The organism is Rhodanobacter sp. OK091 (assembly GCF_900142825.1).
Classification (GTDB): domain Bacteria; phylum Pseudomonadota; class Gammaproteobacteria; order Xanthomonadales; family Rhodanobacteraceae; genus Rhodanobacter.
Window position 1 is genome coordinate 282,019 of record NZ_FRCH01000001.1, and the last position, 57,186, is coordinate 339,204.

54 protein-coding genes (1 of these 54 only partly in view) are annotated in these 57,186 nt (G+C 63.8%); 22 read left to right on the plus strand and 32 right to left on the minus strand.

The features are described from left to right. Both BUA26_RS01415 and BUA26_RS01420 read left to right on the plus strand, forming a co-directional pair. Nucleotides 1–109, plus strand: partial view of a DUF1415 domain-containing protein gene (locus BUA26_RS01415; protein WP_072757234.1) — the 3' end only. Its footprint begins 485 nt before the window's first position; the window shows 109 of its 594 coding nt (coding positions 486–594); its start codon lies beyond the left edge, outside the window; its stop codon occupies nt 107–109. 60 nt (nt 110–169) lie between these two features. Then, complete coding sequence (locus tag BUA26_RS01420; protein ID WP_072757236.1) at nt 170–514, plus strand: YkgJ family cysteine cluster protein; 345 nt, start codon at nt 170–172, stop codon at nt 512–514. On the opposite strand, the gene BUA26_RS01425 is transcribed toward BUA26_RS01420, so the two are convergent. From BUA26_RS01425 to BUA26_RS01440, 4 genes are all read right to left on the minus strand, one after another. Beyond that, nucleotides 511–1,269 carry a phosphatase PAP2 family protein gene (locus BUA26_RS01425; RefSeq protein ID WP_083572834.1) on the minus strand — a complete coding sequence of 253 codons (759 nt, stop codon included), beginning with the start codon at nt 1,267–1,269 and terminating at the stop codon, nt 511–513. The genes BUA26_RS01420 and BUA26_RS01425 overlap by 4 nt on opposite strands. A gap of 20 nt (nt 1,270–1,289) precedes the next feature. After that, the gene (locus BUA26_RS01430; protein WP_072757240.1) at nt 1,290–3,536 is read right to left on the minus strand and encodes a TonB-dependent receptor; all 2,247 of its coding nucleotides are present in this window, start codon (nt 3,534–3,536) and stop codon (nt 1,290–1,292) included. A gap of 100 nt (nt 3,537–3,636) precedes the next feature. Next, nucleotides 3,637–4,341, minus strand: coding sequence for a pseudouridine synthase (locus BUA26_RS01435; protein ID WP_072757242.1), 705 nt, complete (start codon nt 4,339–4,341; stop codon nt 3,637–3,639). A gap of 13 nt (nt 4,342–4,354) precedes the next feature. After that, the gene (locus tag BUA26_RS01440) at nt 4,355–5,425 is read right to left on the minus strand and encodes a class I SAM-dependent methyltransferase (protein WP_072757244.1); all 1,071 of its coding nucleotides are present in this window, start codon (nt 5,423–5,425) and stop codon (nt 4,355–4,357) included. Nucleotides 5,426–5,590: 165 nt separating this feature from the next. Here BUA26_RS01440 and BUA26_RS01445 point away from each other — a divergent pair, with 165 nt between their 5' ends. Beyond that, nucleotides 5,591–5,965 carry a DUF4087 domain-containing protein gene (locus BUA26_RS01445; RefSeq protein ID WP_072757246.1) on the plus strand — a complete coding sequence of 125 codons (375 nt, stop codon included), beginning with the start codon at nt 5,591–5,593 and terminating at the stop codon, nt 5,963–5,965. 87 nt (nt 5,966–6,052) lie between these two features. Here BUA26_RS01445 and BUA26_RS01450 read toward each other — a convergent pair whose 3' ends face one another. From BUA26_RS01450 to BUA26_RS01470, 5 genes are all read right to left on the minus strand, one after another. Beyond that, nucleotides 6,053–6,394 (minus strand): carboxymuconolactone decarboxylase family protein, encoded by a 342-nt coding sequence (locus BUA26_RS01450; protein ID WP_072759920.1) that lies wholly within the window; start codon nt 6,392–6,394, stop codon nt 6,053–6,055. Between the two features lie 90 nt (nt 6,395–6,484). Next, nucleotides 6,485–7,282 carry an AcvB/VirJ family lysyl-phosphatidylglycerol hydrolase gene (locus tag BUA26_RS01455; protein ID WP_072757247.1) on the minus strand — a complete coding sequence of 266 codons (798 nt, stop codon included), beginning with the start codon at nt 7,280–7,282 and terminating at the stop codon, nt 6,485–6,487. Next, nucleotides 7,279–9,885, minus strand: coding sequence for a bifunctional lysylphosphatidylglycerol flippase/synthetase MprF (gene mprF / locus BUA26_RS01460; RefSeq protein ID WP_255368117.1), 2,607 nt, complete (start codon nt 9,883–9,885; stop codon nt 7,279–7,281). Before mprF ends, BUA26_RS01455 begins: the two co-directional genes overlap by 4 nt. A 141-nt stretch (nt 9,886–10,026) precedes the next feature. Further along, nucleotides 10,027–12,036, minus strand: coding sequence for an OPT family oligopeptide transporter (locus BUA26_RS01465; protein WP_072757249.1), 2,010 nt, complete (start codon nt 12,034–12,036; stop codon nt 10,027–10,029). Between the two features lie 112 nt (nt 12,037–12,148). After that, the gene (locus BUA26_RS01470; protein WP_072757250.1) at nt 12,149–13,036 is read right to left on the minus strand and encodes a pseudouridine synthase; all 888 of its coding nucleotides are present in this window, start codon (nt 13,034–13,036) and stop codon (nt 12,149–12,151) included. Nucleotides 13,037–13,886: 850 nt separating this feature from the next. Between BUA26_RS01470 and BUA26_RS01475 the strand changes: the two genes are divergently transcribed. The 3 genes from BUA26_RS01475 to BUA26_RS01485 all read left to right on the plus strand — a co-directional run bounded on the left by BUA26_RS01475 (nt 13,887) and on the right by BUA26_RS01485 (nt 15,562). Further along, nucleotides 13,887–14,444, plus strand: a complete 558-nt coding sequence (locus BUA26_RS01475) for a YaeQ family protein (protein WP_072757252.1) — start codon at nt 13,887–13,889, stop codon at nt 14,442–14,444. Nucleotides 14,445–14,450: 6 nt separating this feature from the next. Beyond that, nucleotides 14,451–15,056, plus strand: coding sequence for a cation efflux transmembrane domain-containing protein (locus BUA26_RS01480; RefSeq protein WP_255368118.1), 606 nt, complete (start codon nt 14,451–14,453; stop codon nt 15,054–15,056). A gap of 74 nt (nt 15,057–15,130) precedes the next feature. Beyond that, nucleotides 15,131–15,562: an FKBP-type peptidyl-prolyl cis-trans isomerase gene (locus tag BUA26_RS01485; protein WP_072757255.1), complete on the plus strand. Its 432-nt coding sequence runs from the start codon at nt 15,131–15,133 to the stop codon at nt 15,560–15,562. A 22-nt stretch (nt 15,563–15,584) separates the two neighbouring features. Here BUA26_RS01485 and BUA26_RS01490 read toward each other — a convergent pair whose 3' ends face one another. The 3 genes from BUA26_RS01490 to BUA26_RS01500 all read right to left on the minus strand — a co-directional run bounded on the left by BUA26_RS01490 (nt 15,585) and on the right by BUA26_RS01500 (nt 19,250). Beyond that, a complete protein-coding gene (locus BUA26_RS01490; RefSeq protein ID WP_072757257.1) occupies nt 15,585–16,442 on the minus strand; it encodes a PA4780 family RIO1-like protein kinase in 858 nt (285 codons plus the stop codon). A 175-nt stretch (nt 16,443–16,617) separates the two neighbouring features. Beyond that, a complete protein-coding gene (locus tag BUA26_RS01495) occupies nt 16,618–17,958 on the minus strand; it encodes a hypothetical protein (RefSeq protein ID WP_072757259.1) in 1,341 nt (446 codons plus the stop codon). A 314-nt stretch (nt 17,959–18,272) separates the two neighbouring features. Then, nucleotides 18,273–19,250, minus strand: coding sequence for an LLM class flavin-dependent oxidoreductase (locus BUA26_RS01500; RefSeq protein WP_072757261.1), 978 nt, complete (start codon nt 19,248–19,250; stop codon nt 18,273–18,275). 962 nt (nt 19,251–20,212) lie between these two features. Here BUA26_RS01500 and BUA26_RS01505 point away from each other — a divergent pair. Further along, complete coding sequence (locus BUA26_RS01505) at nt 20,213–20,935, plus strand: rRNA pseudouridine synthase (protein WP_072757263.1); 723 nt, start codon at nt 20,213–20,215, stop codon at nt 20,933–20,935. 534 nt (nt 20,936–21,469) lie between these two features. Beyond that, the gene (locus tag BUA26_RS01510) at nt 21,470–22,504 is read left to right on the plus strand and encodes an HDOD domain-containing protein (RefSeq protein ID WP_255368119.1); all 1,035 of its coding nucleotides are present in this window, start codon (nt 21,470–21,472) and stop codon (nt 22,502–22,504) included. 34 nt (nt 22,505–22,538) lie between these two features. On the opposite strand, the gene BUA26_RS01515 is transcribed toward BUA26_RS01510, so the two are convergent. The 5 genes from BUA26_RS01515 to BUA26_RS01535 form a co-directional block, all read right to left on the minus strand. Then, nucleotides 22,539–23,048 carry a DUF1993 domain-containing protein gene (locus tag BUA26_RS01515; RefSeq protein ID WP_072757267.1) on the minus strand — a complete coding sequence of 170 codons (510 nt, stop codon included), beginning with the start codon at nt 23,046–23,048 and terminating at the stop codon, nt 22,539–22,541. Between the two features lie 91 nt (nt 23,049–23,139). Then, the gene (locus BUA26_RS01520; protein WP_255368120.1) at nt 23,140–23,610 is read right to left on the minus strand and encodes a GNAT family N-acetyltransferase; all 471 of its coding nucleotides are present in this window, start codon (nt 23,608–23,610) and stop codon (nt 23,140–23,142) included. Between the two features lie 5 nt (nt 23,611–23,615). After that, the gene (locus BUA26_RS01525) at nt 23,616–24,386 is read right to left on the minus strand and encodes a dimethylarginine dimethylaminohydrolase family protein (protein WP_072757272.1); all 771 of its coding nucleotides are present in this window, start codon (nt 24,384–24,386) and stop codon (nt 23,616–23,618) included. A gap of 23 nt (nt 24,387–24,409) precedes the next feature. Continuing rightward, nucleotides 24,410–24,595 carry an oxidoreductase-like domain-containing protein gene (locus BUA26_RS01530; RefSeq protein ID WP_255368121.1) on the minus strand — a complete coding sequence of 62 codons (186 nt, stop codon included), beginning with the start codon at nt 24,593–24,595 and terminating at the stop codon, nt 24,410–24,412. Nucleotides 24,596–24,720: 125 nt separating this feature from the next. Next, complete coding sequence (locus tag BUA26_RS01535; protein WP_072757275.1) at nt 24,721–25,503, minus strand: class I SAM-dependent methyltransferase; 783 nt, start codon at nt 25,501–25,503, stop codon at nt 24,721–24,723. A gap of 174 nt (nt 25,504–25,677) precedes the next feature. On the opposite strand from BUA26_RS01535, the gene BUA26_RS01540 reads away from it, so the two are divergent. The 4 genes from BUA26_RS01540 (at nt 25,678) to BUA26_RS01555 (ending at nt 33,849) form a co-directional block, all read left to right on the plus strand. Beyond that, nucleotides 25,678–27,198 carry a hypothetical protein gene (locus BUA26_RS01540; protein WP_255368122.1) on the plus strand — a complete coding sequence of 507 codons (1,521 nt, stop codon included), beginning with the start codon at nt 25,678–25,680 and terminating at the stop codon, nt 27,196–27,198. 86 nt (nt 27,199–27,284) lie between these two features. Beyond that, entirely contained in the window at nt 27,285–29,585 is a 2,301-nt protein-coding gene (locus BUA26_RS01545) for a transferrin receptor-like dimerization domain-containing protein (RefSeq protein ID WP_072757277.1), read from the plus strand. Between the two features lie 68 nt (nt 29,586–29,653). Continuing rightward, the gene (locus BUA26_RS01550) at nt 29,654–30,949 is read left to right on the plus strand and encodes a hypothetical protein (RefSeq protein WP_072757279.1); all 1,296 of its coding nucleotides are present in this window, start codon (nt 29,654–29,656) and stop codon (nt 30,947–30,949) included. Between the two features lie 116 nt (nt 30,950–31,065). Continuing rightward, on the plus strand, nt 31,066–33,849 hold the full coding sequence (locus BUA26_RS01555; protein WP_072757281.1) for a M14 family zinc carboxypeptidase: 2,784 nt from the start codon (nt 31,066–31,068) through the stop codon (nt 33,847–33,849). A 183-nt stretch (nt 33,850–34,032) separates the two neighbouring features. Here BUA26_RS01555 and BUA26_RS01560 read toward each other — a convergent pair whose 3' ends face one another. From BUA26_RS01560 to BUA26_RS01585, 6 genes are all read right to left on the minus strand, one after another. Further along, complete coding sequence (locus tag BUA26_RS01560; protein ID WP_255368123.1) at nt 34,033–35,835, minus strand: GGDEF domain-containing protein; 1,803 nt, start codon at nt 35,833–35,835, stop codon at nt 34,033–34,035. Between the two features lie 3 nt (nt 35,836–35,838). Continuing rightward, a complete protein-coding gene (locus BUA26_RS01565; protein WP_072757283.1) occupies nt 35,839–36,135 on the minus strand; it encodes a hypothetical protein in 297 nt (98 codons plus the stop codon). A gap of 276 nt (nt 36,136–36,411) precedes the next feature. Continuing rightward, nucleotides 36,412–37,230, minus strand: coding sequence for an SAM-dependent methyltransferase (locus tag BUA26_RS01570; protein WP_072757284.1), 819 nt, complete (start codon nt 37,228–37,230; stop codon nt 36,412–36,414). Between the two features lie 66 nt (nt 37,231–37,296). Continuing rightward, entirely contained in the window at nt 37,297–38,073 is a 777-nt protein-coding gene (locus BUA26_RS01575; protein ID WP_072757285.1) for a slipin family protein, read from the minus strand. A gap of 63 nt (nt 38,074–38,136) precedes the next feature. Beyond that, complete coding sequence (locus tag BUA26_RS01580) at nt 38,137–39,450, minus strand: NfeD family protein (protein WP_255368227.1); 1,314 nt, start codon at nt 39,448–39,450, stop codon at nt 38,137–38,139. A gap of 229 nt (nt 39,451–39,679) precedes the next feature. After that, on the minus strand, nt 39,680–40,801 hold the full coding sequence (locus BUA26_RS01585) for an MBL fold metallo-hydrolase (RefSeq protein WP_072757287.1): 1,122 nt from the start codon (nt 40,799–40,801) through the stop codon (nt 39,680–39,682). A gap of 94 nt (nt 40,802–40,895) precedes the next feature. On the opposite strand from BUA26_RS01585, the gene BUA26_RS01590 reads away from it, so the two are divergent. Further along, entirely contained in the window at nt 40,896–41,504 is a 609-nt protein-coding gene (locus BUA26_RS01590; protein ID WP_143154140.1) for a TetR/AcrR family transcriptional regulator, read from the plus strand. Nucleotides 41,505–41,554: 50 nt separating this feature from the next. Continuing rightward, nucleotides 41,555–42,010 carry a cupin domain-containing protein gene (locus BUA26_RS01595; RefSeq protein ID WP_072757288.1) on the plus strand — a complete coding sequence of 152 codons (456 nt, stop codon included), beginning with the start codon at nt 41,555–41,557 and terminating at the stop codon, nt 42,008–42,010. A 7-nt stretch (nt 42,011–42,017) separates the two neighbouring features. Here BUA26_RS01595 and thpR read toward each other — a convergent pair whose 3' ends face one another. Together thpR and BUA26_RS01605 are read right to left on the minus strand one after the other, a co-directional pair. Beyond that, nucleotides 42,018–42,629, minus strand: a complete 612-nt coding sequence (thpR, locus tag BUA26_RS01600) for an RNA 2',3'-cyclic phosphodiesterase (protein ID WP_072757289.1) — start codon at nt 42,627–42,629, stop codon at nt 42,018–42,020. Between the two features lie 92 nt (nt 42,630–42,721). Further along, nucleotides 42,722–43,582, minus strand: coding sequence for a DUF3014 domain-containing protein (locus tag BUA26_RS01605; protein WP_072757290.1), 861 nt, complete (start codon nt 43,580–43,582; stop codon nt 42,722–42,724). A 234-nt stretch (nt 43,583–43,816) separates the two neighbouring features. Between BUA26_RS01605 and BUA26_RS01610 the strand changes: the two genes are divergently transcribed. Both BUA26_RS01610 and BUA26_RS01615 read left to right on the plus strand, forming a co-directional pair. Next, a complete protein-coding gene (locus tag BUA26_RS01610) occupies nt 43,817–44,506 on the plus strand; it encodes a class I SAM-dependent methyltransferase (protein WP_072757291.1) in 690 nt (229 codons plus the stop codon). Nucleotides 44,507–44,681: 175 nt separating this feature from the next. Further along, nucleotides 44,682–45,179 carry a hypothetical protein gene (locus tag BUA26_RS01615; protein WP_072757292.1) on the plus strand — a complete coding sequence of 166 codons (498 nt, stop codon included), beginning with the start codon at nt 44,682–44,684 and terminating at the stop codon, nt 45,177–45,179. Nucleotides 45,180–45,192: 13 nt separating this feature from the next. Here the strand turns inward: BUA26_RS01615 and BUA26_RS01620 are convergent, their stop codons facing one another. Further along, nucleotides 45,193–45,954, minus strand: coding sequence for an ABC transporter permease (locus tag BUA26_RS01620; RefSeq protein WP_072757294.1), 762 nt, complete (start codon nt 45,952–45,954; stop codon nt 45,193–45,195). Further along, a complete protein-coding gene (locus BUA26_RS01625) occupies nt 45,951–46,877 on the minus strand; it encodes an ABC transporter ATP-binding protein (RefSeq protein WP_072757296.1) in 927 nt (308 codons plus the stop codon). Before BUA26_RS01625 ends, BUA26_RS01620 begins: the two co-directional genes overlap by 4 nt. Nucleotides 46,878–47,146: 269 nt before the next feature. On the opposite strand from BUA26_RS01625, the gene BUA26_RS01630 reads away from it, so the two are divergent. From BUA26_RS01630 to BUA26_RS01655, 6 genes are all read left to right on the plus strand, one after another. After that, on the plus strand, nt 47,147–49,156 hold the full coding sequence (locus BUA26_RS01630; protein WP_218587765.1) for a CocE/NonD family hydrolase: 2,010 nt from the start codon (nt 47,147–47,149) through the stop codon (nt 49,154–49,156). Between the two features lie 323 nt (nt 49,157–49,479). After that, complete coding sequence (locus BUA26_RS01635) at nt 49,480–50,016, plus strand: lipocalin family protein (protein WP_072757298.1); 537 nt, start codon at nt 49,480–49,482, stop codon at nt 50,014–50,016. A gap of 232 nt (nt 50,017–50,248) precedes the next feature. Beyond that, nucleotides 50,249–51,826 (plus strand): phospholipase D family protein, encoded by a 1,578-nt coding sequence (locus BUA26_RS01640; protein WP_343124217.1) that lies wholly within the window; start codon nt 50,249–50,251, stop codon nt 51,824–51,826. 91 nt (nt 51,827–51,917) lie between these two features. Next, nucleotides 51,918–52,283 (plus strand): DUF5329 family protein, encoded by a 366-nt coding sequence (locus BUA26_RS01645; protein ID WP_255368124.1) that lies wholly within the window; start codon nt 51,918–51,920, stop codon nt 52,281–52,283. Nucleotides 52,284–52,405: 122 nt separating this feature from the next. Further along, complete coding sequence (locus BUA26_RS01650; protein ID WP_072757302.1) at nt 52,406–52,873, plus strand: MarR family winged helix-turn-helix transcriptional regulator; 468 nt, start codon at nt 52,406–52,408, stop codon at nt 52,871–52,873. Between the two features lie 93 nt (nt 52,874–52,966). Beyond that, complete coding sequence (locus BUA26_RS01655; protein WP_072757304.1) at nt 52,967–53,392, plus strand: organic hydroperoxide resistance protein; 426 nt, start codon at nt 52,967–52,969, stop codon at nt 53,390–53,392. 95 nt (nt 53,393–53,487) lie between these two features. On the opposite strand, the gene BUA26_RS01660 is transcribed toward BUA26_RS01655, so the two are convergent. The 5 genes from BUA26_RS01660 to BUA26_RS01680 all read right to left on the minus strand — a co-directional run bounded on the left by BUA26_RS01660 (nt 53,488) and on the right by BUA26_RS01680 (nt 56,971). After that, a complete protein-coding gene (locus BUA26_RS01660; RefSeq protein WP_072757306.1) occupies nt 53,488–54,012 on the minus strand; it encodes a hypothetical protein in 525 nt (174 codons plus the stop codon). A 177-nt stretch (nt 54,013–54,189) separates the two neighbouring features. Then, nucleotides 54,190–54,534: a zinc ribbon domain-containing protein YjdM gene (locus BUA26_RS01665; RefSeq protein WP_072757308.1), complete on the minus strand. Its 345-nt coding sequence runs from the start codon at nt 54,532–54,534 to the stop codon at nt 54,190–54,192. 73 nt (nt 54,535–54,607) lie between these two features. Continuing rightward, entirely contained in the window at nt 54,608–55,273 is a 666-nt protein-coding gene (locus BUA26_RS01670; RefSeq protein WP_255368125.1) for a 2'-5' RNA ligase family protein, read from the minus strand. Nucleotides 55,274–55,421: 148 nt separating this feature from the next. Next, a complete protein-coding gene (locus BUA26_RS01675; protein WP_072757326.1) occupies nt 55,422–55,688 on the minus strand; it encodes a DksA/TraR family C4-type zinc finger protein in 267 nt (88 codons plus the stop codon). Nucleotides 55,689–55,807: 119 nt separating this feature from the next. Continuing rightward, the gene (locus tag BUA26_RS01680; RefSeq protein WP_255368126.1) at nt 55,808–56,971 is read right to left on the minus strand and encodes a GGDEF domain-containing protein; all 1,164 of its coding nucleotides are present in this window, start codon (nt 56,969–56,971) and stop codon (nt 55,808–55,810) included. Nucleotides 56,972–57,186: the final 215 nt, after the last annotated feature.

The window sequence follows — 57,186 nt, forward strand, 5'->3', positions numbered from 1 at the left end:
GATGGACGCGATGAGCGATACCGACAGCATTTACCGGCGCAATATCGAGACGCTGCAGCGGCTGGGCACCGATGGCTGGCAGGCGCTGTGGCGCGACACGAAGGATTGATCGTCGCCACTCGCAACATGCGATTCACATTCGCGCCGGGTGAAGCTGTCATGCTGACGAGTGAACAATCTCCCCCACTCCGATCTCGATCCCTACGCGGAAAGCGTCGATCCCGGCGTGCAATGCACGACCTGCGAAGCCGTGTGCTGTCGTCTCACCGTGGTGCTGATGCCCGAGGATCACGTACCGGCCTGGCTGGTCGCTCGCGACGAACATGGCATGGAAACCCTGGCCAAGGGCGAGGACGGCTGGTGCGCCGCGGTCAATCCGAATACCTCCGGCTGCACCATCTACGATGATCGCCCCACCATCTGCCGCAAGTATGCGATGGGCAGCCCGAGCTGCCGCGACGAACGGCACAAGTGGTTCGGCGCGGCCATCCCCACGGCAGTGCACCTGCTTTAGCCGCCGGCTGTTACCGGGCTTTTCGCTGTCGCCGCATCGGTAGCGAAACCCGCTGCGTCCAACTCGCGGGCGGCGGCATCCAGATCCTTCCGCATCGCCGGGCTGGCCAGGAAATCGCGCCCCAGCGTCTGGCCGAGCACGCGTCCGGCATAGATGTCTTGCGGCGTGTGCACGCCGCGTATCACCCGTCTCCAACCCACCTCGCGGGCATAGCGGTCGATGGCATCGGCGCGCTGTGGCAGCAGGTGACCGAGCAGCATCGCGAACACGGTGGCGCGCGTACTGTGACCGCTCGGGTAACCGTAGTCGCGGTTCTTCCAGTCCTGCGCGTCGCCTTCGGGATCCCACTGGCACGAATTGACCGGACATGGGCGCTCGCGCCGAAAGCTCGCCTTGGCCTCGTTCTTGGCCTTGTTCGCTTCCTTCTTCACCTCGTCGAACAGCGCCGCGACATGCGGCAACCGTTGGGCGGTGAAACCGGGGCCGAGCACCGCGGCGAACGAGAACGCATCGAACGTCTCTTCCGCCTTCGCTTGCGCCGCCTCGTCGGCGGTGCGCGCGGTGTAGACGTGGAAGGTCACGCTGCGGTCGGCGATGTCCTCGGCCGTGCCCAGTGGCGACGGTGCCGGCAGCATCGCCACCGCGGCGTGCAGTTGGGCATCGTCGAGATAATGCTCGGCGGCCGATACCTTGCCGCCGCACAGCAGCAGCAAGCCAAGCAGCACGCCGCCAAGTCGCGTCGATATATGAGTCATGCGCAGGGTTCCGATCGTGGTCAGAGGGCGAGCGATACCGAGGCGAACCAGCTGCGGCCGGGCAACACCAGGAAATAAGTGTCCTTGCCCTTCTGCGAATCGGCCACCTGCTGCTTGGCGTCGAACAGGTTGTCCACCTGCAGGCGCAGTTTGTAGCTCTTGATGAACGAGCCCGAGAGGTTCTGGCCATAGCCGAGGCTCATCGCGGCGCGCCAGAAGCCTCCGGTTTGACCGACTCCGGTGACCGAGGCGGCATTGTCGGGATTGAGGCTGCCGTCATACACCTTCTGTCCGCCGATGTACTTCTCGCCCAGCGATGCGAAATAGCCGTCGTGATCGAACATCACGCCCAGCGCCGCGGTGCTGGATGGCACGTTCGGCAGGTCGAGCCTGGAACGCTTGAACTTCGCGTCGATCACCGAGCCATTCGCATACGCGCTGAAGCCGTCGCCGAGATAGTACGTGGCTTCGGCCTCGATGCCTTTCAGGCGGGCGCCCTTGGCCAGCGCAAAAGTGTCTTCGTGGGTGACCGGATCGGTGCCGACCAGCGGGAAGTTCTTGTAGTCGATCATGAACACGTCGGCATCGGCGTTGAAGCGATCGGTCTTGTAGACCGTGCCGAACTGATAGTTCATCGTCTGCTGCGGCGAGGTGCGATTGTTCTCCGGATGCGGCACGTAGAACTGGTTGAGATTCGGCGCGAGGAAACCTTGCGCGAGCTGTCCATACACGCTCCACTCGCTGCTCAACATGTAGTTGGCCGACAGGTAGCCGAGCGTCTTGTCCCAGGTCTTGCTGTAGTTCAGCGGGGTCTTGGTGGTCTGGTTGCGCGGCGTGTTGATGTAGCGGGTGAAACTGAGGTACTTCACGCCCGGCGTAATGGTCAGCCCGTCGGTCGCATGCCAGGCGTATTCGGCATACAGCTGGGTGGTGCGCATGCGGTCCACCATCGTGTACTTGTAGGCGGTGAGGTCGCTGCTGCCCGGTTTCACGTCGTGGATACCGCCAAGGCCGTAGTCAAGCGCCACGCTGTAGCGGTCGTTGTGGGTGAACTCGTACCAGCCGCCGGTGTTGAACTGGCCGTTGTCGTCAACATGCGAGAGCGCCAGCACGTCGCCCCAGGCGCGGTACGAGTTGACCTTGTCGTAGCCGCCCATGTTCTTTTTCGACGCTTTCGTGCCGATGTACGGGCTCTCGTGGCTGTCGTTGTCGTAAGCGTAGGTATAAGTCTTGTTGTCCAGCTGCCAGGTCTCGCTCAGCGCGCTGCGCACGCCGAAGTACTCCAGATCGGTCTCCTTGGTCTGGTAGTTGTAGCAATAGCAGTCGGTGCTGGTGCGATCGGTGTTGAGGCCGAAGTTGCGGCCCAGCGTGTCGATCTGCTGCTGGGTCAGCGTGGTCTTGTCCGGGTTGTTGAAGCGGATGTAGTTGTAGTTGCTGAGGAAGGTCAGCTCGGTGCTGCTGCCCACCGGCTGCACGTACTTGATGTAGCCGGTCTTGCGCGACATCGGCGAGTTGGTGCGCGCGGTGTCGGTGTCATTGTATTGCGCGCTGGCGATCAGCTTGCCGCCATTGAGGCTGTCGATGCGGCCGCTGTCGAGTTCCAGATGGGTCAGCGTGGTGCCGTAGCTGCCGACACTGACTGTGGGAATGAACGAGAACGTGTCCAGCGCATCCTTCGAACGCAGCGCCACGGTGCCGCCGAACGTGGCTTCGCCGATCTGGCTGGCGCCGCCCGGGCCGCGGTCGACCGTGATCTCGCCGATCATTTTCGCCGGGAAGTAGCTGCTGGTGTGATGGCTGAAGTCGTTGGTATCGCCAAACGGAATGCCGTCGTAGGTCACGTTGTACTGGTTGTCGTTGAAGCCGCGCAAAGTCATCTGCTTGGATTCGCCCAGGCCCGGACCGCTGACCCCGATGGTCGAAACGGCCGGTGCGATGTTCGCGATCGCCGAATAGTCGGCGGTCGGCGCGACGTGGTTGCTGATGTAGTCGAGCCCGATCACCGACTGCGGCTGCGTGATGTTCAGTTCCGCCTGCACCGGCGCCTGGGTGATTGCCGAATTGGCATCGGCGCGCACCTCGACTTCCTGCAGCTGCTGGGTCGCTGGCTTCACTGGCGTCACCGCCGGCACGTCGGTGGCCGCTGCATTCACGCTGACCGTGAGCGCGGCGGTGCACAGGAACGCGATGCGATAAAACCGGCGGATCGAACTTGCCAGCGGGCGCACGTCAAAAGACGCGTGGCGCGCCTTGGAAGGTAGCGTCATCAGAGTCAGCCTTTGCAGAAGCCCGGAGGGCAAACTGCAGCAGCCTAGAAACACGCCTTGACGGTTTTGTTACTGTTTCAGGCATGCAAGATGTTGCGCATCACCCCGCCTGGAAAATCAACGCAACCTCATCGGCGGCAAGCGGCCGCCATTCGCCCAACGGCAGTGCGCCCAGCCTGAGTCCACCGACCGAGATGCGCTGCAGCGCCTCGACATGATTGCCCACCGCAGCGAACATGCGGCGCACCTGGTGATAGCGCCCCTCGGTGACGGTGAGCCTTGCATGCCGCGGCCCCAATACGTCGAGCACGGCCGGCGCCAGCGGCTCCTTCTCCGTTTCCAGCATCAGCGTGCCGCTGGCGAACAGCGCGCCTTCGTCGCCGCGCAGGTCCTCCGCCAGGGTGGCCTCGTAGACCTTGGTCACCTGCGCCTTCGGCGAGATGATCCGGTGCAGCAGCGCGCCGTCGTCGGTAAACAGCAGCAGGCCGCTGGTATCGCGATCGAGCCGGCCCACGCTGGACAACACCGGCGAGCGTACGTTGTAACGCGGCGGCAACAAGTCGTAGACGACCCGGCCCGGATCCTTGCGTGAGCAGGTGACGCCTAGTGGCTTGTTCATCATCAGCACCAGGCCCGGCGGTGGATCGAGCGGCTCGTCGTCGACACGGATGGTTTCGTACGCCACTACGTCGTCGGCATACAGCACCTCGCCGTCCGCATCGGTGATGCGGCCGGAGCGAAACAACTGCGCCACATCCTTGCGGCTGCCATAGCCCAGGTTCGCGATTAATTTGACCAGTTTCATGGCTTGACCCGTTTCATCCACGCACTCCCGTTGCTTCGATCACCTTGAAACCCTCTTGCGTCACCAGCGTGCGCACGTCGCGAAAACGCGCCGCCAGTATCGCCTCATACGGCAGATGCCGGTTCGCCACGATCAGCAGACGGCCATCCGGCAACAGCGCCTCGGCCGCGCTGGTGATGAATGCACGGCCCAGCTCCGGCAGATCGGCCCGGCCTTGATGAAACGGCGGATTGCTGACGATGGCGTCGTAACGCTGCGGCAAGCCACGCGTGACATCGTGCCAATGCACCGCCACCGCCAGCTCGCGGCCGCAATCGCGCTGCGCCCTGGCCAGATTGAGCCGTGCCGGTTCCAGTGCGCGCGACTCGGCTTCGTACAGGTCGATCGCGCCGACGCTGGGGCAACGGGCCACGACCTGGCTGGCGAGATAGCCATAACCGGCACCGAGATCCGCAACGCGGCCATGCAGATCGTGCGGCAGATGCGCGGCCAACAGCGCCGAGGCGCGATCGATGCGGTCCCAGGCGAACAGGCCGGGACGGCTGACATAACCGTCGACGATCTCGCGCGGCGCATCCAGCGCCAGCCATTCGGCCAGCAAGGCCTGATCGATGCCGGCCGCATTCGGCGTGCTCCAGAACACCCGGCACTTGTGCTTGGACTGATGCTGCACAGTGCCGGCCAATCCCGCCAGATCCGCCTCGCCCGACTTCGCGCCCTCGGCATTCGGCATGCTGGCCAGCACGGTGCCGCCCGGGGCCGTGTGCAACAAGGCACGGGCGAACAACGCGCGCGCCTCGTCGCGCTGACGCGGCGGGAGCACCAGCACCAGCGGGAACATCTCACTGTCGGCCGGCTCACCCACGCGCAGACCGTTGCGAGCCAGCTCATCGGCAAACGGCATGAAGCCCTGCTCGCACAGCCAGCCGGGCTGCGCCATCTCACGCAGACGCACACCGGCACGCGCGCGCAGGAACAGCACGCGGCCGTCCGTCGGCAGGCACAACTCGGCCGATTCGAACGGCACAAACAGAGCAGCCAGCGCCGCATCCGGCGCAGCTGCGAAAAATCCGGCAGCAGTCACTTCATCTCTTCAACCATGAAACAGTGACGGCATTGTACGTGGCGGCCAGCCCCGACACCCACGCCACTCCATGGCGGAACTGTCGTGGCATGATCCGGCGAACTCGACGCCGACCCGGCGTCACATCGAGCAGGCTTCACCCCGAATGACATCGCCGAGATAACCATGACGTACTGGAAAGTGCTACCGACTCTGCTTTGCATCGTGCTGGCCGTATCCGAGGCGCCGGCACAGGAATCCTCAGCCAAAACCCAGACCCGCTGCGGCTGGTTCGACAACCCGACGCCGGGCAACGCGTCGCTGTTCGACCGGGACGGCGAATGGGTAATCGGCATTCAGGGCGGTCACCAGGCCGACGGCGACTGGCCCGAGTTCAGTGATGCCCAATGGATCGACACCAACGGACACCACGGGCATGGCTGCGCCTGCCTCGATGTCGTGGTCTCCGCCAGCACGCACGAAGTCATGCGCATCACGACCGCTCACGCCAAGGCTCTTGCGGTCTGTCGTCGGGATCACGCACTGAAGGAACCGGAATGAAGCTGGCAGCAGATGCCGCGAACCGCTCCGCATGCAAGGTGGCCGCCAGCTCCGAACCGGCCGGTGACGGCCACCAGTCGCGCCAACTCAACCGGCGCTGTGTGCGTTGACCGCATCCATGACCCGCGCCGAAAACACCAGCGCGGCACCGGCGTTCATCGCCACGGCGACACCGAGTGCCTCGGCGATTTCCTCGCGGGTAGCACCTTGCTTCAGTGCCTCACCGGTATGCACGGTGATGCAGCCATCGCAGCGGGTGGTGACCGCCACCGCCAGCGAGATCAGCTCGCGTGTCTTGGCGTCCAGCTGGCCGGTCTTCTCGCCAGCGCCGGACAGGGTCTGGTAACCCTTCAACGTATCCGGGCTCAGCTTGCCGATCTCGCCGATGCGCCCGACCAATTCCTTGCGGTAACCCAGCCAATCCAACATGGGAATCACCTCGCTGACGTGGCGGCCAGGCACCACGCCCGACCGTGGACACCCATGATGCGCCACTGGGCCGATGCGCGCATCAGCGATTCAGTGCGTGCTGCCGGCCGTCGCCGGCAACTCCTCCAGCATCTGCCTGACCAGCGGCGGATAGCCGCCGTCGAAATGGTGGCTGCCCTTCTTGGCGTGAACCGTCACCCAAGCCGGCAGGTTCGGCTCGTCGCAAAGGCTGTCGTCGCTGTCGTCCAGTCCGTAATAGCAAACCACCGGCGGCTGGCTCTGCAAGGCCTGCAGCGGCGGCATGGTGTCGTAGTGCCGGATCGGATTGACGCGCTGCAGCAGCGTCTTGACGTGCTCCTTGAACCAGCCCTGCTTGATCATGTAGCCCTCGAGTTCGATCTCGAAGGTGGTATCCCGGCTTGGCGACAGCAGCACCAGTTGGGTGATGCGCGCGCGGTTTTCCGGGCTGAGCTTGTCGATGATCGTCGGCAAGACATCGGCACCGAAGGAGAAGCCCACCAGCCAGACACGCTGCCTGCCCCACACGCCGACGTACTTCGTCATCAGCGCATCGAGCTGCTGCGCCGACTCCTCCGGCGTGCGCTCGCGCCAGTAGTACTTGAATGTGTTGACACCCAGCACCGGAATGCCGCGGTCGATGAAAGCGATGCCCAGCCGCCGGTCCAGGTCGGCCCAGCCGCCATCGCCGGAATAGATGATCGCCATGACGTCGCCCTTGCCGGCCGGCGGCGCCACGCTGATGTCGCTGACCGGCAGCACCAGGGTGGCCTGCTCCAGGCTGACTCGCGTCCACGGGCTCCAGATCAGTGCGATACCCATCAGGCCTGCGCCCACCGCTGCCAGCATGATCCAGCCCCTGCGTTTCATCGGCGCACTACGCCGGAAAGTCCACCGGAGATCAGGCTGGCCACGTTGGCCAGGATCATCGGCAAGGCAATGCCGCCGGGTACCGCCATGTAGCGGGGTTCCCATTCCGGATCGAATTTGTCCTTGTATTGCTGCAGCCCGCGGAAGTTGTAGAAGCGCTCGCCGCGACCGAAGACCAGCGCGCCGAAACGGTTCCACAGTGGCGCCTGGCGGCGGTTCTGCAAGCCGGCCAGCGGCGCCATGCCGAGGTTGAACCAGCGATACCCCTCGGCCTGCGCCCACTGCATCAGTTCCACGAACAGGTAATCCATGATGCCGGTCGGCCCGTCGGGCAGGAATCGCATCAGATCCACCGAGGCCTCCTCATGGGTGTCGTTGAGGAACAGGTTGGCGAACGCCACCAGGCGGTCGTTCTGCCATACCAGCGCCATCGGCGTGCGCGCGAGATAGCGCGGATCGAACGCCCCCAGCGAGAAGCGTTTTTCGCGTACGTTCTTGTCGCGCAGCCATGCGTCGGAGATCTCCTTCAGGCGCGGCAGCAGGGGCGCCACTGCAGCGGCTGGCACGATCTCCAGCCAAAAGCCGTCGCGAGTCAGCTTGTTCACCGTATTGCGCAACACTTTCTTCGATTTGCCGTCCAGATTGAACGAGTCCAGCCGCACGCGCGCCTCCTCGCCGATCTTCAGCAGGTTCATGCCCACTTCCAGATACAGATCCAGATCGGCCGGGCTCACCTGATAGAACACCGGCCAGCCACCGGCGTGCTCGCACTGTTCGAGGAACGCCCAGACCAGTTCGCGCCGTGCGTCCTCGTTGCTGCCCACCGGATCGCCCATGGTCACCCAGCTGCGGCCTTCGACGCCGTACATCACAAACGCCTCCTGTGCGGCGTCGAACAGCAGACTCTTGTCGCCCGTCAACGCCAGATGCGCCTGCGCCGAAGGAAACTGCTTGATCAACGGCAGCGCGCGGCTCAGATCCGCCTCGCTGGGCGGTTCGCGATGCAGCCGCACCGGCCTGATCAGGCTGGCCAGCGCGAACAGCATGCCGGCTGCCGCCGCGGCCACCAGCGCGCGCAGGGCGCGCGGCGCACCGCCTTGGTAAAAGCTGAATTCCCACCACAGGTCGGCGCTGTAATCGACGTGCTTGTAGCTGAACAACACCAGCCAGGTGGCGCAACCGAGTACCGCCAGGATCGCCCCGATCCAGCCGATCGAGAAGGTCGTGCTGAACAGCGAGGCGCGCCGATAGAACAGCCGATGCGCCGGCGCGAGCGCCATCGCCAGCAAGGCAAGCAAGGTCGCTTCCTCGTAATCGATGCCTTTCAGCAGCGAGAACACCGCACCGGCCAGCAGCAGTACCAGGGTCAGCCAATAGGCCGCGTCCAGCCGGCGCTGCAGGCCGCGGGCGAGGATCAGCAGCAGCATGCCGATCACGCTGGCCAGCAGATGCGATACCTCCAGCACGGACAACGGCAGTATGTCGCGCAGGATGGCCATGCGCACAGGCAGCGCACGGGTCGCGCCGGAAAACAGCAACACCGCACCGGAGACCAGAGTCAATCCCGCGAAGAACGACGGCAGCAGGCCAGTGAACCACGGCGTCAGCAGGGATTTCTCGCGCAGGCCGCGCGCTTCGCGCTGCAGCACCAGCACGGTGGCGGTACACAGCGGCAGCAAGTAGTAGATGACGCGGAACGCGGCCAGTGCGCCGAGGATAGGCGCGGCCAGGGCCTGGTTGCCGGTGGCGCCGAAACCAGCCAGCATGACCGCTTCGAACACACCGAGACCGCCAGGCACGTGGCTGACCAGGCCGATGATCTGGGCAATCACGAAGATCGCCAGGAAATGCCCGAAGCCGTTGTTCAGCTCATCCGGCATCAGCACGTAGAGCACGGCCGCGGCCAGCCCCCAGTCCAGCGCGCCAACCAGGATCTGGCGCAAGCCGGTGGCTACCGACGGCATGCTCACGCGCCAGCGCCCTATGCGTAGCGGACGACGAATCAGGCCGCCGGCCAACCATGCCAGCGGCACCGACGTCAGCAGCGCGCCCAATGGCAAGCGGTACGCCGCCAGCATCAGTCCGGACGGCAGCGGCACCCACAGCAAGGTCACTCCGGTCAGCGCCAGCAGACCCAGCCAGAAACTGGTGGTGCAGAACAACACCACCTTGGCCACCTCGCCGGTGGACAGGCCGTTCTGGATGTAAAAGCGATAACGGATCGAGCCGGATACCAGCAGCGACATGCCCACCGCATTGCTGAAGGCGTAGCTGATGAACGAGATCAAGGTGACCCGATGCCATGCCAGCCGTCGCCCGATCGAGGCCAGCGCAAAGCGGTCGTACAACGTCATCACCGCATAGCCCGACAAGGTGAACAGCACCGCCAGCAGCAGGCGTGCGTGCGAAATGCTCTGCACGTACTGGCGCACCTGGTGGTAGTTCACCTCTCTGGCCAGCAGGTGCAGCGCCCATAACGCCAGACACAGCATGGCCACCGACAGCACTGGCCCGGCGAGCCGGCGCAACAGCACCGTGCGCTGGCTCGGCGGCGTCAGGATCTCTCCGACGCCTTGAACCTGCTCGACTTTTTCCTGCTCCACGCGACCAACGCCCCCTGTTGAAGACCCACTAGGTTGCCACACTGAAGCTGACTGGCAATCAGCGGCGGGCTCATGAACCATCGCTCAGGTCGCTGCACGGCCCTGCTGGCCGCCGTACGGCGGCCTGGCTCCGGGCATCCGCTATGCGTTCGTCGAACCCTGCCCCAGCCGGCCCACCCAGCGGTACAGCAACAGCATCACCGTGATGAACGCCGCGCCGCCGATCCACAGCGCCGGACCGTGCGCGAAGGTGTCGCCGACCACGTCGAGCGGATAGTCCTTGCCGGAAAACGCGACGAAGGCAGCGATCACTACGCCGAGCAAGCCCTCGCCCACGATCATGCCGGAGGCCAGCAATACGCCGAGTTGCTTGGTCGCCTCGGGATTCTTCGCGCTGCGGTCGGCGCGACGGTCGAACCACCAGCCGGCGACCGCACCGACCACCACCATCAGCGTGCTCTGGGTCGGCAGGTAGATACCCAGGCCCACCGCGAGCGGCGACAAGTGGGCGGACTTGGTCGTGCGGCGCAGCACTTCGTCGATGATGATCATCACCACGCCGACCGCCCCACCAATCTCGATCAGGCTCCAGTCGATATTGTTCTTGATCACGCCCTGCGCCAGCGCCGAGATCAACCCGGCCTGCGGTGCGGGCAGCGCATTGACACGCTGCGGGCCGGGCGCGCCGACGAATCCGTAAGCATGATTGAGCAGGTCGAGGATCGGCGGAATGATCGCGGCACCGGCGATCACACCGATCACCAGCGCCCACTGCTGCTTGGACGGCGTCGCATCGACCAGCTGCCCGGTCTTGAGATCCTGCAAATTGTTGTTGGCGATCGCCGCGGCGGCAAACACGATCGAGGTGATGAACAAGGCGAACGCCACCAGTGCGTTCTCGCTGCCGACGGGCAGCCTCGAGCGGATACCGAACATCAACAACAGCGCCGCACTGATCACCACGATGATGCCGATGCCCGACAACGGGCTATTGGAGGAACCGATCAGGCCCGCCATGTAGCCGCATACGGCCGACACGAAAAAGCTCATCAGCACCACGAAGATGACTCCACTGGCCACCAGAGCCACCACGTGGTCGCCCAGTCCATGACCGGCGGTCATCGCGAAGTTCGCGATCAACCAGCCGATCGGCAGCAGGCACACCAGCGAGATCAGGCCGACCTGGCCGATCGGGATGTCGTGTTCGGTGCGCGGCAGCGAGGCGGCATTGCCGGCGCCACGCACACGCGAAGCGGCCATGGCGGAAGTCAGGCCGGTGATCACCGGCCTGACCAGCTTGGCCAGGGTCCAGATGGCGGCCACACCGATGGTGCCGGCGCCGACGAAGCGGACCTTGTGGCTCCAGGTGGCACCAGCCAGCTCCGCGATCGAGCCGGTCACCGGCACCAGCGCGGAAAAATGCGGCACGCCCCAGCCCCAGCCAACCAAGGCACCCACCAGCATCGCGATGCCGACCCACAATCCGACCAGGTGGCCGATACCGAACAACGCGAACGACAGGAAGAAATCGAACCCGGTGACGCCACCGGTATCGCCGCGGACGCGGAAGTAATGCACCACGTCGCCTGCGAATACCCGTGTCGCGACCACCACCGCAAACACCGCCGAGACGATCGAGCCCCACAGCACCGCGAGCAGGCCGGCGCGATTGGATTCGGCGGCCGCTGCGGCGCTGATGCCCTCGCCACCGCCGGCACCGACCTTCAGCACTTCGGCGCAGGCCACGCCTTCGGGATACGGCAAATCGGAATTGGTGACCAGGGCACGGCGCAGCGGGATCGAATACATCACGCCGAGGATGCCGCCCAGCGCGCAGATGGCGAACGAGGTCCAGTAGTTGAAGCCCGTCCACCAGCCGATCAGGATCAGGCCGGGCAGCACAAAGATGATCGAGGACAAGGTGCCGGCCGCCGACGCGACGGTCTGCACGATGTTGTTCTCCTGCATCGTGGCGCCCTTGAAGTAGCGCAGCACCGCCATCGAGATCACCGCGGCGGGAATCGAGGTGGCGAAGGTCAGGCCGGCCTTGAGGCCGAAAAACACGTTGGCCGCGGTGAACACCACGGTAATCACGACGCCGATGATCACGCCACGCATGGTCAATTCATTGCGCGGCGTCGTGCTGGACATGGGTTGTGCACTCACGTTTGTTTCTCCCCCGGACGGATGCTGCGGTGGAAGATAGCGTGGAATGGCCGCAGAGGGTTACCCCTTGCGCCCCGGCACTCCGGCGTGCCAAGCGTCACAATGTCAGCCGGCTCTCGAATCGCCGCGACCCGCCGGAAAGCGGGTCGACAAACGCCAGGCTGTGGGCCAGCAGCTTCAGCGGATGCCGGTAATCGTCATCTGATTTCTCGGCAAGATCCGGATACAGCGTGTCACCCGCGATCGGCGCACCCAGTGCGGCCATGTGCACGCGCAGTTGATGCTTCCTGCCGGTGACTGGATGCAGCGCATAGCGCCAGCGGTCGCCGCCGCGCTCGATCAGCTCGATCCGCGTCTCGCTGTTCGGCTCGCCGTCGGCCTCCCGCATGCGGAAGAACGGCTCGCCAGCGACAATGCGCGAGCGCCGCGACAACGGAAATTCGAGTGCCGGCAAGGCCGCGGCCAGCGCCTCGTAACGCTTGTCGATCCGGCGCTCGCGAAACAGCGACTGATAGGCGGCCCGGCTGTTTCGGTTCGCCGAGAACAGCACCAGTCCCGCGGTCAACCGATCGATACGGTGCAGCGGAACCAGGTCAGGATTGCCCAGCCGACGGATCAACCGACGCAGCAACGTCTGCTCGACGAAACCGCCCGCCGGCGTCACCGGCAGAAAGTGTGGCTTATCCGCCACTACCAGATGGTCGTCCGCATGCAGCACGGTTTCGGTAAACGGAATCGGCAGCTCATCCACCACCTCGCGGTAATAGTGGATGCACATCCCTTCCCGATACGGCGTCTGCAGCGTGATCGCGACACCCTGCCCGTCCAGCACGCGTCCACGCACGATGCGATCCAGCCATTGCTCGCGACTGATCGCGGCGAACTGTGCGCATAGGCCGTCGAGCGCGGTCGGCCATGCGCCAGCAGGCAGATGCACGGTGCTGGCATGGGGGTCGCGGGTGAAGGTTGGGGTGGCTGGATTCATAGCTGCCGCCAGTCTAATGCGCCCTGCCGGACTGGCCGCCGTGAGACGCATGTCTGGATTTTTGTGGGAGCGACTTCAGTCGCGATGGCTTTTCTCTCTGGTTGTTGGTTTGAAGCGAAGAGCTTTCGTGCGCCTGCGGCGCCCGAGTTACTTTCTCTTTGTGTGGCCAAAGAGAAAGATAACCAAAGAGAAAGGCCACCCCGCTTGGCGCTTGCCGGGCTTCCTGCCCGGCAAGTCCGTGAGCCGGGGCCGGGCTTTTCGACAGGGCTCCTGCCCTGACGAAAAGGAGTCGACCTCCTTGTCGACTCCCGCTGCGCGGCCTGTCGTCCCCGTCTCACCGCCGCACAGGGGCCCCGGGTAGAGCAGCGGGCCTTCCTGGCCCGCACTCGGTGAAAAGCCGAAGCGAAGCGTCGCTCTGGCTGTTGCTCTGCTCTTCTGAAAAGTACGCGCAGGAGGCGCGTTGCTTTACCGGGGCCCCTCTGCAGCGGCGGGTGGGTGAAGGAACAGCCCGCAGGGTGGCCGGCAGCGATGCCGGCCAGTTTGGCGTCAGCACAGGATGTGCTGTCGACAAACCCCGTAACCCACCCGCGGACTTGCCGGGCAGGAAGCCCGGCAAGCGCGTAAGCGGGGTGCTCTTTCTCTTTGGTTACTTTCTCTTTGAGCACACAAAGAGAAAGTGACTCGGGCGCCTACGGCGCACGAAAGCTCTTCGCTTCGAATCAACCACCCAGAGCCAAAGCATCGCCCGCCAGCGGGCTCCTACAAGAAGAGCTAGCCCCTTACCTATCGCAAAGAGTGAGTCGACCACCTCACCGCGTAGAATAGTCGGCTGTCGTCCCAAGGCACCTCCATGGCACTCAACTCCACCATCTACAAAGTCGAACTGCAGATCAGCGACATGGATCGGCATTACTACGCCACCCATGCACTGACCCTGGCGCGGCACCCCTCAGAAACCGAGGAGCGCCTGATGGTGCGCCTGCTCGCATTCGCGCTGTATGCGGACGCGCGGCTGGAGTTCGGCAAAGGCATCAGCGACGAGGACGAGCCGGCGCTGTGGCGCAAGGCGTATACCGACGAGATCGAGCTGTGGATCGAAGTCGGCCAGCCGGACGAGACGCGCATCCGCAAAGCCTGCGGCCGTTCCCGACAGGTAGTCGTCATCAACTACGGCGGCAACGCGGCGGAGATCTGGTGGAACAAGGTCGGTGCGGCGCTGGGCCGCAACAAGAACCTCACCGTGCTCGACATCCCCGCCGGCACCGTGGCCGAACTGGTCGAACTGCTGCAGCGTGGCATGCGGCTGCAGTGCCTGATCCAGGACGGCCAGCTGCAGATGATGAACGATGCCGATGCGGTCGCCGTCGATCCGCTGCGCCGCATGGCGCCCACCGAAACCGTGAACTGAGTGACCGTGCCGGCGACCACACGTGACACAGCGCTGCGCCGCGTCGTGGGCATCGTGGCGCTGCTCAACCTGGGTTATTTCGGCGTCGAATTCGCGGTCGCGCTGGCGATCGGTTCGGTCTCGCTGTTTGCCGACAGCGTCGATTTTCTGGAAGACGCCTCGGTGAATCTGCTGATCCTGCTCGCGCTCGGCTGGAGCCTGAAGGCCAGGGCGCGCATGGGCATGGGGCTGGCTGGCATCCTGCTGGTGCCTGCGCTCGCCACGCTGTGGGCGCTGTGGAGCAAGTTTCAGCTTCCCGCACCGCCGGCACCGCTGCCGCTGACGATCACCGGATTCGGTGCCATGTTCGTCAACTTCGGCTGCGCGATGCTACTGATGCGCTACCGTCACCACGGCGGCAGCCTGACCCGTGCCGCATTTCTGTCGGCGCGCAACGACGTGTTCGCGAATATCGCCATCGTGATCGCAGGCGCAGCCACCGCGATGACCCACTCCGTCTGGCCCGACATGGTCGTCGGTGCCGGCATCATGCTGATCAACGCGGATGCAGCGCGCGAAGTCTGGCAGGCCGCGCGCAGCGAGCATCGGGACGCGACCGATCTGCCTGCCTGAGCCGTATCCATCAGGACGCCGCGCCCTGTTTGCCGGATAATCGCCGCTTCGCCCACGTCTCAATGGAGTCACCCATGCGCTGGTTGCTGTCCCTGCTCGCCGTCTTCGGCCTCGCCGCCTGCACCGCCGCTCCGCCAGCCCATGCCACCGGCAGCGTGGACAAGCTCACCACGATCGATCAGAAAGTCGGTACCGGCGCCGAGGCGAAGAACGGCATGGTCGTGCTGGTGCATTACACCGGCTGGCTGTACGACGACAGCGCCAAGGACAAGCACGGCGCGAAGTTCGACAGCTCGCGCGATCACGGCGAACCGTTCTCCTTCATGCTGGGCCAGGGCAGCGTGATCGCCGGCTGGGACCAGGGCGTGGCCGGCATGCGCGAAGGCGGCAAGCGCATCCTGCTGATTCCGGCGGCACTCGGCTACGGCGCCCGCGGCGCCGGCGACGACATCCCGCCGAACGCTTCACTGGTGTTCGAGGTGGAGTTGCTGAAAGTCGGCAACTGAGCGGACTGACGGTCTGCGGCGATCAATCGTCCTGCGCGGCTGCCTCGCGGCCTTGCTGGCGGATGATCGCCTCCTCGCGGGCGTCGATGATCGACTGCATTACGCTGTCGACATCGGCGATGCTTTCGTCGAACTCGAAGTGACCGGTGAGCTCGCTGTCCGGATGCAGCTCGCCCAGCTCGTACAGCGCCCACATCTCCTCGCCGTAATACGTGTCCAGTAGTTCCGGCGCGAAGCGCGACAGGCTGATCGTGATGTTGCCCACGTCACGTCGCAGCATCGCCCGTGCCGCGTTGTTGCCGGAGGCGCTGACCGCCTGCGGCAGATCGATGATCACCGGACCATCCGGCCCGACCAGCACGTTGTACTCGGACAGGTCGCCATGGATCAGCCCCACGCACAGCATCCGCGCCACCTGCTGCATCAGGAAACGGTGGTATTCGCGCGCGGTGTCCGCTGACAGTTCCACTTCGCCGAGCCGCGGCGCGGAATAACCATCCGCATCGGTGACCAGTTCCATCACCAGCACGCCATTGAAATAGCCGTACGGCTTCGGTACCCGCACCCCGGCTGCGGTCAGCTGGTACAGCGCATCGACCTCGGCGTTCTTCCAGGCGGCCTCGGCCTCTTTGCGGCCGAACTTGGTCGCCTTGCCCATGGCGCGCATCTGCCGGCTGCCACGCACCTTGCGGCCTTCCTGGTACTGCACACGCGCCTGGAAGCTGCGTTGCGCCATGTCCTTGTAGACCTTGGCGCAACGAATGTCCTCGCCCGAGCGGACGACGTAGACGGAGGCTTCCTTGCCGCTCTTCAGCGGTCGCAGCACCTGATCGATCACGCCCTCCTCGATCAGTGCCTGCAGGCCCTTAGGTGTTTTCATGCGTGGGAAAGCTTCAACAATTCGTGGAATAACGCCCATTATGGCCGATCGGCGGCCCCACCTGTCTTTTCCGGAATCGCCGCGGGCATCGAGCACACCGGAGCGGCATCGATACCGGCCATGAAAACGACGAAGCCCCGGCCGATCGGCCGGGGCTTCGCTGCAGCACGCTGGCTTACTTCAGTTCTTCGAGCACATTGTCGCGCTCGATCTTGTACACCTTGGCCGGCGTCTTCCTCAGCATCTGCAATCGCAGCTTGCCGGCCTGCTGGCAGGCATTCCTGCCGTCGGCAAAGATGCCGCCCTCGTTGCATTTCCAGTCGTAGAAATTGGCCAGCCCTCCCGCCAACTGCAGGCTGAAATCGGTGCTCTGCGCGCCGGCATCGAAGGGAACACCTGCCATGTTGTTCTGGAACCAGCGCATCCATGCCGGTGAACCGATCGGCGGCACCTTGTCCGGCGCCTGGAACGTCGGATTCATCGGCGACAGCTGCGGGCTCTCGGCCGTGAGATGGCAGCTCATGCAGGCGCTGATCGGATTGTCTACCGGGCCGTCCAGGCGTCCGTTCCAGCCCAGGTGGGTCGGCGGCAGTTCCGGCTTGGCATTGATCGCCGTTTCCTTCAGATCGGGATTGATTTTCGTCGTTACCGGTTGCTTGTTGGTGTAGCTGTCGCCGGTATCCTCCGGGTCATTGCCCCACATCACACCGACGGGTACCAGGTTGTCCCAGCCGGGCTTGCCGGTGACCGCGCCGTTGTACTGGAACGTACCGAATACCCAACCGGTGCCGGGAATACGCGTGTCGCGCACGGCGAAATCCATCTGGATCAGCGCCACCTTCTTGATCGATCGGTCAGCCGATTCGAAGGTATTGGTGACGTAGCCATCCCACAGCACCGGATTGACCAGGAACGGCACCTGCTTCAGATCGATGTCGGCGAACAGCGCCTTGCACACCACGGTGCCGTTGTGAAAGCTGTTCGGCTTGGAGGTGAACGAAGGATCGGGGTTCTGTGGATCTTTCCACACCTGGCCGATGGTGTAGGCACCGACGTCGTTGTAGATGCCCACCGCGTAGGTCTGTCCGGTGGCGATCTGGGTCGGCGCAAGCTGCTTGGTCTGGATCTCCGCTTCCTTGGTGAGGCCGTGGATGCCCTCGCGGCCGAATGGGCCGTAGTGCTGCCAGGGCATGTGGTACCACTGGCGCACGGTGTTCTTCTGCACGTCCCAGTTGGTGCTGACGTTGCCTTCGAGGCAGTACTTGCCGACGGCATCGACATACGGGCGCCAGTGTTCGAAATCGTTGTCGAGCTTGGGCGGCAGCAGCTTGAAGAACGCGGGTGGATTTCCGGTCGGTTGCTGATGCGGATAATTCTGGCTCAAGTGGAACAGCGGCCCGGTGTAGCTGGACGGCGGCTGGTAGCCGAAATCCGGGAACGTACCCGCGCTGGCGACCCCCGCCGCAAGCGTGGAAGCGACGATAGCCGCGACGATCCTGCCTTGACGCATGTGCATTGATGTTCTCCCCCTTGGTTGAATATCCCTGCCGCAGGCCTTCTTGGCCGTGCGGCCCCACTGCATTCCGGTTGCACCGGACATAGATCACCAGGCGAATGGCTTACCGCCGCCCGGCCGCGATTGCGCCGGCGAAATGACCGTCTGGATTCCGGCCGACTTGCCATGCATGCTGACGCAAGTCGAATTCGGCAGTCATTGAAAGAAATGACTGTTGCGGCCGTCGTCATGGCAGTTGTAGGCTCCGCTAGCCCACGAGCTTCTCGCTGGCGGGATCCGCCGCTCCGATCAGGTGCCGTTACGCGCTGGCAAGGTCATCGTGTTGCCGAGACGATCTCGAACGAGTGCCGGCGCGCCGCATGCTCGAACACGTTGGCCGTAATCAGCAATTCATCCGGCCGGTGGCGTGCGATGAACGCCTCGATGCCGCCCTTCACGGTATCCGCAGCGCCCACCACCGCACAGGCCAGCGCACGCTCCACCATGAGTTTTTCCGGCGGCGTCCAGTACGACTCGATATCGTCGATCGGCGGCGGGATCAGTCCCGGCCGGCCGCGACGCAGGTTGATGAAACTCTGTTGCTGGGTGGTGAACAAGCGTCGCGCCTCGGCATCGCTGTCCGCGGCGACCACGTTGATGCCCAACATCGCATACGGCTGCTGCAAGCGCGCCGATGGCCGGAAATCGCGCCGATACAGCGCCAGCGCCTCGTCCATCGCATCCGGCGCGAAGTGCGAGGCGAACGCAAACGGCAGGCCGAGCTGGGCCGACAGCGTCGCGCTGAACAGGCTGGAGCCGAGCAACCACACCGGCACCTCGATGCCGGCACCGGGCACGGCACGCACCTGCTGGCCAGGTACCGCCGACTCGAAATAGGCGAGCAGTTCCAGCACGTCCTGCGGGAACGCATCGGCGCTGTCGAAATACCGGCGCAATGCCTTCGCGGTCGGCTGATCGGTGCCCGGCGCCCGGCCCAGGCCCAGGTCGATGCGCCCCGGATACAACGACGCCAGCGTGCCGAACGCCTCGGCTACCTGCAGCGGCGCATGATTCGGCAGCATGATGCCGCCGGCGCCGACGCGGATGGTCGAGGTGCCGCCAGCCACGTGCCCGATCAGCACAGCCGTCGCGGCGCTGGCGATGCCCGGCATGTTGTGGTGCTCGGCCAGCCAGTAACGCCGGTAGCCGAGACGCTCGCCCAGCCGGGCCAGATCCAGCGTGTTGCGGAAAGCCTGTGCGGCATCGCTGCCTACGGTGACCGGTGCCAGATCAAGAATGGAAAACGGAATCATGTCGCGCTCTCGCCAGATCGGAAGTTCCCGATCTGGGGACAGTCGTGTCAATTGCCACCGTTGTGCCCACCCTTATTTTCTGTGGGAGCGACTTCAGTCGCGATGGCTTTGCTCTTTGGTTGTTTGTTTGAAGCAAGAGCTTTCGTCCTCCTGCGGAGGGCGAGTCACTTTCTCTTTGCGTGCTCAAAGAGAAAGTAACCAAAGAGAAAGAGCACCCCGCTTACGCGCTTGCCGGGCTTCCTGCCCGGCAAGTCCGCGGGTGGGTTCCGGGGTTTGTCGACAGGGCCTCCTGCCCTGACGCCAAACTGGTTCGCATCCCTGCGAACCACCCTGCGGGCTGTTCCTTCACCCACCCGCCGCTGCAGAGGGGCCCCGGGTAGAGCAGCGGGCCATCCTGGCCCGCACTCGGTGAAAAGCCGAAGCAAAGCGAGGCGTCGCCCTGGCTGTTGCTCTGGCTCTTCTGAAAAGTGCAGGCCACGATGGCCTGCTGCTCTACCCGGGCCCCTGTGCGGCGGTGAGACGGGGACGATAGGCCGCGCAGCGGGAGTCGACAGGGAGGTCGACTCCTTTTCGCCAGGGCAGGATGCCCTGTCGAAAAGCCCGGCCCCGGCTCACGGACTTGCCGCCCAGGGATGGGCGGCAAGCGCCAAGCGGGGTGGCCTTTCTCTTTGGTTACTTTCTCTTTGGCCACACAAAGAGAAAGTGACTCGGGCGCCGCAGGCGCACGAAAGCTCTTCGCTTCAAATCACCAACCCAAGAGCAAGAGCTAAGAGCATCGCCCGCCAGCGGGCTCCTACAAACAAGAAGGGCTGTGCAAAGTAACTCGGCGGTCGAAGGCGGATGAAAGCCAATGGCCTCTGGTCCGGCAATGGAGTGAGCCAGAGCATCGTGATTGAAGGCGCTTCTACAGGCGCTCCTGCCGACGTCTACAATGGCTCATTCTCACTTCATGGCGCACCTCGATGACTGAACCGGTTCGCCTCGCCAAACGTGTCGTCGCGCTGGCGCAGTGCTCGCGGCGCGAGGCCGAGCAGTACATCGAGGGCGGCTGGGTATACGTCGATGGCATCGTGGTGGAAGAGCCGCAGTTCATGGTCGACACGCAAACCGTCGAGCTCGATCCCGCCGCCAAACTGATCCCCACCGAACCGGCCACCCTGGTGCTGCACAAACCGGTTGGCTACGACGCCGGCGACGGCCCGAACCCGGCCAGCGCGCTGGTCACGCCGCAGACGCGATCGCCCGATGACACTTCCGGGGTGCGTCCGCTCAAGCGGCACCTGCAGCGGCTGACCGCACCGCTGCCGATGCCGGCCGGCGCCAGCGGCCTGCTGATCTTCACCCAGGACTGGCGCGTCACCCGCAAGCTGACCGAAGACATCGAGCGGGTCGAACAGGAATTCGTCGTCGACGTCGAGGGCGCGCTGATCCCCAACGGACTGGCCCTGCTCAACCACGGCCTGCGCTTCAACAACTACGCGATGCCGCCGATCAAGGTCAGCTGGCAGAGCGAACAGCGGCTGCGCTTCGCGTTCAAGGTCTTGCAGCCGACCCAGATCGAACCGATGTGCCAGGCGGTCGGGCTCAAGGTGCTGGCGATGAAGCGCCTGCGCGTGGGCCGCATTCCGCTGGCGAAACTTCCGCCGGGGCAATGGCGTTACCTGGCGCCCGGCGAACGCATCTGAAGTCCCGTCGCGTTTCGTCACGCCACGCCGCTCGCCCTGAGCGTAGCGCTGCGAAGTCGAAAGGCAGCCCTTCGACTTCGGCCCTGCGGGCCTACGCTCAGGGCGAACGGCGTGGGCTTGTTCGGGGCCCGACCCTGCCCAACCGCCATCGGAACGGCTTAGACTTGCCTGCGCGTCACGTGTCGCAGTCATCCAACCATTACGGAGAGCAGCATGAGCAAGGGCCTTGATTCAAAGAAGAGCGAAAAGAAAAAGCCGGCCAAGACCATGAAGGAAAAGAAGGCCGCCAAGCAGGAAAAGAAGAAGAACAAGTAATCGGCTCCCGCATGAAGATCGGGCGGGATGTGGCCTGTCGCCGCATCCCGCCGCTGCGAGACAACACTCCGCCCCCATTCCCGAACATGGCCCGGACATGACTGCGGATCGACCGCAACCCTTCCGGCAGCTCAACTTCTGCCGCCCCCGGCCGATAGAAAGAAGCGATCGGGCGAAATCGGCGCGCTGGAAGACAGGACACACCGTATGGGGGTCAGCATGTGGCGGCGCCTTTTTCGCGTCCGCGAGGTAACGGTCAGCCGCACGCGGCCGCCCGTTGCCTCGCGGACGGCCACGCCTGCACCGGCACTCAAAAGCAACCCCGTGTCGCCGCCGGCGCTGTCGCTGGAGGAGATCGACGACCGCTTCCACCGTTTCGTGCTGGGCCTGCCGGAAGCACAATCCGCTGAGCCGAATAGTACAGAGCTGGCCACGCTCAAGCGGCTGGAACTGCTCAGCACACGCTTCGATATGCGCAGCCTGCCGCGCCTGCCGACCGTATTGCCGCAATTGCTGCGCACCTTGAAGAGCGACAAGGCCGCCGGGGGCGAACTGGCCAAGCTGGTCGGCCGCGATCCGCTGATGGTGGGCGAAGTCATGCGGGTCACCAGCAGCGTGTTCTACCGTTCGGCGCAACCCATCACCAGCTTGCAGCATGCGGTGGTGCTGCTCGGTCAGGAGGGACTGCGCCGGGTGATCACCCAGCACGTCATGAAACCGATCCTGCAGGCCAACGTGGGCGCGCTGGGCCACGCGGCGGGTGAGCGTTTGTGGGAGCACGCCGAGCGCTGTGCGCATGCGTGCGCCTGGCTGGGTCGCAGCGCGGGTTGCGATGCTTTCGAAGCCTATCTGGCCGGCATCGTCTGCCACACCGGTACGGGTGCCGTGGTGCGCTTGCTGGATCAGCTGATGCCTGCCGAGACTCCGCCGCTCTCCTCCGGCTTTCTCAAGGGCTGTTCGCAGCTCGCCGCCCGGCTGTCGTTGCAAGCTGCGCAACACTGGGAGCTGCCGCCGCGGGTGATCGAAGCGATGACCGAATGCCAGGGTCCGGCGACCCCGACAGGGTCGGCACTGGGCAGGACGCTCTCGGTGGCCGACACGCTGGCGATTGCCCAGTTGCTGGTCGAACACGACCGGCTCGCGGCCGATCTCGATCTCAGTCACAGCTGGCCCGATATCCTCGGGCCGAACCTGCTGGCCCGCTGCCAGCAGGATCTGCGAAGGCAGTTTCCGGACGAGACCCGGCGGGTCTGAGCCGATCAGTACGTGCTCATCCAGACATGCCCATTCAGTACTGGCCCATATAGTCGCGCTTGCCGATATCCAGACCGTTATGGCGCAGCAGCGCGTACGCCGTGGTGACGTGGAAGAAGAATTGCGGCAGACCATAGCTCAACAGATAGGCCCGACCATCGAACCGGCGCTCCTTCGGGGTGCCCGGGCGAGTGACGATCTCGCGCTGGGCGCTGCCTGCGAACTGCGCCGGCGAGAAACCGTCGATAAAGCCGAGTGTGCGGGCGATCAGGTCGCGCAGTTCCCCGAACGTCTGCTCCTCGTCGTCGTACTTCGGCACGTCGGCGCCAGCCAGCCGCGCCGACACGCCGCGCGCGAAATCGCAGGCGATCTGCACCTGCCGGCGCAACGGAAACATGTCCGGAAACAACCGGGCCTGGGTCAACGCAGCCGGCTCGATGTTCTTCTCGGCCGCATGCGCCTCCGCCTTGGCCAGGATCGCGGCGAGACCGCCGAGCATCTGCCTGAAGACGGGGATGGAGCTGCTGTACATCGTGTCGGTCACGGGCTGTTCCTTCGATCGGTGAGGTAGGGATCGGCATAGCCTAACCGGTCGACAGAGCATCCCTAGCATGCCGCCATCGACGAACGCCCTGTCACCGCAGATCGAGGTGCATCGGCTGGGTGACCAGACCGGTATCGCTGACCAGTAACGGGCCGCTCGGCACGAAGCCGAAGTGCAGGTATATCGGCATCGCCATGGCCGAGGCCTTCAAGGTGAAATGGCACGTCCCGGCGCGGCGTACCGCGTCGCGCATCGTGCGCTGCCACAGCTGACGCGCAATGCCATGGCCGTGCATCCGGGTGCTGACGAAGAACTGGAACAAGTGGGTGTCATCGCGCATCGCCGCCACTCCGACCAGGCGATCGCCGTCCAGCCACGCCAGATGAAAGCGCTGGCCGTCCTGGATCTTCTGCCGTATCACTCTTGCGGTCATGCCATAGAGCAGCGGCCCAGCCGCACTGAGCGGTTGCTCCGGCAGGATCCAGCGTCGGGTCACGCGGCGCGCCAGCATGCCGATGGCCAGCGCATCCTGCGGGCGGGCCAGACGGTAACGTATCTTCATTGACATCACTCGTCCGCGCGGAACACCAGGCTGCAGCAGGTCACCGCGCCTTCGGCCTTCTGCAACTCGGACACGTCGACAACCATCACGTGGAAGCCGGCATCGAGCAGCCGTTGCCGCGTGCGGGGGAAACTGGCCGGCATCACCAGAGTGTCGCCGATACGCAGCACATTGGCGGCGTGCGGTTCGGCGGGGTCGATCTCGATCACCCGAAAGTCGGCGAACCGGTCGCGGTCCACCCATTCGGACTGCAGCAGCAACGTGTCATCGCCGAGCTGCGTCACCGCGGACTTCAGGTGCAGACAGCCGCGGGTCGGCACGCCTTGCACGGCATAGCCACGGTCAGCCAGCAGCTCACGCAACTGGGCGATACCCTCGGCATTGCTGCGCGCCGATTCGCCGACATACAGCGTGCGACCGACGCGCAACACATCGCCGCCATCCAGCGTGCCCGGCGCCGCTATCGCCAACACCGGCCGGTAACCGCGCAGCACCTCGGCCACGCTGGCCACCTCGGCGCGGCGTGACAAGGCGCCGGGCCGGGTCAGCACGGCGACCTCGTCCAGCACGATCGCCACGTCCTCGACGAAGACCGAGTCGGGCAGGTCCGGCTCGGCCGGCAAGGTCAACAGGCGGCAGCCGAGTATTTCCAGCGCACGCTGATAATCGCGATGTTGCGCACTGGCACGCGCCACATCGATCGCCTCGCGTGGCACATACGACAGCTCGCAATCGCCGAGGGCGGAGCTGACTTCGCGGGTAACGGCAATCCACATGGTGGTTCCTTGGACAATACGGCTCAGGGATGACGGGCTTGCCACGCGGCCAGCGCGACGCGGTAGCGTTCGAGTGCTTCCTCATAGAGGTCGTACACGCAGTGCGTGCAGCCTTCGCCACAGCAATCGGCGGCGTCCGGCTCGGTGGGACGCACGGGCGGCGGATCGGCGGGATCCGGCACCGGCAACGTGGATTCACTTGGACTCACTGCGTTCCTGTCTGCATCGCGCATGCGGCGGACATGCCGTCTCGATGGCCGATGGTGCCGCCAATCGCCGTCGAAGCTCAAGCGGGCCGCGCGGTGAGTGCACGCAGCCCGCCGTGTTCCTGCGGTTACTTGGTCGCAGGCTTGCGGAAGCGATAGATGAACTGATCGGTATGGCCGCGTATCGACTTGTCGAACACCTTGACGGTGTGCGGGTCGCTCGGGTTGCGCAGCGCGTTGCTCTCGCCGTCGTACACGAAGCCGGCCGCTTCCACCTGCTTCTTCACGATTGCCGGATCGATCCGGTGCAGCGTATCCGTGTCGGCCATGCCGGAACCTGCTGGCGCCACGTGGTCGATGACCACCCACAGGCCGCCGGGCTTCAGCGCGTCGAACACCTGCTTGTTGAGCACCGCGGGGTCGACCTTGCCCATGAACTTGTCGGGGTAGTCGTGATAGTTCTGCGAGGTGAACACCAGGTCAACCGATTCCGGCACGCTCAGCTGGTTCGCCGGCTGGGTCAGCACGCTGACGTTGGCGTAGTGCGGATCGGCGGCGAGCTTGCCGGAACCGGCCACGCCGTCGGTATCTTCTTTCGCGTACTCGTTCGGCCACACCACGTAAACGTGGCCTTGCGGCCCCACGATCGCGCTGAACACACGGGTGAAGTAGCCGCTGCCGGGAATCAGCTCCGCCACTTTCTGGCCCGGTTTCACTTCCGCAAACATCATCACCGCGCCGACCTTGCGGCGGGCATCCTCGGAACTATCGGGGTGGCGGGCCGGATCATTGACCGCTTTCTGCACCGCGGCGGAAACCGACGCTTCGTGCGCGTTCGCAGTCTGGGCATGGGCCAGGGCCACGGTGGGAAGGGCGACAGCAAGCAACACAGCAATGACGGTGGAGCGCATGGTCGTACTCCTCTAGTGAGCAAGGGTCCTGAATTGTGCTCCCGAATGGGGGCTACGGCCCTGTGCCGCTTGGCACAGGGCGCTGCCACGGTTCATGCTCCATGCTCACCTGCGGCCCTGCTTCGCCCAGGCTGATACACGCACGCCCCAGTGTGCTGCAGCACGGAGGACCCGATGCCAAGCCGTACCCCCTTGCCGGCGTTAATCCTGGCGCTTTTATTGTCCCTGCCCGGCCTGCCGTGCCATGCGCAGTCGGCCGCGCAATGGCAGGCGGCACAGATCGCTGCGTCGCAGAAGTCCGAACAGATCATGCAGGACGCCAACAAGCGCAAAAGCCTGCTGGCCCAATACCAGGTGATGCGCGACGCCCATGCGCAGAACCAGGACCCCGCCTTCCATATCATCTTCGGCCAGTACCTGAGCTGGTACCAGACCTTCATCGGCGACTATCCGGACGCCGCTGCCAGCTTTTCGATCAGGCAGGTGGCGCTGCCGGACGACCGCCCTTCGCCGTTGGACGACCCCGATGACACCGCCCATCCAGCGTTGGAGGTCATTCCCGAATTGGCCAAAAACTACCGCGCCGTGTTCTTCAACGAGGCGCACAACATACCGTTCACCCGTACGCTGACCGTGCAGCTGTTGGGCAAGTTGCGTGCAGAAGGCTTCAACTATTTTGCCGCCGAAACGCTCTACCAGACCGACACCGGGTTGCAGGCACGCGGCTACCCGATCAAAGGCAGTGGTTTCTACACCGAAGAGCCGATCTGCGCCGAGATGGTCCGCACCGCCCTGAAGCTGGGCTTCAAGGTGATCGCCTACGAGGCGCTCTCCGATGCCACCGGCGACGCCCGCGAAGCCGAACAGGCGCGCAATATTGACCGGCAGGTATTCAAGGCAGATCCTTCGGCACGGCTGGTGGTCGATGCCGGTTACGCGCATATCCAGGAATCGGGTGTCTATCTCGGCGGCTCTTCCATGGCCGAGCATCTGCACAAGCTTTCCGGCATCGACCCACTCACTGTGGAACAGACCATGCTATTTCCGCATCAGTCCGGCGACGACGATCATCCGTATTACGCCGCGGTCATGCAAAAGCTGCAGCCGAAGATGCCGATCGTGTTCACGGACAAAGCCGGCAAGCCCTGGTCGTTGCGAGAAGGGTATGACGTAAGTGTGTTCTTTCCGCCACAGCAAATGCGGCACGGACGCCCCACATGGCTCACTCTCGGCGGTCTGCGCACGCCCTATTTCGTCAGCGGCGAACGCTGTAGACGTTCATACCCATGCCTGGTGGAGGCACGATATGCCGACGAAGGTGACGACGCGATTCCAGCCGACCTCGTAGCGCTCAATCCGGTACTCCCGAATGCCGTGGAAGAGGAACGTATTCGTTTCCATCAAGGCGCACCGGTCAGCGACCTTTATCTTCGGCCCGGTAAATACAGACTGACTTTCAGTGATCAAGACGCTCATGTGCTGTTCCGGCAGGACATTACCGTCCGGGATGAAAATCATGCCGAATCATCCACCCACTCAGACCCGCCTCAGGCACCGCCAAAGGCCGGGGCCGCAACGAGCTCCGCAGACCCGCAAGCTTCGGCTCGCCCGCTCTTCGGCCAAGTCAGATCAAGGCCCGCAGGTGTCGTAGGCATGACTACTGTCCCGGGCAAGCTTCATCGCCTCCACGTATAACAAGCGGATGCGGCCTGGTGGATGGTCACCCGAACAGGCCAGCACCGCGATCCGCCCGACGATCAACCGATGGGGAGCAAGACCCGATGACTCGATGGAAAATCCGCCCGCTGCTGACACTGGCTGGCGTGCTGGCTACGTTCATGGCCGCCGCTACCGACCAGGCCCGTCACGACGATGGCGCCATGCTCGGCTTCACTCCCGCCCATGCTGCCGCTCAGCAGAGCCTGGAACAACGCTTCGACGCCCTGCTCGACCCCGCTGATCAGCGCAGCTGGCTCAAGCAGATGTCATCCGGGCCCAACCACGTGGGGTCGCCGCACGACAAGGCGAATGCCGAGTTCATGCTGGCGAAGTTCCGCGAATGGGGCTGGGACGCGCATATCGAGACGTTCAGCGTGCTGTATCCCACGCCGAAGAAGGTGGCGCTGGAGCTGCTGGGTCCGCACCCGTACACCGCCGTGCTGAAAGAGCCCGCCGTCGCTGGCGATGCCACCTCGAACACACCCGGTGCGTTGCCTCCCTACAACGTCTACGGCGGCGACGGCGACGTCACCGCCGCGCTGGTCTATGCCAACTACGGCATGCCGGACGACTACAAAGAGCTGGCCCGCCGCGGCATCGACGTGCGCGGCAAGATCGTGATCACCCGCTACGGCGGCGGCTGGCGCGGTCTGAAGCCCAAGCTTGCGCAGGAACACGGTGCCGTCGGTTGCCTGATCTATTCCGATCCGCACGACGACGGCTACGCCCAGGGCGATGCCTATCCGCAAGGCGGCTGGCGCCCCGCGCAAGGTGTGCAGCGCGGTTCGGTGGCCGACATGCAGCTGTATCCGGGTGATCCACTGACGCCGGGCATCGGTTCCACCCCGGAGGCCAAGCGGCTGGCGATCAAGGATGCGAAAACCATTCTGAAGATTCCGGTGCTGCCGATTTCCTATGCCGACGCCACCCCGCTGCTGCAGTCGCTGACCGGCCCGGTGGCGCCGTCCGGCTGGCGCGGTGCGTTGCCGCTGACGTATCACGTCGGTCCCGGCACGGCCAAGGCGCACCTCACCGTGCTGTCGGACTGGAGCCAGAAATCGATCTATGACGTGATCGCCACGCTCAAGGGCTCCACCGCACCGGACCAATGGATCGTGCGCGGCAATCATCACGACGGCTGGGTGTTCGGTGCCTGGGACCCGCTCGCCGGCAATGTCGCCCTGATGGCCGAGGCCAAGGCGATCGGCGAACTGGTCAAACAGGGTTGGCGGCCGCAACGCACCCTCGTCTACGCGAGCTGGGACGGCGAGGAGCCAGGTCTGCTCGGCTCGACCGAATGGGCCGAGACGCACGCAGCCGAACTGCAGAAAAAGGCCGTGCTGTACCTCAACTCGGACACCAACGGCCGCGGTTTCCTCGATGCTGGCGGCAGCCATTCATTGCAGCATCTGGTCAACCAGGTTGCCGAGGGCGTGACCGATCCGGAAACCCACGTCAGCGTGCGCGAACGCATGCGCGCGCACATGCTGGTCGCCGGCTTCAGCAAGGATGCGAAGCCCGAGGCCAAGGCGAACGCCAAGCTGGCGGCAGCAGGCGGCGACGTGCCGATCCAGGCGCTGGGCTCCGGCTCCGACTACAGCGCGTTCCTGGAACATCTTGGCATCGCCTCGCTCGACCTCGGCTTCAGCGGCGAGGACGACAACGGCGGCATCTACCATTCGCGCTACGACTCGTTCGACCACTACGCGCGCTTCGGCGACCCCACCTTCGAGTACGGCGTGGCGCTCTCCAAAGTCGCGGGCCACGTCGTGCTACGCACCGCCGATGCGAGCGTGTTGCCCCTGCGCTTCGGCGATTTCAGCAGCACGCTCGACCGCTATGTGGGTGAACTGCACAAGCTGGTCGACGACACCCGCCAGGCTACCGAGGAGCAGCACCAGTTGCTGGATCTGCACGCGTTCACGCTAACCGCCGACCCGACCCGGCCGCTCGCGCCGCCCGCGCGCGACTCCGACATGCCCGCGATCGACCTGGCCCCGCTGGAACAAGCCTCGAAGCAGCTCAAGCAGAGCGCGCAAGCGTATCAGGCGGCCTACGATAAACGCGCCGCCGCAGGCTTCGACATGCCGGCTCCGCAACAGCAGCAGCTCAACCAGTTGATGGGCAGCCTGGAGCAGGCCCTGACCGATCCCGCCGGCCTGCCGGGCCGCGCCTGGTTCAAGCATTTCATCTATGCACCGGGCATGCTCACCGGCTACGACGTCAAGACCATGCCCGGCGTGCGCGAAGCGATCGAAGCCCGCCGCTGGAACGAGGCCAACCACTACGCCACGGTTACCGCGAACGTGCTCGACCGCTATCGCGCGCAACTCGATCAGCTGACTGCACTATTGAACAAGTAAGTCCGTTCACGGAAACGGGCACCCTGGAGCTCATGCCATTGCCTCGAACAGGAGTCAGGTTTGCATGCATGTTGCTGCTTGCCGGCATGTCGGCGGCAGCTCACGCGCAATCGGCCGACTCGTGGCAGGCCCGTCAGGCCGAGGCTTCGCGCGTGTACGGAAACATCGTGCACGAAGCCGACCGGCACAAGGGGCTGCTGGCCCGCTACCAGGTCATGCGCGCAGCCTATGCCGGCAACAGGGATCCCGCCTTCCATCAGATGTTCGACCAGTACCTGAGCTGGTATCAGACCTTTCTCGGCGACTATCCCGGCGCCTCGGCCACCTTTTCCATCAAGCAGGCGCAACTGCCGCAGGACAGTCCACCGCCGCTGTCCGGCTCCGAATACACCGCCCGCCCCGCACTCGAAGCGATTCCCGAGCTGGCCAGGAACTATCGGGCGGTGTTCTTCAACGAAGCGCACAACGTGCCGCTCACTCGCATCCTGACCGTGCAACTGCTGGCCCGCCTGCGCGCGGAAGGCTTCGACTACTTCGCGGCCGAAACGCTCTCGCAGACCGACACCGGGTTGCAAGCGCGCGGCTATCCGGTCGAGGGCAGCGGCTTCTATACCGAAGAACCGATCTACGCCGACATGGTACGCACCGCCTTGAAGCTCGGCTTCAAGGTGATCGCCTACGAAGCCACTTCGGACGCGACCGGCGATGCCCGCGAAGCCGAGCAGGCCGACAACCTCTATCGCCAGGTCTTCCAGAAAGATCCGCACGCGCGGCTGGTGGTCAATGCCGGCTATGAACACATCCGGGAATCGGGAACGTTCCTCGGCGGCGCGTCCATGGCCGAACACCTGCGCAAGCTCACTGGCATCGACCCGCTCACCATTGAACAGACCGTGCTGTTTCCACATCGGTCGGCTGACGACGATCATCCCTGCTACACCGCCGTGATGCAGAAACTGCGGCCGAAGGTGCCGATCATTTTTCAGAACCAGGCAGGCGAACCCTGGGCGCTACGCACGAGCTACGACGTCAGCGTGTTCTTTCCGCCTCAGACGCTGCGCCACGGGCGTCCCACCTGGCTGACCCTGGGCGACGAGCGCAAGCCGTACTTCGTCAGCGGCCTCAGGTGCGTACGCCGGTATCCGTGCCTCGTCGAGGCTCGCCATGCCGATGAGAGCCCGGACGCGATTCCGGCGGATCGCCTGGTGCTGGAGCCGACGTCCTTGAGCGAGTTGCCCATGACCCAGGTACATGTCGCCGAGGGTCAGCCCGGCGGCGATCTTTATCTGCGGCCCGGGAAATACCGGCTGACTTACATCGATGTGAATGGGCACGTGCTGGCTCGGGACGACGTCGCGCTTTAGTGATGCTCCCGCCAGGCATGGCCATCGTGTTGCCCAACTGATGGGCTACACGCGATCGTTCCCGTTCTGGCAGAGTGCAGCGATCTGTTGCCATGCGATACAGGGGCGTCAACATCATGCGCGTGTCCATCCGACTTTCACTCGTCGCCTTGCTGGCGCTTGGTACCGCCAGCGTTGTCGCGGCGACCGCGCCGGGAGGCCTGGCACCGTATGCGCGCGACCCGGCACAACCGGTCGATCAGGCCTATACCGACCAGATCCTGAAATTCACCACCGACCCCTCATTCAATTCGCCACTGACCGACTACCTGCCCGCCTCCGCTACCGTACCCACGCCGGAGAAAGTGCTAGGCCACATTTCCGGCGCACCGAACTTCCTGCCCTACTCGGCCGACGTCTATCTCTACTTCCGCGCATTGGCCGCGGCCAGTCCACGGGTGAAGGTGTTTTCCATCGGCAAGAGTGAGGAAGGCCGCGAGATGATCGCGGTGGCGATCGCCGACGAAAGCCTGCTGGCCGACCTAGACGCGAACAAGGCGCGCCTGGCCAAGCTGGCCGATCCGCGCAGCATCGGCATGGACGACGCCACCGCCGACCAGCTGATCGCGCAGTCCACGCCGGTCTATTACATCACCGGCACCATCCATTCCACTGAGACGGGCGCGCCGACCGCGCTGATGGAGCTGGCCTATCGCCTCGCGGTGGACGACGCGCCATACATCCGGCACATCCGCTCGCACGTGATCACGCTGATCACACCGGTGGTCGAAGTCGATGGCCGCGATCGCATGGTCGATCTGTACAACTGGCATCTGGCGCATCCCGGCCAGAACTATCCCCCGCTGCTGTATTGGGGCCATTACGTCGCGCACGACAACAACCGTGACGCGATGGCGATGACGCTGAACCTCACCCGCAACGTGGCGGATACCTATATCGGCTGGCATGCCCAGGTACTGCACGACCTGCACGAATCGGTGCCGTTCCTGTACGACAACACGGTGGGCGACGGCCCGTACAACGCCTGGATCGACCCTATCCTCACCGGCGAATGGCAGCAGCTGGGCTGGGACAACGTGCAGCAGATGACCTCGCTGGGTATGCCCGGCGTGTTTACCCACGGCGACTTCGACACCTGGAGCCCGGGCTATCTGATGTTCATTGCAGCCATGCACAACGGCGTCAGCCGGTTGTACGAGACTTTCGGCAACGACGGCGCCGACACCGTACAGCGCATCCTCGAACCCAACGACTATCAGCGCACCTGGTATCGGCCGAACCCGCCGCTGCCGACCGTGCTCTGGTCGCAGCGCGACAACAACAACTACGAACAGACCGGCCTGCTCACCGCGCTGAACTATTTTTCCGGCAACAGCCAGCTGTTCCTGAAAAACTTCTACCTGAAGAGCAAGCGCTCGATCGAGAAGCCGCAACAGGCCGGCCCGGCCGCGTATGTGTTTCCCGCCGACGACACGCGCAGCGGCTCGCGCGCCCAGTTGCTGCGCATCCTGCAGCTACAGCACGCCGAGGTCAGCCGCACCGACGCGCCTGTCACCGTAACGCTGCCGAAACAGAACGACGGCAAGGACGACGGCAAGACCCAAAAGACCAGCACCCGGACCTTCCCCGCCGGCAGCTACGTGATGCGCATGGATCAACCGTATTCGCGCATCGTCGACGCCTTGCTCGACCGCCAATACTGGTCGCCGAAGGATCCGCAGCAGCATCCGTACGACGACACCGGCTGGTCGATGGGCGACCTGTTCGATGTGCAGGTTGTGCGGGTCACCGACAACACCATCCTGAAGACACCGATGAGTCTGCTCAGCGAGCCGATCGCAGTACCGCAGGGGCTGGCCGCAGTCGACATGCCGGATGCGAAGCTGCCGCGCATCGCGCTGATGCACACCTGGCTGGATACCCAGACCGAGGGCTGGTGGCGGATGGCGCTGGACAAGCTGCACGTGCCGTACGACTACATCAGCACCCAGGACGTGGCGAAGGCCGGCGACCTGCGCGCGAAGTACGACGTGATCCTGTTCGGCCCAATCGGCGGCACCAGCACGCAGCAGATCATCGACGGCCTGCCGATGTGGGGCAACCCATTGCCGTGGAAGACCACCAGGCTGACACCCAACCTCGGCCACATCGATTCCACCGACGACATCCGCCCCGGCCTCGGCGCCAGTGGCGTCGCCCATCTCAAGCAGTTCGTGCAGGCCGGCGGCCTGCTGATCACCGCCGAGGACACCGCGAAATTCGCGATCGACACCGGCATGGCGCCGGGCGTGTTCGTCACGCCCGCCAGCAAGCTGAAAGTCGTCGGCAGCGTGCTGCAGGCGAAGTTCGTCGATCGCAGCAGTCCGATCGCCACCAGTTACACCCGCGACGAGCTGGCCTTGTACAGCGCCGCCGGCCAGTCGTTCACCTTGTCCAACCTAGTCACTGGCGATAAGGGCTTGCCCAACGCGAAGGACTTCCAGCGCCCGACCGGGCGCGGCGGCCCGCACGACACCGACACGCCCGAAGGACGTGCCTCAGTCGAGCCTCCCGCACTGCCCGACGTCAAACCGTGGCAGGCGTTGCCGCTGAACGCCGAACAGATGCGCAACAACCCATGGGTGCTCCCGGATGGGCAGCGCCCACAGGTGATCCTGCGTTACACCGACGCCGCGCATCTGCTGATTTCCGGCCTGCTCGACGGCGGCGACGAGATGGCCGAGCGCGCCGCCGTGGTCGACGCCCGCTATGGCAAGGGTCATGTGCTGCTGTTTGCCGGCAATCCGATCTGGCGCGGCGAAACGATCGGCAGCTATCCGCTGGTGTTCAATGCGATCGTCAACTTCGACCGATTGGATACGCAGGCTGCAAAATCGGAAGCCGAAAGGAAGACCGAATAACGCGCTACGCCGTTATCGCCATTCCGCCAAGCATCCATGCCAATTCGCCTCCTCCACGCCAACACCTCCACAGCCCCACACCCACAAACCGTCATTCCGGCGCAGGCCGGAATCGCTGTTCGTTGTTGAAGAGCGATTCCGGCCTGCGCCGGAATGACGATGTCGGAAGTTTTCGAAGCGATCTTACGCACGATCGGTAGCCACGCCAGCGACCCGCTGGCGCGGTTGCGTGTCGTAGCACACGCTGACCCGGTTGCGGCCTTCGCGCTTGGCCAGGTACAGCCCATCGTCAGCATGGATCAGTAGCTGACGCAGTTCGTAGCCGGAGCGGGCAATCGTGGCCACGCCGAAACTGGCAGAGATCGGAATACCGGGCATGTCGTCGTCGGTGACCGCGGTGGCGATCGCCACACGGATCTGTTCGGCCCGATTGACTGCCTGGTCCAACGTGCATTCGGGCAACACGATGCCGAATTCCTCGCCGCCGAGGCGGCCGAAGATATCGGTGGAGCGCAGATGCTGCTCACACGCTTCCACGGCGCGCTTGAGCACGCGGTCACCCACCGCATGTCCATGGGTATCGTTGACGACCTTGAAGTGATCCAGATCGATCAGCACCAGACAGGCCTGCCGCCCCGACTTCTTGCAGTACTGCAACTGCAGCTCGGCCGAACTCACGAAATGCTGCCGGTTGAAAATGCCGGTGAGACCGTCGCGGCGGGCCAGCTTCATGAAACGCAGTTGGGAGCGCTTGATTCGATAAGTCCAGAACGCGATGAAGGCCAGCACCACCAGCAGCAACAAAATATACAGCCGACTCGTTTCAGAGGCTTTCTTGTCGAGCGACTGCTGCAGCTGCAGGATCTGGTTCTGCTTGTTCAGTGCGTCGATCTGCAGCTTCTTCGCCACGACTTGCTGCCGCACCGTCTGGAAAGCCAGCGCCTTTGCGCTTACATCGTTCAGATAGCCCTTGTCGGCGGCCATGTATTTTTCGTGATAGATCAGGGCGGCGTCCAGGTCGCCCTGCTTCTTTGCGATCAGATACAGCAATTCATAAGCGCTGGTCAGCGACTTCGTGAACTCGTGCTTGACGCCGTCATCGACGGCGGCCTGCGCATACTGTTTCGCCAGCGCGATATCGCCTTCGTTCCAGTACGCCTGCGCCAGCGACGAATCAAAATCCGAAATCAGCTCGGGATAGCCGATACGTCGGACGTCTGCATAGTTCTCCTGCAAAAGTTTGATAGCGGCGGATGAGTGGCCATGCTGAATGTCAAAACTCGCCACATAGAAACGTATGGTATTGGCGAAGATGAATTCCGATGCCTTGTTGCAGGCAGCTATGGCGTCGCCTGGCTGCTTGTCCAGTGTCGTGAACTTGCCGCTCTGATACAGCGACTGAGCCTGAAGGAACCTGCCTTTGCAACTACCCTCATCGTTCAAATTTTCCGAAAGCATCTGGCTTGCGTAGTGCTGACCCAGATCGTATTGACCTGCTTCGTTGTAGAGAAATCCGGCAGTCCCCAAGGCCTGTATGCGGGCATTCGTGTCAACAATCTGTGGCAGCTGATCGAGTAATTGACTTACTCGCGCAAAAGCATCCTCATAGCGGGATCCAATGACAAGGTTGTTCACCAAGGTCGTGCCCGCGCGAAACCGCAACGTGGCATCCATGGACTCCGCGATAACCGCATTCAGCAGCGGTGTGGCGGTTTCGTAGTCGCCTTGATAACCGGCCTCCCACGCTTTGAGGTAGCGCAGGTAAAGCTGCTGCTGTGAGGAGAGTTTGGTCGCCTCACCATCGAGCCGCCCCATGAGCTGCAGGAACTCGGGATGATCCGACGTCTTGATGCTGTCTGCCAGTTTGAGCAGTTGCGCAGGATCATCGATGGTAGGCACAGCCGCAACAGCCGTGCCTACCAGCATAGCTACAAGCAAGATCAATCCAGCAAAGCAAGGCCGGCGTTGTCTGCCCAAGGAAAACATCGACTAGCCTGCCGGGACCACAGCCCGACGAAGCTCGGGACTCTCTCCCGGCTCGCGGGAGGGCGTTTCCTCAGTCTCGTCTTCCTGTTCCTCGTCCTCTTGTCCCGGGAAATAAACAGCGCAGAGAGGCGTTTGTCCCATCAACCCCTCCAGCTGAGCTTGATCCTTGGCGACAATAGCCGCCTGCAACTCCGGAGCAATCTCGGCGCTGGCTAACGCCAGTTCCACTTCTTCCTGCGATCCATGCCGCAACTGCGCGTCCTGCCCCATCCTTTCCAGAAAATCGATAACGTCCGACATATGTATTCCCCCTGACTGTAAAAAATTTCAATGACGCACCGCGATGGTCGGCACTCCGACCAAAACGTTTCGACAGAGTCCCACCCTTTAAAATATCAACGCGAGGTACGAACCCCACGAGGATTGACGAACGCCCTCGCGATCGTGATTGGCACGAAAATTACTGATCAGCTGAAAGGCTTGCCCCATGTCCCCGTTTGGCAGGCCCGCCACCAATTCTATGCCTGTTTTGGGCCGGAAGGCGCCATTGCCCGAAGACGGCGGTGCGACGCCGATCTAGGCGACGCCGGCCTCGCCGGCTGTCGCAATATCCAGCGCGGCAAGCCGGGCGCGGATCTCGGTATCCGGTTGCAGCGGGCGGGCCGGCGGTACCACCACCGTATCCGCCATCTCGACCTTCGCCTGCGGCAGGTCGCCCAGCCTTACCCGCTCGATGCGTGGCTGCTGGATCGGCAAGGTGGCGCTGCGATAGATGATCAGCTCGTGATCCAGCGGGTAATCGCGCGCCAACACGTCGACCAGCACCTGCTTGTAGGCCGGACCGGTCGAGAAGCGGGCCAGCGACTGATCGCCGACCAGACCCACCTGCCACAACACCAGGTAGGCCGTTGGATCGATCCGGCGCTGGTAGAACAGCAGCTGGCTGGCCTCGAAGTGCTGGCAGCCGAACCGGCCCGGATCGATGCCCAGGTCCGCATACAGGCAATCCTCGGCCGAAATGCCCGGTTCCATGTGCGCGGGATAACCCTCGCTGCGGGCGATCTCGATGGACTTGTGCGGCGCCCAGGCGAACACGCCGGGATGACCGTAGAACACCCCACACACCCGCTTGCCCGCGCGCACCTCGGTCAGGATGGCATCGACCATCTGCCGGTACGTCTGCATGCGTGACTTGCCCTCGCGGTAGTACGGCTGCAGGCTGCGCACATCCGTGTGCATCTTGTTCAGCCACAACTCGACGATGCCGTCGGAGAGGCCGGCGAACACCACGTCCGCCTGCTCGATATGGCTGCGTGCCAGCGGGCTGATATGCGAGCCCAGGGTCATGCCCAGACCTACACAGACCAGGCTTCCGGGTGTACGTGTTGCATCCATGTGGCTTGCCCGTCTGCGCAAAGAAGTGAACGGCATTATTCACTTGCCTTGGGCGGTTGCGCCAGCTCAGCGGGTCGACGCCGGGTCCGGCTTTGACGGAAACGCCTCCATCAACGGCCGGATCAGATCCAGCGGCAGCGGGAACACGATGGTCGAGGACTTGCCGTTGTTGGACATGTCGGCCAGCGTCTGCAGGTAACGCAGTTGCAGTGCCTGCGGCTGCTGCGACAGCATCGCGGCGGCGTCGCGCAGCTTCTCGGCGGCTTGCATCTCGCCCTCGGCGTGGATCACCTTGGCGCGGCGCTCGCGCTCGGCCTCGGCCTGGCGGGCGATCGCGCGCACCATCGTTTCGTTGAGGTCGACATCCTTGATCTCGACGTTGGCGACCTTGATGCCCCACGGGTCGGTGGCCTCGTCGAGGATGGCCTGCAAGGTGTGGTTGATCGAATCGCGCTGCGACAGGATCTCGTCCAGCTCATGCTGGCCCAGCACCGAACGCAGCCGTGTCTGCGCCAGCTGGCTGGTGGCCTGCAGGAAATTCTCCACCTGCAGCACGGACTTGTCGGGTTCCACCACGCGGAAATACACCACCGCATTGACCCGCACGGAGACGTTGTCGCGCGAGATCACGTCCTGCGGCGGCACGTCCATCACGGTCACTCGCAGGTCGACCCGTATCATCCGCTGCACGGCGGGGATCAGCAGCACCAGACCCGGCCCCCTGGTGCCGGTGTAGCGGCCCAGCGTCAGCACCACGCCACGCTGGTACTCCGGCAGGATCTTGACCGCGGAGAACAGCAGCAACGCACCAAGAACGACGAGCACTCCGACGAATCCGAACATGACGCTATCTCCTGTAAATCGGTGAGATTGCCAAAACCATTCCCTTGCAAACCATGCCCACCATCACGCCGGCACAACCCACAGCAACAAACCCTGCCGGCGCACCACGCGCACCTGTGCGCCGGCCGGCAAGGCGCTGTCGCAGCGCACGCGCCAGCGCTCGCCATGCAGCATCACCCAGGCCTCGCCACCGGCGCTCACCGGTTCTAGCAGCTCGCCTGACTCCGCCGCCATCGCGACGTCGTTGAACTGACGAGCTCGCCGCGAACGCAAGACCAGCCAGACGATCAGCGCCAACAAGGTGGCCGCGCCGAAGGCAAGACCGCCGATGACGCCGAGATTGACGCCATAGCCCGGCACATCCGCCTTCATCAGCATCACCGAACCGATCACGAACGAGACCACGCCACCGGCGCCCAGCGCACCTACCGTGGGATTGACCGCCTCGGCCACCAGCAGGCCGACGCCGAGCGCCATCAACGCCAGCCCCGCGTAGTTCACCGGCAGCAGTTGCAGCGCGTACAGTCCGACCAGCAGGCAGATGCCGCCGACGATGCCCGGCAACATCGCGCCAGGATGCATCGCTTCCATCACCAGGCCGAACATGCCGGCCAGCAGCAACAGGTAGGCGATGGTGGGGTTGGTGATGACGGCCAGGAAACGTGTACGGGCACCCGGTGCGTAGTTACGCACGCTTGCGCTCTTGAGCAGCAGCATGACGCTGCGATCGCCCACCTGCACCTGACGGCCGTCCGCCTGGGCCAGCAGATCGGCAACGTCGGTGGCCACGAAGTCGATCACGTGTTGCTGTGCTGCTTCGCTGGCGGTCAACGTGGCCGCACCGCGTACCGCCTGTTCGGCCCAAGGCGCGTTGCGCCCGCGCAACTGAGCCAGCGAGCGGATATAGGCAATCGAATCGTTCAGCGCCTTGTGCGACTCGGCATCGTCGCCTTCGGCCGGTTTGTCTTTCAGCGCGGAGCTGGCGGCAGCCGGCATCGGCGTGGTGCCACCCAGCTGGATCGGCGTCGCCGCGCCCAGATGCGTGGCCGGCGCCATCGCGGCAATCTGCCCGGCATACAGAATGTAGGTGCCGGCCGAGGCCGCACGCGCGCCATCTGGCGCGACGTAGACCAGCACCGGCAGCTTGCACGCCAGCATGCTGGTGATGATCTGCCGCATCGAATCGGCCAGGCCGCCGGGCGTGTCCAGCCGCAGTACGATCGCCACGGCGCCGTCGTCCAGCGCACGCTGCGAGGCGTCGTCGAAGTATTCCGCCGCCGCCGGCCCGATCGGGCCATCCAGCGCGATCTGCGCCACCATGGCGTGGGTCACCGCGGGACCGGCAGGCGCAGGCGGCGGGGCCGCGGCCAGCTGCATCGAGGCCATGCAGAAAATCGCCAACCCGCCCAACCAGGACCAACGTGTCATCACATCGAACTCCCGGCGACATCAATGTCGACGCCGCCATCGTAGCGCGGACGATGTATACAAACCGATCATTCGTCGCTACCGGGGTGCGGGTCCGGCACCGTCGTTCAGCGCGTGAAGAACGCCACCTTGGCCGGCCGCTTCCGATACGTCCCAGCGGCACGCGGCCACGGCCGGGTTAGGCGGCGTGCTCCTGCCCGATGCGGGTCGGGTGATCGAGGACGGCATCGACTTCGAACGCACGCCACCAAGCCGATTGCAGAACGGAATCGGGAGCTACCGTTTCGCCCGGGCGCGGCTGCACCAGCCGAACGCCCTGCTCCGCCGCCAGCGCGCGGATGCGCTCGGCCGGCTCGTCCCAGCGATGCATGGCCAGATCGAACGTACCCCAGTGCACCGGCATCATCGTTCCCCCGCGCACCAGTTGATGCGCGGCGATCGACTGCTCCGGCTGCATGTGCACGTCCGGCCACAATTCGTTGTACGCGCCGCATTCGATCAAGGTGAGATCGAACGGCCCGTGGCGCTCGCCGATCTGCGCAAAGCCCTCGTGCATGCCGGTGTCGCCACTGAAGAACAGGCGCTCGCCTGCGCCGAGCACGCACCAGGATGCCCACAGCGTGGAGTTGCCGTCACGCAGCCCGCGACCAGAGAAATGCTGGGCCGGCGTGGCGACCAAGGTCAGCGGGCCGAAACTCGCTTGCTGCCACCAGTCCAGCTCCACCACACGAGCCGCATCCAGGCCCCAGGCGATCAGCCGCTTGCCCACACCTAGCGGCGCGTAGAAACGTTCGACCTTGCCGGCCAGCGCGCGGATGGTGTCGCGATCCAGATGATCGAAGTGGTCGTGCGAGAGTAGTACCGCGTCGATCCGGGGCAGCTGCGCCACCGTCAACGCCGGCGGCGTGAAACGCTTCGGCCCCGCGAACGGCAGCGGCGAGGCGCGTTCGCTCAATACCGGGTCGGTGAGCAGGCGCAGACCGTCGATCTCGATCAACGTAGTGGAGTGGCCCAGCCAGGTCACCCGGAGTGCCTGCGAGGCTGGGCCGCTCAGTACATCGGCACGCACGGGCGTCACCGGCAATGCCGTACGCGGCTTGCGCCGGATGCCGCGGTTGATCCAGAACTCGCGCATCACGGCACGCAGACTGCCGGCGCGGGTATCGGCCACATTGCGGAAACGACCGCCGCGCCATGCAACCGCGCCGGCGTGGCCGGCATCCACCGGTGCGCGATACATCCGCACGCGCCATGCGGCGAAGACCAGGCCAAGCGCAGCAATGATCAAGCTGGTTACCATCACGAAGACTCCGTCAACAAGTAAACGATGTCGTGTACTTTATGTCGGAACGCAAAGAAAGTAAACTAATCCGTATACTTTTCAGGAATTGCTCGTGAACCGCAGCCTCAACAAGCGCAACGCCATGCTCGACGCCGGCATCGCCGAACTCGCCGAACAGGGGCTTGCTGGCGCCAGCATGGAATCCATCGCCACCCGCGCCGAGGTTTCCAAGCGCACGCTGTACAAACATTTCCCGTCCAAAGAGGCCGTGTTCGAGGCGGTACTGTTGTTGCTGATCGAGCGTGTCGCGCCGCTGGGCAAACTGCACTTCGACAAAAAGCGCGACTTCGCCGAGCAATTGCAGGAGATCGCCGGGCAGGAAATGCAGCTGATCTGCGATCCCGACTTCATCCGGCTGAGCCGCGTGCTGATGGTCGAATGCATGCGCTCGGAACAACGCAGCCGAACCTTGATGGAGCAATTCGGCGAGAAGGAACACGGCCTGTTCCGCTGGTTCAGTGAAGCCGGCAGGGCCGGCAAGCTGGGCAAGCTCGATCCCCGCACCATCGCCGATACGTTCGTGGCGATGCTGAAATCGTCCATTTATTGGCATTCGGTGATCGCGTGGCAACCGCCGCCGGACAAGGCCATGCAGAAACGCGTCATCGACGAAGCCTGCCTCACCTTGATGAGCCGGCTGGGGAACGCCGGCGCACACTGAAACAGATCCCCTGCGGTCGATCTATCCATAACGGTCCATTGGAGACAGACATGCCCAAGATCGACGCGACTTCCGTAGCCCAGCGCAAGGGCTCGGGTTATCCGGCGCCGTTCGGGCAGTGCGTCGGCGAACGCGTCAAGCAGGCGCTCGGCCAGGCTGGCGGGCTGACCGATTTCGGCGTCAACCTCACGCACCTGCCGCCGGGCGCATGGTCGAGCCAGCGCCACTGGCATTCGCGCGAGGATGAATTTGTCTATGTACTGTCGGGTGAGCTGACCTTGATCACCGACGCTGGCGAGCAATGGCTGCGCAGTGGCGATTGCGCGGCCTTTCCCGCCAATGTCGCGGACGGCCACCACCTGATCAACCGCAGCGACACGATGGCCGTCTATCTCGAAATCGGCAGCCGTCACGACGACGATACCTGCAGCTACCCCGACATCGACCTGCACCTGACCCGAGGGGACGGCGGTTTCACGCACAAGGACGGCACGAAATACCCGTAGACGCCGGTCAATCCTGCAACGGCCAGCGCCCCAGCACCTGCTGCTGCGGCTGGCCAACGACGCCGTGGATCAGCGCGATGTCCTCCACCCGCCATGACACGGGCTCGATCGCCATGGGCTGCAGCAGCACGCCTCGGCTGTAGGCCAGCGTGACATGCGGCGTAAATGTCCGTTCCAGCTGCCTGCCCTGTCCGCTCAGCAATAGCGCGCGACGCAGCTCCTGCCACAACTGTTGCAGCGGCTCGGGAACCACCGAACAGCGCAATACACACGGCGGCTGGCGTCCACGGAAACCCGCCGCGTGATCCAGCAGCCACTCGAAAGGCGCCATGCGGATGCTGTCCACCGCTGCTTTTGCGGCGGCGACGATATCCGGGCGCAGCATCGCGTGATCGCCCAGGAAATGCAGCGTGGCGTGATAACGGGCCGGATCGATCCAGCGGGCGCGCAGCTCGGGGCACTGGAACCGGAGCGCGTCAGCCACCGCGGTGAGGCGAGCACGCACGGACTCATCGGGAATCAGCGCGAGGAACAGGCGATGGACTTCGGCGGGCCTAGCCTGCGCGTCGCCAAGCAGATCGAGCTGCGGGATGTCGGTCGGGGTTTGTCGAATGGCCATCTGTTTATGATGCAGTCCGCAGCCCATGGGTGACCACTCTTTCCTCACAACCATTACTCGCAGGAAAGGCGGGCTGCCTACTGCATGCGAGCTTATCCGGCCGTACCGGCCGGCTCCGGCATGGCACGCAGATGCTGACCGACCAGAGCCGTACGGATCGCGCGCAGCTTGTCCTTGATCGTCGCCTCGTTGGCGGGGCCTACGCGGAGCAGCAGCTTCTGCCCGGCCGACAATGATTCCAATGCGGGATCGGTGTAGACGTAATAAGTCCTGGAGCGCGCCAGTGCAGGTGGTTGCGCCGGTTCCGGCGCGGTCAGCAGGTCGTCGATCACCACGATCAGCCGATCGTTGAAGTAGCCCTTCGGATAGCCCAGTTGCCGATAAGCCTCCTGGAACAATGGATACGCGCGCACGTACCAGGCCACCACGGCCTGTGGGTCGGCGGCTTCGATGATCTTCATGTATGGCGCGTAGCGCCCCGCATTTTTTGCGCCGAGTACCATGGTTCCGCCACTGTCGTCCGTACTCAACGCGCCTTTCGGCGTATGTACCGGAAGCATGTAGGTACTCAACCCACGGCGCGGCAGCGCATCGATGGTGGCCACAATGCGCGCGATGATCTGCTGGCGCACCAGCAGTGACGTCAGCGTGTCGCCGCCGGCCAGCCTGGTGAGTGCCGACGCCGCATCGGCATCGCTGTCACCCAGCGCCGGCAGCGCCGCGGTCGAGGCGGTCGCCGGCTCCGCTTGCGCCTGTTCTATCGGGTGCTGGATCGGCGCGCTGGCGGCGCTGGCGGGAGTCGAGGTCGAAGCGGTCGAAGCCGGTGGCGCGACCGCAATCTGGGGCTCATTCAAATGCATGGCCTTGCGTGCCAGATACCCGCCTGCCAGCAGAATCCCCAGCACCACGATCACCGCTCCGATCCAGCTGCCCACCGATGTACGTCTTCTCACGATCTTTCCTGCCTCTGTGCCTGAACGTGGTCTTTGACTTGTCCACGCATGATTCGTTCATCCGGCAAGGCTTTCCCGCCCACCGAACCAGCGCGACGACGCCATGCAGGCATTACAGCTAGGATGGTCGTGCTTGCGCTCCTCTTCAGCGTTTCGACGGTCATCGCCGTCTCGCTCCCACTCACGCTTCATCTCGCTAGTGTTTGCCGGGACGTTGCCCTCACGGGAGTGCCCATGCCGGGCTATACCACTCGCGAGCTCGTGGTCCGCCTTGGCGGTCACGACTACCACATCCGCGCACTGAGCGATCTGCAACAGTTTGCCGACCCGCATCAGCTGGCCGATCGCATCGGCATATCCTCGGCGCTGTGGAGCCTGTTCGGGCAAGTGTGGCCGGCAGGCCGCGTGCTGGCCGAGGCGATGTCGACGCATGACATTGTCGGCAAGCGCATCCTCGAACTCGGCTGCGGCCTGGGCCTGTCCAGCCTGGTGCTGCAGCAGCGCCACGCCGACATCACCGCCAGTGACCACCATCCGCTTGCCGAACCGTTCCTGCGCCACAACGCCGCGCAGAACCAGCTGGCGGCGATCGGCTATTGCGACCTGCGCTGGGAAATACCCGATGCCGTACTGGGCCGCTTCGACCTGATCATCGGCAGCGACATCCTGTACGAGAGCGGGCACGCCGATCTGCTCGCCGCCATGGTGCGGCGTCACGCCCTGCCCGACGCCGAGGTGTTGATCACCGATCCCGGCCGCGGCAACAGCGCACCGTTCACCCGCGCGCTCGCCGACCAGGGTTTCACCGTCGTCGAACTGCGCAGCCGCTTCGATGCGGCCGATGTCGCGCCGTTCCGCGGCCGCCTGCTGAGCTACCGCCGCGGCGACGTGATGGCGAATGGCTTGCCGACGCGAGCCCACTGAACGGCAGCGGCCTGCCGATGCCGGACCAGCATCTCTTCGATAACAAAACGGTCACATGCCAGTGACACGGCTGCGACAAAAATCAGACATCGCCGGTCTGCGCCCGCGCGGCACACCCGAACCGACCCGCTCTCCCGCGCGACCGATGACCGGCCGGAACACGGAGAGAGCCCTCATGAAAACCCGATGCGTCTTCAGCACATCCGACCTGACCGCTGCGCGACTCGCCATGGCCGCAGCGCAGAAAGCCGGCATCGACGATGGCGATATCTCGCTGGTTGCCCGCGAGGACATCGAGCTGGAAAGAATCCCCGATCACCTGATGCAGGGACGCAACGATTTCTATCCCGCTGCGCTGCGCGGCGGCGCCTGCGGCGGTGGCACTGGCCTGCTGCTGGGGCTCATCGCCGTCGCCATACCGCCGCTGGGCGTGACCTTTGCCGGCGCCGCGGCGATCACCGTGGCGGGAGCCGTGTTCGGCAGCTGGATCGGCGAACTGGTCGGCTTCGACGTACCCGACGTGGTCAGCCGCAAGTTCAAGGATGAAATCGCCGCCGGCCGCATCCTGGTGGTGATCGACGCCAACAAGGAACAGCTTGCCGTAGCCGAGCCCGCGGTCGCGCGCACCGGCGCCGTGCTGCTGCCATTCCACGCGCACACCGTGCTGACCTAGGGCCAGAGATGGCTCATGTCTTGAGTCGATAGCCGCTGCGGAATATCCACCACACCAGCGTGAGGCAGGCGCTGAGAAAGACCAGAGTCATGCCCACGCTGATGCTGAGGCTGACATCGGACACGCCGTAGAAGCTCCAGCGGAAACCGCTGATCAGGTACACCACCGGGTTGAACAAAGTCACCTTCTGCCAGAACGGCGGCAGCATGTGGATCGAGTAGAAGCTGCCGCCAAGGAAGGTCAGCGGCGTCACGATCAGCAGCGGTACCAGTTGCAGTTTCTCGAAGTTGTCCGCCCAGATGCCGATGATGAAACCGAACAGGCTGAAGGTCAGCGCGGTGAGCACGAGGAAGGTCAGCATCCACAGCGGATGCGCGATCTCGAACGTGACGAACAGCCGCGCGGTGATCAGGATGATCAGGCCGAGGATGATCGACTTGCTCGCCGCCGCGCCCACATAGCCGGCTACGATTTCGAAAGCGGACACCGGTGCCGAAAGGATCTCGTAGATCGTGCCCACGAATTTCGGAAAGTAGATGCCGAACGAGGCGTTCGAGATGCTCTGCGTCAACAGCGACAACATCACCAGCCCCGGCACGATGTAAGCACCGTAGCTGACTCCGTCGATCGCGGTCATGTGCGCGCCGATCGCCGCACCGAACACCACGAAGTACAGCGAGGTGGAGATCACCGGCGAAACGATGCTCTGCAGCAGCGTGCGCCATGTGCGTGCCATTTCGAACAGATAGATCGCGCGGATCGCGTAGATGTTCATGCACGCTCCCTCACCAGGTCCACGAAAATATCCTCCAGCGAGCTCTGGCTGGTCTTGAGATCCTTGAAGTCGATGCCCGCCTCGCCGAGCCGGCGCAGCAACGCGTCGATGCCGGTGTGCTCGCTCTGCGCGTCGAACGTATATACCAATTGCTGGCCATCGGCCGACAACTCCAGCGGGTAATCGGACAGCGCGGCGGGAATGCCTTGCAGCGGATTCTGCAGTTGCAGGGCCAGCTGCTTGCGGCCCAGCTTGTTCATCAGCTCGGCCTTGTTCTCTACCAGGATCAGCTCACCCTTGTTGATCACGCCGATGCGGTCGGCCATTTCCTCGGCCTCGTCGATGTAATGCGTGGTCAGGATAATGGTGACGCCGGTGTCGCGCAGCGCACGCACCATCGCCCACATGTCGCGGCGCAGCTCCACGTCGACGCCGGCGGTGGGTTCGTCCAGAAACAGGATCTGCGGCTCGTGCGACAGCGCCTTGGCGATCATCACACGCCGCTTCATGCCGCCGGACAAGGTCATCAGCCGGCTGTCCTTCTTGTTCCACAACGACAATTCCTTCAGCACCTTCTCGACATGCGCCGGGTTCGCACTCTTGCCGAACAGGCCGCGACTGAAGCTGACCGTATTCCACACCGTCTCGAACGCGTCGGTGGTCAGCTCCTGCGGCACCAGGCCGATTTTCGAGCGCGCCGAGCGATAGTCGCGCACCACGTCATGGCCATCGGCCAGCACCGTACCCTCACTCGGATTGACGATGCCGCAAATGATGCTGATCAGCGTGGTCTTGCCAGCGCCATTCGGGCCCAGCAACGCGAAGATCTCGCCTTGATGGATGTCCAGGTCGATGTGCTTGAGCGCATGAAAGCCGGATGCGTAGGTCTTGCTGAGTTGCTTGACTGAAATGATCGGCGGCACGTGAATTCCTCGATCGGGCGAAATGCGAAACGCCGATGGTATGCCCTGTGCCGCTTCGCGGCCACCTCATGGTGCCAGGGGCGTCCTGTGCAAGGTCGCAGCATGCGGCTCCTGACATGGCGACGAACGGGAAACCGTTGGATCGACACGCCGACGGCCACCGTAGATTCGTCATCCAGTCGCTTCTCGCCGCGGACTGTGCACATAGTCACGTTCCACCCTGCCCGCACGGGCCGCATAATCGAAGGATCACGCCAAGGGGATTTCGCATGCGACCCACGCATCTGCGCTCCACATTCGTCGGCATGGCCGCGTCTTTCAGTCTCTCGCTGCTCTTTTGCGCGCCCTCCGCCGCCCAGCGTGCGGACCCACAGGCGGAGCTGATCGCCAAACGCAACGACATCGAGAAGCAGCTCGAACAGATTGCCGTGATCGACCGCAAGGTGATGGTGAAGATGCGCGACGGCAAGCTGATGGCCGCTGACATCTATCGTCCGAAGGATGCGACCGCCAAAGTGCCGGTGATTTTCGAACGCACGCCTTACAACTTCAACTACTGGGACGTGAAGCTCGGCGCGCCGCGCGACATGAGCCGCGAACTCGAAGCGGTGAAACGCGGCTACGCCTACGTGGTGATGAACGAGCGCGGGCATTTCTTCTCGCAGGGCAATTACGACATTCTCGGCATGCCGCTCAGCGACGGCTCCGACGAGATCAAGTGGATGTCGTCGCAGCCGTGGTCCAACGGAAAGGTCGGTACCACTGGCTGCTCGTCGACGGCGGAGTGGCAGCTTGCGGTAGTGGCGCAGAACGATCCCGCGCTGACCACTTTCAACGTGCAGGGCTTCGGCGCCGGTATCGGCCGCGTCGGACCCTACTACGAGCAGGGCAACTGGTATCGCGGCGGCGCGGTGCAGATGCTGTTCATTTCCTGGATCTACGACTACGGCATCCAGAACCAGGTGCGCCCGATGTTCCCGCCCGACACTCCGCAAGCCGACCTGGTCCGCGCCTCGCGCTTTTTCGACCTGGCGCCGCAGATGCCCCCGGTCGACTGGGACAAGGCGTTCTGGCATCTGCCCGAGCAGGACATCATCAAGGCGGTCGGCGGCCCGCCCGGCATCTTCGAGACGCGCATGCCGGTAGCCACCGGCGGCAACATGATCGCGCGCACGCCGAATGACCCGGCCTGGTACAAGGGCGGTCTGTGGAACGATGGGCTGAAGGTGCGCAAGCCCGGCCTCTGGTTCATGAGCTGGTTCGACGTGTCGGTTTCGCCCAACCTGGCCGCCTTCAACGAAGTGCGCCGCACCGCGCCCAAGGCCGTCGCCGACCAGCAGTACGCGGTGATCGCGCCGGTGCTGCATTGCGCCTATACGCGCGCCAGCAAGAACACCATGGTCGGCGACCTCGACATGGGCGACGCCCGCTTTGACTACAAAAGCCTGGTCTACGATTGGTTCGACCATTTCCTCAAGGGCAAGGACAACGGCATCCTCGAAAAGCAACCCAAGGTGATGTACTACGTCATGGGGGAGAACCGGTGGAAGCAGTCGCCGACCTGGCCACCAGCCGGTGCCACCACCGAGGACTTCTATTTCAGCAGCGCGGGCAAGGCCAATACGCTCTATGGCGACGGCGCACTCGCCAGCAAGCCCGACGCGGAAGACCATCCCGACCAGTTCGTCTACGACCCGGCCAACCCGGTGCCTACCTTCGGCGGCGGCGGTTGTTGCCAGGGCAGCGCGGTGAAGTTCGGCTCGTACGATCAGCGCGAACAGGAAACCCGCAACGACGTCCTGGTGTACGACACCGAACCCTTCAAGCAGGGCACCGAGGTCAGCGGCCCCATCACGGTCACGCTGTACGTATCGTCCAGCGCCAAGGACACCGACTTCACCTTCAAGGTGATGGACGTCCATCCCGACGGCAAGGCCTACAACCTCACCGAGAATATCCAGCGCATGCGCTATCGCGACGGCTATGACAAACCGCTCGCCTGGATGTCGCCGGACAAGGTCTACAAAGTGACATTCCAGCCGATCGACACCAGCAACTACTTCTACCCCGGCCATAAGCTGCGTCTGGCAATTTCCAGCAGCAATTTCCCACGCTTCGACCGCAACCTGAACACCGGCGGCAACAACTACGACGAGGTGAAAGGCGTGATCGCGCACAACAGCGTGCACCACGATACCCAATACCCATCGAAGATCACCATCACCGTGGTGCCCGGCGGCGGCAAGCCGATCGATGTGAGCGTCGGCAAATCGGAGTGATGGCCACGACCGGGCCAGCCGCAAGGCGCATACGCTACCGCTCGTCATCCCAGCTTTCGCTGGGATGACGGTCCAAATCACAGGTTTCGAGGTTCTCCACGGGGATTGCGCAACTGTCACCACAGTTGGACGAGTTCCTGTAGCCGCAGCTGAAATCACTCAGCGGCGACACCGACTTCATGGTCGTGTCGCAGATGCCGCCTGGCTCGTGACGGGAGCGTTTGAACCATATTCCACGCGGGCGGCACTCACCCTTGCATCTGGTCGGTTCACCACCTCGGTGGCCGCACCGATACGCTGATCCAGCCCTCAAGGAGAACCGCATGCTGCGCATACTGCTGATAGCAGTACTGATGGCCACCGCCTGGCCTGGCGCGATGGGCACCATGCTGCCCAACCAGCCAGTGCGCGCACTCGATCTTCAGCGTTATAGCGGCCGGTGGTACGAAATCGCGCATCTTCCGATGTACTTCCAGCGCAAGTGTCTGGATGCCGTCATCGCCACCTACACGCCAAACCCCGATGACAGTATCCACGTGCACAACACCTGCCGTACCGCCGACGGCATGAAAAGCGTCGACGGCGTGGCAATGATCACGCCAGGCCAACCCGCCGTGATCAATGTACGTTTCGCGCCAGCGTGGCTGACGTGGCTACCGCAGGTGTGGGCCGAATACTGGGTGATCGAGGTGGATGCCGGCTACCGTTGGGCTGTGGTTGGCAGTCCCAGCCGCAAATATCTGTGGATACTCTCGCGCCAGCCCGAAATGCCGCACCAGCTGTTCGACGCCCTCAAGCAGCGGGCACGGCAGCGCGGCTACGCGGTCGACAGGCTGATGATGATGGCGCCGTTGAATTGACTGAGCTGCCCGATCGGCGGCGTGAGGGCCACCAGCCTGTACGCGCGCTGTCCGTCGATTGAGAATGGTCGGGGTTCTCGCGCCGCGTTCACAACCCCAGGACCACAGTGCCAGCGTGCCCGAATCCGGATTCCACTATCGGGCCAGCGTCATGGTGCTTGCGTCTTCAGAAAGCGTCGCACGCATGACGCGGCGGCCGTTCTGGATCCCGTTTCGAGAGAAGGAAGAAGACGTGAAAGCGATCGCGCGACGTATGGGCGTCATCGCCACCCTGGCGGTGGCCGTGCTGGTATTGGGCGCCTGCACCACGCTGCGCACCGACTACGTCAAGCAGCCATCGAAGGCGTTGCCCCCGGCTACCACCACACCGAGCGGACGCTACATCCATGCCGAGGCTAATCAACACCAAGACCAATCCGGCTTCCGTCTGCTGACGCTCAGCAACAACGCGTTGATGAGCCGCGTGGTGCTGGCCGACCACGCAGAGCATTCGATCGACCTGCAGTACTACATCTTCAATAACGACGCGACCGGCCGGCTGATGGCGCAGCGTCTGCTGGCTGCAGCGGATCGCGGGGTGCGGGTACGTCTGCTGCTGGACGACATCAACTCGGCGAGCGCGGTCGACATGATGGACGCGCTGGACGCGCACCCGAACATCGAGGTGCGCCTGTTCAATCCGTTCCACACACGCAAGCCGTCGTTCCTCTCCAAGACCACGCAGTTCATGCTCGACGCACACCGGCTCAACCGGCGCATGCACAACAAGTCGTACATCGTGGACGGCAATGTGGCAATCATCGGCGGGCGCAATATCGGCGATGCCTATTTCGATGCCGGCAACGACACCAATTTCCGCGACCTCGATCTGATCGCGATCGGTCCGGTGGTGAAGCAAGCCTCGCATGCCTTCGACGAATACTGGAATTGCGACGCCGTCTATCCGGTCCAGGCTTTCAAAGGCAAACACGCCAGCCACTACGATCTGGCGCAACTGCGATTGGACCTTCGCCGCGATGCACGTGCGTTCGCGCAGACCGATTACGCGCAGGCGACGCTGGACAAGCTACCCAACGGCCCTTCCGGCGACCGTCCCGGCGCATGGTTCTGGGGCCCGGCCACGCTGGTCGCCGACCAACCGGAAAAGATCGATGCCGACAAGGACGAAATACGTGCGCTGCGCATCGGCCCGCAGATCAGGGCGATGATCGACCAGGCGCAGCAGGACGTACGTCTGATCTCGCCCTATTTCATCCCTGGCGATGAGGGCACGCGCTATCTCACCGACCTGACAGGCCGCGGCGTAAAGGTAAAAGTGCTGACCAATTCACTGGCCTCCACCGACGAGGCTGCCGTGCACGCGGGCTATTCGCGCTACCGCCGCACTCTGCTCGAAGGCGGCGTGCAACTGTATGAACTGCGCCCCGCAGCCGGCGTGGAACAGCCGGCAACCTCAAAAGGCACGTCCTCCGGCGTCAGCCTGCACGCCAAGGCGATCGTGGTCGACGGAAAGCTGGTCTTCATCGGTTCGATGAACATGGACCAGCGCTCGAAACTGCTCAACACCGAGATGGGCATCATCGTCGACTGCCCCGCGCTAGCCGCGGCGGTAACGAATTTCTTCGACACCGCCACTCAACCGAACAGCTCCTACCACGTGACGCTGAGTGCACCGCACGGCGGGCACATGCAATGGCAGGACAGCGAAAACGGCAAGCTGGTGACCTATCACCATGAGCCCAAGGCCAGCATGAAACGCCGGCTGGAAGTGGACACGCTGAGGCTCATGCCGATAGATGGCATGCTCTGAGCAGCATGTGCAATAACCACTCGGCACAATACCGTTGGCATATCACCGCCGGCAGCGGAGCGAACCCATGCATAGGATGATCGCGATAACGATGCTGTTCGCCTTGCTGGCTCTGCCGGCATTCGCCCAGCAGGATGCCGAACAGCAGAAGATCGCCTACCTGATCGACTCGGTGGCCACGTTGCAGGGCGCGACCTTTATCCGCAACGGCACCGAATACGACGCGAAGCATGCTGCCGACCATATGCGTCTGAAACTGCGCTTTGCCGGCAGCCGCGTGAAGACGGCTGAAGACTTCATCACGTATTGCGGCACCGGCTCGTCGATATCTGGAATCAAGTATACGATCCGGTTTCGGGATGGACGCGTCGTCGATTCGGCGACTTTCCTGCTGGGCAAGCTGGCCGAGTACGAGATAGGCCATGAGGATCATGCCCTGATTCCGCCTGTTCACTGATATGCGGAAACGAGCCTTGTGCCTGGACCACCGCTTGATTCGCTGAGCTCCCAGGCCACCGGCCAAAGGCATTCAAAAAAATAGCTTGCAATTGCATAGTGCGCTATTTAATATCCGCAGCCATGAGCAGCTCCCGCCCCTCCCCATCGGTCATCGCGGCGTCCACGCCGAAGCTGGACGCGCAACTGTGCTTCGCTCTGTACTCGGCCGGCCTGGCGATGAACAAGGTGTATCGCAAGCTGCTCAAGCCGCTTGGCCTCACCTATCCGCAGTATCTGGTGATGATGGTGTTGTGGCAGGACGAGAGCCAGAGCGTGTCGGAGATCGGTGCTCGGTTGTTTCTCGACTCAGCCACGCTGACGCCGCTGCTCAAGCGCCTGGAAGCCGCCGGGATGGTGGCACGGCTGCGCTCGCGCGAGGATGAGCGGCATGTCGTCATCAGCTTGACTGCCCGCGGCAAGGCCTTGCAGGCCAAGGCCGGCAAGGTGCAGGAGTCGGTGTTCTGTGCCACCCAATGCACGCCCAGCGAACTGAAGCACCTGAAAAGCGAATTGCAGGATCTACGCAGCAAGTTGTCCGATGGGGTCTGAACGGCCCGGTTTTTTCACCCATTAAAATAGCGTGCTATTAAATAGCTAGCTATAAATTAGCAGCAACCCAACCACTCTGTCAGGAGATATCCCATGTCCATCGAAAAAGTTCTGTACCGCTCCAAAGCCACCGCCACCGGCGGCCGCGACGGTCGCGCCACCTCGTCCGACAACGTGCTCGACGTCAAGCTGACCACGCCGAAGGAGCTCGGAGGCGCGGGTGGCGAAGGCACCAATCCGGAGCAGTTGTTCGCCGCCGGCTACTCGGCCTGCTTCCTCGGCGCGATGAAGTTCGTGGCGGCTCAGCAGAAGCTGCCATTGCCTGCCGATACGCAGGTGACCGGTCAGGTCGGCATCGGCCCGATCGCAACCGGCTTCGGCATCGAGGTCGAGCTGAGCATCTCGATTCCCGGCTTGCCGCGCGCCGACGCCGAGGCGCTGGTGCAGAAAGCGCACATCGTGTGCCCGTACTCCAACGCCACCCGCAACAACATCGACGTCACGCTGACCATCGTCTGAGGTTCCGTCGTGCTCGACTGGGCGACGACACAGCGAGACGAAGACGGCGACCCGGAAAGGCCCGTCTTCGTCCCGCGACCGGCGGCAGAGCGTCCCTAGAACAACAGGAGCAGCAGCGGCACGCTGATCCCGGCGAACAGGACCGTGCCGAAAAGCCGGGGTTTACGGCTGTAGCGCCAGGCCATGTACAGACCGCTCAACACCGAAGTGAGCAGACCCAACGACACCAGGCCGAAGAAAATCTTCATCGGCAGCAGGTTCTTCTTCGGCTTCGCATCGGCGCGCTCCGCCGGCTGATTCGCTGATGTTGTTGCACGCGCCTCGATGGGGGCATCTACCGACGGCTTCGCTGCCGCGGCGTCCGGATTCGACGCAGCGACCTGCACTTCCGGCGGGCGCGGCCGTCGCACCGGCATCACCGTGGTCTGCTTCTTGTGCAATTGCGCCATGCTGGCCAGCCACGCCGGCGGTGCGTAGCTGCTGCCACGGCTGCCTTCGTGCAGGCCGAAGCTCTGCAACCCGCCGGTAATCGCGAAGAACAGCAGCATCGGTGCGGTGAATATGCCGAGATAGAGATGGACGGTGCGGGTAGTTCGCAGGAAATGATGGGACAACGACATAAGGCTTGTATGCGGCAGGGAAGTTCCGCGAATGCTAGCCGGGTCGCCCTGAAACAACAATGACAATCATTCTCATTATTGCAACGCAGCACGCCGCATCACGAACAAGTTCGACGACAGGGTTCATTCGGATCGGCGCCGCGACGGCAGTCGGAGCCTATGACAGCCCAACCATTGTCAAGCTTTTTTCAGATAGCAGACCTTCAAAACCAGACCTTTGATCTTGTCCGAGTTGCCTTCGATATGTTCGTCGTCGCCGTCGACCAGGCGGATATTGCGGATCACACTGCCCTGCTTCAGCGGAATCGAAGAACCCTTCACCTTCAGGTCCTTGATCACCGTCACCGTGTCACCGCTGTTGAGGACGTTGCCGTTGACGTCCCGCACGACCATGCCGGCGTCGGTCGCATCCGCGCCTGCCGCGATCGGCCATTCATGGCCGCAGTCGGCACAGACGTGGTTGTCGCCATCCGGATAGATGTTTTCCATGGCGCACAATGGGCAAGCGGGAATCTGGGGCATAGCTCGATCCTGGGCAGTTCAATCAGGGCGCGAGTATACGGTCCTGTACTCGGATGTTGCGCTGCGCGGTCCGCTATTCCTCGTCAAGCAGGTCGGGCAGCTCGGGCATGCTGGCCATTTCCGCAAGCAGATCATGCACCTCGGGCTCGGGCGCGATCGCCAGCGGCCAGCGCCCGATCACTTCGTTCTTGGACTGGCCGAAGAAACTGCGGATCAGCACAAACTCATGCACATGCCAGTGAATAGACGCGATCGATTCCTCGATCGCGTCGACCGCATGACCCTGCAGCAGGGTCACATGTGGCAGGAAACTGGAGACTCCGCTTACCTGCAGCCCGACGTGGGATTGCGCAGCGGCAATCGCCTTGCGCAACTGCAATGCCGACTCGGTGGTGGCTGTGTCCGCGCACAGCACGAACGGGAACTGACCGTCCCTGGCGCTGAAGCGCATCGCCGAATCCAGCGAGGCGACGAAGCCGTTGGCGCGCACCTCGCCGGCTGCAGCCAGCAAGGCACTTTCCAGGGGTTGCCGCTGCCGCTCGGGCTTGCCCATCGGGCACAGCGAAAGATGCAGGCTGTCGATGCCGACCGACGAGCCGCTGACCCGGTGCGACTTGCGGAAACGCTCACCCACGGCGACGATCTCGGACCTCGCGATGTCGTCCGGCATCACGGCAAAGAAGTAGTTGATGCCTGGCGCAAGTTCGGATTGGCTCGGTGAAGTCGAAATGGCCTGCATCTCCATGACATCAGGGTAGCGACAGGTTACACGTCCCCCACGATACTCCTCGCCAGGCTACCGCTGACCATTACACAACAGTTCGCGGCACCATGCCCGTCGTTGGGACGAAAAGAATCCTCGTGCAGGATTCCCGCCGCAACATTGTTCAGCGCAGCTGGCTGTCCTTGCTGCCGCGGCGATTGTAGAGGCCCGCACTGCGACTCTCTTCGTCATGCGCCTCCTGGCAGGCTACGCATAAGCGCACGCCCGGCACGGCCTTGCGCCGCGCCGCCGGAATCGACGCATCGCATTCCTCGCAGCGCATCAGGCCGGGACCTTTGTGCAGTTGCTGACGAGCGCGCTGCACCGCATCATCGATCGTGGCGTCGATCTGGTCCTGCACGGCTCCATCGCCCGCCCAACCCGTTGCCATGGCAATCTCCGAAAATCTCAGGTCAGTTCGATGTGTGGGCATCGGCCCCGAATATCCACCGTGCCCAGCCGTACACCGCGCCAACAAGGGCACACGCGACCGCCTGGTTTACTCACCGGTCAGCCGGCCGTCGCCACCCACTCGACCCGGTTGCGCCCCTGGCGCTTGGCCCGATACAACGCCCCATCGGCGGTGCCGATCAGTGCCTCGAAACTGGCGTCGACCCCGCCGGCGATGCCGACGCTAGTGGTGAGGCTGATGACATGTGTATCGAACGTGGCCGGTTGTGCCTCCACTTCGGCACGCATGCGCTCGGCCAGTCCAGCCGCCTGTGGAGAATCGATCGCCGGCAGCACCAGCACGAACTCCTCGCCACCGTAGCGCGAAAAAAGAGTGCCGCGAGGTAGGCCCGTTCTGCGGATCACCCCTACAAAATGATTGAGCACCACATCGCCCGCCACGTGGCCCCAGCTGTCGTTGATTGTCTTGAAGTTGTCCAGGTCGAACATCAGCACGCAGCAGGCTTGCCCGCGTGCACGACAGGCATCGACCAGACCAGAACCAATCTCGAACAGCGCGTTGCGATTGAGCAGGCCAGTAAGACCATCGGTGCGCGCCAGGTGGCGCAGATCCAGCGTCAGCCGTTCCGCAAGCATCAGCGTGAAACCGGTGCTCAATAGAAAAGTGCACAGGATGCCGAACAAGTAATTCCAGGTGGTGAGCAGATCGGCAAGCTGCGTGTGCGCAACCGTACCCGGAAACAACACGACCACCGAACGTAACATGTAGAAAGCCATGTCGATGGCGAAAATCAGGGCAGTAAAGCTGCAGGTATTGCGCATATCCCGCGGAGAGCGCCACAGCAGCACCCAGATCATCCACAAATCCCAGACCACGCTGTGCGCGCCGAACACCAGCGCCTCGACCGTCTGCGACGGCGGGGACAAGTAGAAACCGATCTGGTTGGCGATGAACAGACCCACCACCGCCAGCGGCCAGCGCCAGCGAAGCGGGTAGCGCAGGTGCACCGCGATACCCATCAGCATCAAGGCATTGGCCAGCGCGATCATGCCGCTGCCCACGATCGCCGATAGCACGCTGTGCTCTTCGTTCAGCCCCTGGGCGAGCGCGGCGGCAGTCAGCACCCAGAACGCGGTGGCCCAGATGCGCAACGCCGGCAGGCCACGCAACACCAGCCCGAGCAAGGTGAAGCTTACCGAGAGCGCCACGCCAATGGCTGCGCCAATGACGCCAAGCGTGTAGAGATCGAAGTGCATGCCCATCGCGTTTATCCAGGGACACCGAAACGGCCTGCTCTGCCCGCTGCCGGATGAACCTGGCAACGCGTCGAGGATAGCTCTCGAAAACGCCCGGGTTTGTCCACTGGATACCAGGAAGACGAAACGGCGGTCGCCGTATCCCGGCGAATACCGCATCGCCGCCGTTTTGAATCGCGACAGCTTACTGCAAGTGGCCTGGCCGGTCCGGACCAGGCAAA

What these genes read in the sequence shown, in the direction of transcription:
- BUA26_RS01665 (WP_072757308.1), bottom strand. Translation starts at nt 54,534, where the DNA reads ATGCCCCAGATTCCCGCTTGCCCATTGTGCGCCATGGAAAACATCTAT.
- BUA26_RS01660 (WP_072757306.1), bottom strand. Translation starts at nt 54,012, where the DNA reads ATGTCGTTGTCCCATCATTTCCTGCGAACTACCCGCACCGTCCATCTC.
- BUA26_RS01595 (WP_072757288.1), top strand. Translation starts at nt 41,555, where the DNA reads ATGCCCAAGATCGACGCGACTTCCGTAGCCCAGCGCAAGGGCTCGGGT.
- BUA26_RS01580 (WP_255368227.1), bottom strand. Translation starts at nt 39,450, where the DNA reads ATGCAGCTGGCCGCGGCCCCGCCGCCTGCGCCTGCCGGTCCCGCGGTG.
- BUA26_RS01610 (WP_072757291.1), top strand. Translation starts at nt 43,817, where the DNA reads ATGCCGGGCTATACCACTCGCGAGCTCGTGGTCCGCCTTGGCGGTCAC.
- BUA26_RS01545 (WP_072757277.1), top strand. Translation starts at nt 27,285, where the DNA reads ATGACTCGATGGAAAATCCGCCCGCTGCTGACACTGGCTGGCGTGCTG.
- BUA26_RS01535 (WP_072757275.1), bottom strand. Translation starts at nt 25,503, where the DNA reads ATGCGCTCCACCGTCATTGCTGTGTTGCTTGCTGTCGCCCTTCCCACC.
- BUA26_RS01445 (WP_072757246.1), top strand. Translation starts at nt 5,591, where the DNA reads ATGACGTACTGGAAAGTGCTACCGACTCTGCTTTGCATCGTGCTGGCC.
- BUA26_RS01630 (WP_218587765.1), top strand. Translation starts at nt 47,147, where the DNA reads ATGCGACCCACGCATCTGCGCTCCACATTCGTCGGCATGGCCGCGTCT.
- BUA26_RS01475 (WP_072757252.1), top strand. Translation starts at nt 13,887, where the DNA reads ATGGCACTCAACTCCACCATCTACAAAGTCGAACTGCAGATCAGCGAC.
- BUA26_RS01620 (WP_072757294.1), bottom strand. Translation starts at nt 45,954, where the DNA reads ATGAACATCTACGCGATCCGCGCGATCTATCTGTTCGAAATGGCACGC.
- BUA26_RS01425 (WP_083572834.1), bottom strand. Translation starts at nt 1,269, where the DNA reads ATGACTCATATATCGACGCGACTTGGCGGCGTGCTGCTTGGCTTGCTG.
- BUA26_RS01500 (WP_072757261.1), bottom strand. Translation starts at nt 19,250, where the DNA reads ATGATTCCGTTTTCCATTCTTGATCTGGCACCGGTCACCGTAGGCAGC.
- BUA26_RS01490 (WP_072757257.1), bottom strand. Translation starts at nt 16,442, where the DNA reads ATGAAAACACCTAAGGGCCTGCAGGCACTGATCGAGGAGGGCGTGATC.
- BUA26_RS01635 (WP_072757298.1), top strand. Translation starts at nt 49,480, where the DNA reads ATGCTGCGCATACTGCTGATAGCAGTACTGATGGCCACCGCCTGGCCT.
- BUA26_RS01670 (WP_255368125.1), bottom strand. Translation starts at nt 55,273, where the DNA reads ATGCAGGCCATTTCGACTTCACCGAGCCAATCCGAACTTGCGCCAGGC.
- BUA26_RS01560 (WP_255368123.1), bottom strand. Translation starts at nt 35,835, where the DNA reads ATGTTTTCCTTGGGCAGACAACGCCGGCCTTGCTTTGCTGGATTGATC.
- BUA26_RS01550 (WP_072757279.1), top strand. Translation starts at nt 29,654, where the DNA reads ATGTTGCTGCTTGCCGGCATGTCGGCGGCAGCTCACGCGCAATCGGCC.
- BUA26_RS01435 (WP_072757242.1), bottom strand. Translation starts at nt 4,341, where the DNA reads ATGAAACTGGTCAAATTAATCGCGAACCTGGGCTATGGCAGCCGCAAG.
- BUA26_RS01450 (WP_072759920.1), bottom strand. Translation starts at nt 6,394, where the DNA reads ATGTTGGATTGGCTGGGTTACCGCAAGGAATTGGTCGGGCGCATCGGC.
- BUA26_RS01540 (WP_255368122.1), top strand. Translation starts at nt 25,678, where the DNA reads ATGCCAAGCCGTACCCCCTTGCCGGCGTTAATCCTGGCGCTTTTATTG.
- BUA26_RS01570 (WP_072757284.1), bottom strand. Translation starts at nt 37,230, where the DNA reads ATGGATGCAACACGTACACCCGGAAGCCTGGTCTGTGTAGGTCTGGGC.
- BUA26_RS01520 (WP_255368120.1), bottom strand. Translation starts at nt 23,610, where the DNA reads ATGAAGATACGTTACCGTCTGGCCCGCCCGCAGGATGCGCTGGCCATC.
- BUA26_RS01505 (WP_072757263.1), top strand. Translation starts at nt 20,213, where the DNA reads ATGACTGAACCGGTTCGCCTCGCCAAACGTGTCGTCGCGCTGGCGCAG.
- BUA26_RS01470 (WP_072757250.1), bottom strand. Translation starts at nt 13,036, where the DNA reads ATGAATCCAGCCACCCCAACCTTCACCCGCGACCCCCATGCCAGCACC.
- BUA26_RS01650 (WP_072757302.1), top strand. Translation starts at nt 52,406, where the DNA reads ATGAGCAGCTCCCGCCCCTCCCCATCGGTCATCGCGGCGTCCACGCCG.
- BUA26_RS01575 (WP_072757285.1), bottom strand. Translation starts at nt 38,073, where the DNA reads ATGTTCGGATTCGTCGGAGTGCTCGTCGTTCTTGGTGCGTTGCTGCTG.
- BUA26_RS01655 (WP_072757304.1), top strand. Translation starts at nt 52,967, where the DNA reads ATGTCCATCGAAAAAGTTCTGTACCGCTCCAAAGCCACCGCCACCGGC.
- BUA26_RS01675 (WP_072757326.1), bottom strand. Translation starts at nt 55,688, where the DNA reads ATGGCAACGGGTTGGGCGGGCGATGGAGCCGTGCAGGACCAGATCGAC.
- BUA26_RS01430 (WP_072757240.1), bottom strand. Translation starts at nt 3,536, where the DNA reads ATGACGCTACCTTCCAAGGCGCGCCACGCGTCTTTTGACGTGCGCCCG.
- thpR (WP_072757289.1), bottom strand. Translation starts at nt 42,629, where the DNA reads ATGGCCATTCGACAAACCCCGACCGACATCCCGCAGCTCGATCTGCTT.
- BUA26_RS01485 (WP_072757255.1), top strand. Translation starts at nt 15,131, where the DNA reads ATGCGCTGGTTGCTGTCCCTGCTCGCCGTCTTCGGCCTCGCCGCCTGC.
- BUA26_RS01585 (WP_072757287.1), bottom strand. Translation starts at nt 40,801, where the DNA reads ATGGTAACCAGCTTGATCATTGCTGCGCTTGGCCTGGTCTTCGCCGCA.
- BUA26_RS01680 (WP_255368126.1), bottom strand. Translation starts at nt 56,971, where the DNA reads ATGGGCATGCACTTCGATCTCTACACGCTTGGCGTCATTGGCGCAGCC.
- BUA26_RS01525 (WP_072757272.1), bottom strand. Translation starts at nt 24,386, where the DNA reads ATGTGGATTGCCGTTACCCGCGAAGTCAGCTCCGCCCTCGGCGATTGC.
- BUA26_RS01565 (WP_072757283.1), bottom strand. Translation starts at nt 36,135, where the DNA reads ATGTCGGACGTTATCGATTTTCTGGAAAGGATGGGGCAGGACGCGCAG.
- BUA26_RS01455 (WP_072757247.1), bottom strand. Translation starts at nt 7,282, where the DNA reads ATGAAACGCAGGGGCTGGATCATGCTGGCAGCGGTGGGCGCAGGCCTG.
- BUA26_RS01645 (WP_255368124.1), top strand. Translation starts at nt 51,918, where the DNA reads ATGCTGTTCGCCTTGCTGGCTCTGCCGGCATTCGCCCAGCAGGATGCC.
- BUA26_RS01615 (WP_072757292.1), top strand. Translation starts at nt 44,682, where the DNA reads ATGAAAACCCGATGCGTCTTCAGCACATCCGACCTGACCGCTGCGCGA.
- BUA26_RS01555 (WP_072757281.1), top strand. Translation starts at nt 31,066, where the DNA reads ATGCGCGTGTCCATCCGACTTTCACTCGTCGCCTTGCTGGCGCTTGGT.
- BUA26_RS01495 (WP_072757259.1), bottom strand. Translation starts at nt 17,958, where the DNA reads ATGCACATGCGTCAAGGCAGGATCGTCGCGGCTATCGTCGCTTCCACG.
- BUA26_RS01465 (WP_072757249.1), bottom strand. Translation starts at nt 12,036, where the DNA reads ATGTCCAGCACGACGCCGCGCAATGAATTGACCATGCGTGGCGTGATC.
- BUA26_RS01510 (WP_255368119.1), top strand. Translation starts at nt 21,470, where the DNA reads ATGTGGCGGCGCCTTTTTCGCGTCCGCGAGGTAACGGTCAGCCGCACG.